The sequence below is a fragment of the Thalassotalea fusca genome, assembly GCF_053485835.1.
The window spans coordinates 173,014-230,684 of the sequence record NZ_JBQRUN010000006.1 but is presented as its reverse complement, the minus strand read 5'-3'; the positions used below and the strand labels follow the sequence as shown (position 1 = coordinate 230,684).

General features: G+C 41.0%; 47 protein-coding genes (2 of these 47 only partly in view). 19 read left to right on the top strand and 28 right to left on the bottom strand.

Going from position 1 to position 57,671, the window contains the following annotated elements; translation table 11 throughout:
* On the bottom strand, positions 1-1,074 hold the 5' portion of the coding sequence (locus ACSLUK_RS10025; RefSeq protein ID WP_448548432.1) for an MATE family efflux transporter. It extends 333 nt beyond the left edge of the window; the window shows 1,074 of its 1,407 coding nt (coding positions 1-1,074); its start codon is at positions 1,072-1,074; its stop codon lies off the left edge, out of view.
* A 472-nt stretch (positions 1,075-1,546) separates the two neighbouring features.
* The gene (locus tag ACSLUK_RS10020; RefSeq protein ID WP_448548431.1) at positions 1,547-2,998 is read right to left on the bottom strand and encodes an NAD-dependent succinate-semialdehyde dehydrogenase; all 1,452 of its coding nucleotides are present in this window, start codon (positions 2,996-2,998) and stop codon (positions 1,547-1,549) included.
* A gap of 166 nt (positions 2,999-3,164) precedes the next feature.
* On the opposite strand from ACSLUK_RS10020, the gene lhpI reads away from it, so the two are divergent.
* The 3 genes from lhpI (at position 3,165) to ACSLUK_RS10005 (ending at position 7,201) form a co-directional block, all read left to right on the top strand.
* Positions 3,165-4,112: a bifunctional Delta(1)-pyrroline-2-carboxylate/Delta(1)-piperideine-2-carboxylate reductase gene (lhpI, locus tag ACSLUK_RS10015; RefSeq protein WP_448548430.1), complete on the top strand. Its 948-nt coding sequence runs from the start codon at positions 3,165-3,167 to the stop codon at positions 4,110-4,112.
* 17 nt (positions 4,113-4,129) lie between these two features.
* A complete protein-coding gene (locus ACSLUK_RS10010) occupies positions 4,130-5,431 on the top strand; it encodes an aminopeptidase P family protein (protein ID WP_448548429.1) in 1,302 nt (433 codons plus the stop codon).
* Between the two features lie 204 nt (positions 5,432-5,635).
* On the top strand, positions 5,636-7,201 hold the full coding sequence (locus ACSLUK_RS10005) for a sensor histidine kinase (protein ID WP_448548428.1): 1,566 nt from the start codon (positions 5,636-5,638) through the stop codon (positions 7,199-7,201).
* Between the two features lie 199 nt (positions 7,202-7,400).
* Here ACSLUK_RS10005 and ACSLUK_RS10000 read toward each other — a convergent pair whose 3' ends face one another.
* Together ACSLUK_RS10000 and ACSLUK_RS09995 are read right to left on the bottom strand one after the other, a co-directional pair.
* On the bottom strand, positions 7,401-8,663 hold the full coding sequence (locus ACSLUK_RS10000) for an NAD(P)/FAD-dependent oxidoreductase (RefSeq protein WP_448548427.1): 1,263 nt from the start codon (positions 8,661-8,663) through the stop codon (positions 7,401-7,403).
* A gap of 8 nt (positions 8,664-8,671) precedes the next feature.
* Positions 8,672-9,697, bottom strand: coding sequence for a proline racemase family protein (locus ACSLUK_RS09995; protein ID WP_448548426.1), 1,026 nt, complete (start codon positions 9,695-9,697; stop codon positions 8,672-8,674).
* A 300-nt stretch (positions 9,698-9,997) separates the two neighbouring features.
* Between ACSLUK_RS09995 and ACSLUK_RS09990 the strand changes: the two genes are divergently transcribed.
* The 5 genes from ACSLUK_RS09990 to ACSLUK_RS09970 all read left to right on the top strand — a co-directional run bounded on the left by ACSLUK_RS09990 (position 9,998) and on the right by ACSLUK_RS09970 (position 15,529).
* Entirely contained in the window at positions 9,998-11,011 is a 1,014-nt protein-coding gene (locus tag ACSLUK_RS09990; protein WP_448548425.1) for a 4-hydroxyproline epimerase, read from the top strand.
* A 47-nt stretch (positions 11,012-11,058) separates the two neighbouring features.
* A complete protein-coding gene (locus tag ACSLUK_RS09985) occupies positions 11,059-12,582 on the top strand; it encodes an aldehyde dehydrogenase (NADP(+)) (RefSeq protein WP_448548424.1) in 1,524 nt (507 codons plus the stop codon).
* Between the two features lie 101 nt (positions 12,583-12,683).
* Positions 12,684-13,352: a GntR family transcriptional regulator gene (locus ACSLUK_RS09980; protein WP_448548423.1), complete on the top strand. Its 669-nt coding sequence runs from the start codon at positions 12,684-12,686 to the stop codon at positions 13,350-13,352.
* A gap of 221 nt (positions 13,353-13,573) precedes the next feature.
* On the top strand, positions 13,574-15,127 hold the full coding sequence (locus ACSLUK_RS09975) for a SulP family inorganic anion transporter (RefSeq protein WP_448548422.1): 1,554 nt from the start codon (positions 13,574-13,576) through the stop codon (positions 15,125-15,127).
* 84 nt (positions 15,128-15,211) lie between these two features.
* A complete protein-coding gene (locus ACSLUK_RS09970) occupies positions 15,212-15,529 on the top strand; it encodes a DUF1289 domain-containing protein (RefSeq protein ID WP_448548421.1) in 318 nt (105 codons plus the stop codon).
* Here the strand turns inward: ACSLUK_RS09970 and ACSLUK_RS09965 are convergent.
* The gene (locus ACSLUK_RS09965) at positions 15,524-17,578 is read right to left on the bottom strand and encodes a winged helix-turn-helix domain-containing protein (protein ID WP_448548420.1); all 2,055 of its coding nucleotides are present in this window, start codon (positions 17,576-17,578) and stop codon (positions 15,524-15,526) included. The two genes, ACSLUK_RS09970 and ACSLUK_RS09965, sit on opposite strands and share 6 nt — an antisense overlap.
* 284 nt (positions 17,579-17,862) lie before the next feature.
* On the opposite strand from ACSLUK_RS09965, the gene ACSLUK_RS09960 reads away from it, so the two are divergent.
* The 3 genes from ACSLUK_RS09960 to ACSLUK_RS09950 all read left to right on the top strand — a co-directional run bounded on the left by ACSLUK_RS09960 (position 17,863) and on the right by ACSLUK_RS09950 (position 19,811).
* Positions 17,863-18,144 (top strand): hypothetical protein, encoded by a 282-nt coding sequence (locus tag ACSLUK_RS09960; RefSeq protein ID WP_448548419.1) that lies wholly within the window; start codon positions 17,863-17,865, stop codon positions 18,142-18,144.
* Between the two features lie 128 nt (positions 18,145-18,272).
* On the top strand, positions 18,273-18,464 hold the full coding sequence (locus tag ACSLUK_RS09955) for a hypothetical protein (protein ID WP_448548418.1): 192 nt from the start codon (positions 18,273-18,275) through the stop codon (positions 18,462-18,464).
* Between the two features lie 45 nt (positions 18,465-18,509).
* Positions 18,510-19,811 (top strand): sensor histidine kinase, encoded by a 1,302-nt coding sequence (locus ACSLUK_RS09950; RefSeq protein ID WP_448548417.1) that lies wholly within the window; start codon positions 18,510-18,512, stop codon positions 19,809-19,811.
* A 54-nt stretch (positions 19,812-19,865) separates the two neighbouring features.
* Here the strand turns inward: ACSLUK_RS09950 and ACSLUK_RS09945 are convergent, their stop codons facing one another.
* Positions 19,866-21,386, bottom strand: a complete 1,521-nt coding sequence (locus tag ACSLUK_RS09945; RefSeq protein ID WP_448548416.1) for an HD domain-containing phosphohydrolase — start codon at positions 21,384-21,386, stop codon at positions 19,866-19,868.
* Between the two features lie 283 nt (positions 21,387-21,669).
* On the opposite strand from ACSLUK_RS09945, the gene fahA reads away from it, so the two are divergent.
* Complete coding sequence (fahA, locus tag ACSLUK_RS09940; protein ID WP_448548415.1) at positions 21,670-22,992, top strand: fumarylacetoacetase; 1,323 nt, start codon at positions 21,670-21,672, stop codon at positions 22,990-22,992.
* 623 nt (positions 22,993-23,615) lie between these two features.
* On the top strand, positions 23,616-26,186 hold the full coding sequence (locus ACSLUK_RS09935; protein ID WP_448548414.1) for a TonB-dependent receptor plug domain-containing protein: 2,571 nt from the start codon (positions 23,616-23,618) through the stop codon (positions 26,184-26,186).
* Between the two features lie 124 nt (positions 26,187-26,310).
* On the opposite strand, the gene ACSLUK_RS09930 is transcribed toward ACSLUK_RS09935, so the two are convergent.
* Positions 26,311-27,573 (bottom strand): multifunctional CCA addition/repair protein, encoded by a 1,263-nt coding sequence (locus ACSLUK_RS09930; protein ID WP_448548413.1) that lies wholly within the window; start codon positions 27,571-27,573, stop codon positions 26,311-26,313.
* A gap of 491 nt (positions 27,574-28,064) precedes the next feature.
* Between ACSLUK_RS09930 and ACSLUK_RS09925 the strand changes: the two genes are divergently transcribed.
* Entirely contained in the window at positions 28,065-28,832 is a 768-nt protein-coding gene (locus tag ACSLUK_RS09925) for a CPBP family intramembrane glutamic endopeptidase (RefSeq protein WP_448548412.1), read from the top strand.
* A gap of 134 nt (positions 28,833-28,966) precedes the next feature.
* Entirely contained in the window at positions 28,967-30,682 is a 1,716-nt protein-coding gene (locus tag ACSLUK_RS09920) for an AAA family ATPase (protein WP_448548411.1), read from the top strand.
* Positions 30,683-30,700: 18 nt separating this feature from the next.
* Here the strand turns inward: ACSLUK_RS09920 and ACSLUK_RS09915 are convergent, their stop codons facing one another.
* From ACSLUK_RS09915 to ACSLUK_RS09875, 9 genes are all read right to left on the bottom strand, one after another.
* Positions 30,701-31,933 carry a cyclic di-GMP phosphodiesterase gene (locus ACSLUK_RS09915; protein WP_448548410.1) on the bottom strand — a complete coding sequence of 411 codons (1,233 nt, stop codon included), beginning with the start codon at positions 31,931-31,933 and terminating at the stop codon, positions 30,701-30,703.
* An 81-nt stretch (positions 31,934-32,014) separates the two neighbouring features.
* Positions 32,015-32,611: a 3-isopropylmalate dehydratase small subunit gene (gene leuD, locus ACSLUK_RS09910; protein ID WP_448548409.1), complete on the bottom strand. Its 597-nt coding sequence runs from the start codon at positions 32,609-32,611 to the stop codon at positions 32,015-32,017.
* A 2-nt stretch (positions 32,612-32,613) separates the two neighbouring features.
* Positions 32,614-34,017: a 3-isopropylmalate dehydratase large subunit gene (leuC, locus tag ACSLUK_RS09905; RefSeq protein WP_448548407.1), complete on the bottom strand. Its 1,404-nt coding sequence runs from the start codon at positions 34,015-34,017 to the stop codon at positions 32,614-32,616.
* A gap of 1 nt (position 34,018) precedes the next feature.
* Positions 34,019-35,110, bottom strand: coding sequence for a 3-isopropylmalate dehydrogenase (gene leuB, locus ACSLUK_RS09900; RefSeq protein ID WP_448548406.1), 1,092 nt, complete (start codon positions 35,108-35,110; stop codon positions 34,019-34,021).
* A gap of 17 nt (positions 35,111-35,127) precedes the next feature.
* Positions 35,128-36,693, bottom strand: coding sequence for a 2-isopropylmalate synthase (leuA, locus tag ACSLUK_RS09895; protein WP_448548468.1), 1,566 nt, complete (start codon positions 36,691-36,693; stop codon positions 35,128-35,130).
* Positions 36,694-37,133: 440 nt separating this feature from the next.
* Entirely contained in the window at positions 37,134-38,162 is a 1,029-nt protein-coding gene (locus ACSLUK_RS09890; RefSeq protein ID WP_448548405.1) for a CDP-glycerol glycerophosphotransferase family protein, read from the bottom strand.
* Positions 38,163-38,227: 65 nt separating this feature from the next.
* Positions 38,228-39,178 (bottom strand): CDP-glycerol glycerophosphotransferase family protein, encoded by a 951-nt coding sequence (locus tag ACSLUK_RS09885; RefSeq protein WP_448548404.1) that lies wholly within the window; start codon positions 39,176-39,178, stop codon positions 38,228-38,230.
* Between the two features lie 140 nt (positions 39,179-39,318).
* Positions 39,319-40,752: a capsule assembly Wzi family protein gene (locus ACSLUK_RS09880; protein WP_448548403.1), complete on the bottom strand. Its 1,434-nt coding sequence runs from the start codon at positions 40,750-40,752 to the stop codon at positions 39,319-39,321.
* A gap of 30 nt (positions 40,753-40,782) precedes the next feature.
* Positions 40,783-41,340, bottom strand: a complete 558-nt coding sequence (locus tag ACSLUK_RS09875; RefSeq protein WP_448548402.1) for a TIGR04211 family SH3 domain-containing protein — start codon at positions 41,338-41,340, stop codon at positions 40,783-40,785.
* Positions 41,341-41,645: 305 nt separating this feature from the next.
* Between ACSLUK_RS09875 and ACSLUK_RS09870 the strand changes: the two genes are divergently transcribed.
* Positions 41,646-43,145, top strand: coding sequence for a CYTH domain-containing protein (locus tag ACSLUK_RS09870; RefSeq protein ID WP_448548401.1), 1,500 nt, complete (start codon positions 41,646-41,648; stop codon positions 43,143-43,145).
* Positions 43,133-44,035, top strand: coding sequence for a L,D-transpeptidase family protein (locus ACSLUK_RS09865; RefSeq protein ID WP_448548399.1), 903 nt, complete (start codon positions 43,133-43,135; stop codon positions 44,033-44,035). Before ACSLUK_RS09870 ends, ACSLUK_RS09865 begins: the two co-directional genes overlap by 13 nt.
* A gap of 120 nt (positions 44,036-44,155) precedes the next feature.
* Here the strand turns inward: ACSLUK_RS09865 and ACSLUK_RS09860 are convergent, their stop codons facing one another.
* From ACSLUK_RS09860 to ACSLUK_RS09820, 9 genes are all read right to left on the bottom strand, one after another.
* The gene (locus ACSLUK_RS09860) at positions 44,156-44,398 is read right to left on the bottom strand and encodes a hypothetical protein (RefSeq protein ID WP_448548398.1); all 243 of its coding nucleotides are present in this window, start codon (positions 44,396-44,398) and stop codon (positions 44,156-44,158) included.
* A 29-nt stretch (positions 44,399-44,427) separates the two neighbouring features.
* A complete protein-coding gene (locus ACSLUK_RS09855) occupies positions 44,428-44,889 on the bottom strand; it encodes an ion channel (RefSeq protein WP_448548396.1) in 462 nt (153 codons plus the stop codon).
* 2 nt (positions 44,890-44,891) lie between these two features.
* Complete coding sequence (locus tag ACSLUK_RS09850; RefSeq protein WP_448548395.1) at positions 44,892-45,215, bottom strand: hypothetical protein; 324 nt, start codon at positions 45,213-45,215, stop codon at positions 44,892-44,894.
* 2 nt (positions 45,216-45,217) lie between these two features.
* Positions 45,218-45,856, bottom strand: a complete 639-nt coding sequence (locus ACSLUK_RS09845; protein ID WP_448548394.1) for a hypothetical protein — start codon at positions 45,854-45,856, stop codon at positions 45,218-45,220.
* Between the two features lie 63 nt (positions 45,857-45,919).
* Positions 45,920-46,612, bottom strand: a complete 693-nt coding sequence (locus ACSLUK_RS09840) for a PspA/IM30 family protein (RefSeq protein WP_448548393.1) — start codon at positions 46,610-46,612, stop codon at positions 45,920-45,922.
* 24 nt (positions 46,613-46,636) lie between these two features.
* The gene (locus ACSLUK_RS09835; protein ID WP_448548392.1) at positions 46,637-47,050 is read right to left on the bottom strand and encodes a YjfI family protein; all 414 of its coding nucleotides are present in this window, start codon (positions 47,048-47,050) and stop codon (positions 46,637-46,639) included.
* A gap of 118 nt (positions 47,051-47,168) precedes the next feature.
* Positions 47,169-48,887, bottom strand: coding sequence for a polyamine aminopropyltransferase (locus ACSLUK_RS09830; RefSeq protein ID WP_448548391.1), 1,719 nt, complete (start codon positions 48,885-48,887; stop codon positions 47,169-47,171).
* 15 nt (positions 48,888-48,902) lie between these two features.
* Positions 48,903-49,805, bottom strand: a complete 903-nt coding sequence (locus tag ACSLUK_RS09825) for a DUF350 domain-containing protein (RefSeq protein ID WP_448548390.1) — start codon at positions 49,803-49,805, stop codon at positions 48,903-48,905.
* Between the two features lie 18 nt (positions 49,806-49,823).
* A complete protein-coding gene (locus ACSLUK_RS09820) occupies positions 49,824-50,819 on the bottom strand; it encodes an ABC transporter C-terminal domain-containing protein (RefSeq protein WP_448548467.1) in 996 nt (331 codons plus the stop codon).
* Between the two features lie 127 nt (positions 50,820-50,946).
* On the opposite strand from ACSLUK_RS09820, the gene glnE reads away from it, so the two are divergent.
* Positions 50,947-53,811, top strand: coding sequence for a bifunctional [glutamate--ammonia ligase]-adenylyl-L-tyrosine phosphorylase/[glutamate--ammonia-ligase] adenylyltransferase (glnE, locus tag ACSLUK_RS09815; RefSeq protein ID WP_448548466.1), 2,865 nt, complete (start codon positions 50,947-50,949; stop codon positions 53,809-53,811).
* Between the two features lie 79 nt (positions 53,812-53,890).
* On the opposite strand, the gene ACSLUK_RS09810 is transcribed toward glnE, so the two are convergent.
* Complete coding sequence (locus ACSLUK_RS09810) at positions 53,891-54,583, bottom strand: TcpQ domain-containing protein (RefSeq protein ID WP_448548389.1); 693 nt, start codon at positions 54,581-54,583, stop codon at positions 53,891-53,893.
* Between the two features lie 104 nt (positions 54,584-54,687).
* Positions 54,688-55,623, bottom strand: a complete 936-nt coding sequence (gene lpxL, locus ACSLUK_RS09805; RefSeq protein WP_448548388.1) for an LpxL/LpxP family Kdo(2)-lipid IV(A) lauroyl/palmitoleoyl acyltransferase — start codon at positions 55,621-55,623, stop codon at positions 54,688-54,690.
* A 68-nt stretch (positions 55,624-55,691) separates the two neighbouring features.
* Here lpxL and hldE point away from each other — a divergent pair, with 68 nt between their 5' ends.
* On the top strand, positions 55,692-57,119 hold the full coding sequence (gene hldE, locus ACSLUK_RS09800) for a bifunctional D-glycero-beta-D-manno-heptose-7-phosphate kinase/D-glycero-beta-D-manno-heptose 1-phosphate adenylyltransferase HldE (protein ID WP_448548387.1): 1,428 nt from the start codon (positions 55,692-55,694) through the stop codon (positions 57,117-57,119).
* 123 nt (positions 57,120-57,242) lie between these two features.
* On the opposite strand, the gene tolC is transcribed toward hldE, so the two are convergent.
* On the bottom strand, positions 57,243-57,671 hold the 3' end of the coding sequence (gene tolC, locus ACSLUK_RS09795; RefSeq protein ID WP_448548386.1) for an outer membrane channel protein TolC. The gene runs 933 nt beyond the window's last position; only the last 429 of its 1,362 coding nucleotides appear in the window; its start codon lies beyond the right edge, outside the window — the gene reads right to left on this strand; the stop codon is at positions 57,243-57,245.

Here is a 57,671-nt window from a genome sequence, read left to right as displayed (position 1 = left end):
TATAATAATAAATACCAGCGCAACACTTATTAGGAAGTAGACATTATATTTAGCGATTCGCCAAACCGATTGTTCAGCTCTATCTGGTTGGCCTGCCCCTAAGTTTTGCCCTACCAAAGTGGCGACCGCGTTACTGAGTCCCCATGCAGGTAATATAGTGAACATAATGATGCGAATTGCTATGGTATAGCCAGCTACTGCATCACTGCCATATGTAGAAACAATGCGCACCAAGGCTATCCAACTCGCCGTGCCGATAAGAAATTGCACCACACCGCCAAATGAAACCGATAGTAACTGCCAACCGACTTTTACGTTTAGTGCTAAGTGGTTCAAACCAACTTTAATTTTCCCGGCATAACCAAACAAATGGATAAGTTGATAGGCTACACCTACGCCTCGTCCTATGTTCGTTGCGATAGCTGCGCCAGCTAACCCCATTTCTGGAAACGGACCAATACCGTATATGAGCATAGGATCAAGCACGATATTTATACCATTGGCTAGCCATAATGAGCGCATTGCGATAGATGCATCACCAGCGCCTCTAAATATGGCGTTAATCAAAAACAGATAGACAATGGTTATCGAGCCTGTGAGCATTATGCTGGTGTAGCTTTTTCCTGAAGCGATTAGACTCTCGCTAGCCCCCATCATTGCAAGAATGTTCTCTGCATAGTTTAAGCCGATAAAGCCAACGACTAGCGCGACGAACAAACCAATCCATAATGTTTGACCTGCGACAATGTCAGCCTGCTCGACGTTTTTCTCGCCGTAACGTCTAGCAATGGTTGCAGTTACTGCCATACTTAGCCCAATGGCTATTGCATAGAGTAGCGTTAACACAGCTTCGGTTAAGCCCACTACGGCTACTGCCTCGGCACCAAGTCCAGAGACAAAAAAGATGTCGGTAATCGCGAAAATCGATTCCATCAACATTTCCAGTACCATAGGTACAGCCAGTAAAAATGCCGCTACGCCGATTGAACCTTGAGTTAGATCTTTATGGTCGCCTTTTATGGCGCGCTTGAATAAATGTAAAATACCTTGTTTTTCTTGAATAGTAGTTGTCACTTCTTATGACCCTCTCGGCATTGCTATGCCGACAATATATATACACAACAAAAGTACTTGGCAGATGCCAAATATGTACAATTGAACTTTCAAATTGCTAATTGTTGGGGGCAAAACGGTCGGGAATAAGTTGAACTATAGTGTCAATAGCTCACACGCCCTGGACAGAGCCAAAGCACTTATAATCTGCGAATGTTGTTTTGCGAGTTATGGTTTAACAGCTAAAGCCTATAAAACACACAAATGACCCAGAGAGCACAATATCTGCATTAGCAATGATCGAAAGATGTGAATTGTTCATTTTCTCGCTCTCCAGTGAATGAGTAGACGCTAAGCATTGCAACATCATGGTCACAAGTCAACGATTTTTTTAACGAGTTTGTGATATTTGTTAGGTAGGAAGGGGAGTGTTGCTAATTCCCCTTTGACTGAACTTATCGATTAACTGCATTTTAAAAGCAGTCAGAAGAGGCTACTGACCACCAATACATACATATTTTATTGCCATGTAATCATCTAATCCGTACTTTGAACCTTCTCTTCCATAACCTGATTGTTTTATACCACCAAATGGTGCAACAGTGTTTGAAATCATGGTGTCATTAGCGCCAACCATGCCATATTCCAGTGCCTCAGACACTTTAAATAATCGCTGAATGTTTTGTGTGTAAAAGTAACTTGCTAAGCCAAAGTTTGTATCGTTGGCGAAATTGACGACTTGCTCGTCATCATTAAAAGGGATTAGTGGCAGTACTGGTCCGAAGATTTCCTGTTGAGTAATCGCAGTGCCATGTGACACATTACTAAGAATAGTTGGAGGGTAAAAGCTATCTTCTGGCTGATGGCTTAAACTGCCAAATTCAACTTTCGCCCCCTCATTGATCGCGTTTGACACCATATCGTGAACTTTTTTTGCGGCTGAATCATGGATAAGGCAGCCCAAATTATTGCGTTTATCTTCACCACTTCCTTGTTTTAAGGTTTGCACTAAAGCAATGAGTTTGTCGGTAAATGCTGAATGAATACGGTGATGCACATAGATGCGATTTGGGCTGATGCACGTTTGGCCACAGTTTCTAAATTTTGCATTAAACAGTGCTTGGGCAGCGGCATCCAAATCGGCATCTTCAAATACAATAAACGGAGCATTGCCCCCTAACTCCATAGAAACACGCTTTACTGTGCTTGCACATTGTTCCGTCAGAATCTTTCCTGTTTGCGTTGATCCTGTAAACGTGAATTTAGCGATGTCTGGGTGTGATGTAAGCACGCGGCCAATTTGGGCAGCATTGGTGCCTATAACTACGTTAAATAAGCCTTTTGGCATGCCCGCGTCAATCGCTAACTTTGCGAGTGCCAGTGCAGACAATGGCGTTTCTGCGGCAGGTTTAACCACAAAGGAACAGCCAGCAGCAAACGCAGCCGCTGCTTTTCGGGTAATCATTGCGCTAGGGAAATTCCAAGGTGTAATAGCAGCAACAACACCTACAGGTTGTTTAATTGTTAACATGCGTTTGTCGTTGCTCGGCGATTGGATGACATCACCATAAACACGCTTACCTTCTTCGGCAAACCATTCGATAAATGAATTCCCGTAGAGGATTTCGCCACGGGCATCAGACAAGGTTTTTCCCTGTTCACGTGTCAAAATTAGTGCAAGATCGTGGCTGTTCTTCGCGATTAAATCGTGCCACTTGTGCAGTATTTTGGCACGTGTGTGGGCATCTTGCTTTTGCCAGTCTCGCTGCGCTGATTTAGAGGTTTGTATGGCAAGCTCTAGTTGTCCGTCTGTAACTTCACTCATCGTTGCAATACATTCATTTGTTGCGGGATTGACAACATCAAAGTGTTCATTGGAAGTACAGGGCTCGCCGTTAATAATTGAATGGTGAATGAGTAACGTAGAATTTGCTAAATCGTTCATCTGATTTTCCTTCCTAAAAGAACACATTTTAAGAACACACTTTGATAGCCACATTATACCAATCAATATGGCAGGCATAAGTCTAAAGGAGTGTTTTATTTTTGTATACAGTATGCAATAATCTGGCGGTATTATCTATTGTTAAAGAATCTGAATGAGACAAACTATGTTGACTATAAATGCTGCCAATGTGAACGAAGCACTTTCGTTTCCCCAACTAGTGGATGCCTTGCAGAGCGACTTCGCTTCAAATGTAACGGTGCCACCAAGGTTGCACTTTGATATGGAAAACCCTAAAGCAAGTAGAGAAACTACGTTGTTGATGATGCCAGCTTGGCAATCAGGTGATGTTGCAGGTATTAAGCTTGTCACCGTTGCACCTGAAAATAGTCAAAAAGGTTTGCCTTCAATTCAGGGAACTTACTTACTGCTAGATGTGGATACGGGGAGTATGAAAGCCATGATGGATGCTCCATCACTCACTGCAAAACGCACAGCGGCTGCCTCAGCACTAGCGTCGCGTTTTCTTTCACGCGAAAACAGTGAAGTGTTGTTTATAGTAGGTACGGGAACCCTTGCGCCTCAACTCATTGCTTCGCATTGCAGTGTACGCCCTATTAAACAAGTCTACGTGTGGGGTAGAAGTGTTGAAAAAGCTGAGAATATTTGTCGTCAGGTGGCGCATCTTGATATTGAAGTGACGCCAATTGACTCAATCGAACAAGGTGTAGCAAAAGCTGACATTATTTCGTGCGCCACACTTAGTCAGGAGCCTTTGATATTTGGACAATGGTTAAAGGAAGGGCAGCATTTGGATATGGTAGGTGCTTATCGTCCTGATATGCGCGAAATGGATGATGAGTGCTTAACGCGTAGTAGGGTATTTATTGACAACTTTGAAGGTGCTTTACGTGAAACGGGTGACATTGCAATTCCTTTGCAAAATGGCGTAATTACACGTCAGGATATTGAGGCGGATTTGTTTGGGTTGTGCCGTAATGAGTTTCAAATGACCCGAAAAAATAGCGATATTACCGTTTTCAAGTCTGTAGGACATGCGCTTGAAGATTTGTCTGCAGCAAAGCTTGTTTATCAATTTAATGCCAATAGCTAGATTTTGGAGGTAGTACTGTGAACGTTTTTCAACAGCGTAGAAAGCGACTATATCAGGATTTCGATCAGCAAAGTGTCATCATTATTGTCGGCAATACGCAAAAAGTACGTAGCAAAAACATTAAGTACCATTTTAGACCTGATAACGACCTTTTTTATTATACTGGATTTGCCGAACCTAATGCGGTTGCAGTACTGCGTCCTCATCATGATGAACCATTTGCCATGTTTGTTCGAGGAAAAGATGCTGCCGCAGAGGTTAGTTTTGGAGAACGAGCGGGCGAGCAGGGAGTGTTGGAGAAATATGCTGCTGACGTAGCATTCGATATCGAAAAAATATTTACGGTGTTGCCTCAATTACTCGAAGAGCGCACAAAAGTTTACTACTTGGACGAACAAGAGGTTTATGCAAACAACATTCTTGGATGGATAGCCCACCAACGCAGAAATTCCGGTTTTGATGTAATAAAGCACTATCGTCAACTGTTGCCGTTCCAACCTTATACACATAACAAACGTGTCATTAAAGATGCAGCAGAAATAACCCCCATTCGTCATGCTGTTGAGGCATCTGTTCATGCACACAAACAAGTGATGAAAAGTTGTCGTTCAGGCGTTAATGAAGCACAACTGGCGGCTTTGTTTGACTTTGAAATTGCAAAGTACGGGTGTCAGGATGTCTCTTACCCTTCGATTGTTGCGGGTGGAAATAATGGTTGTTGTCTACATTATGAAGAAAATAACTGTGAACTTAATGATGGCCAAATGTTACTAATTGATGCGGGTGCTGAGTATCAATATTATTGTGCTGATATTACACGAACCTACCCAATTAATGGCAAGTTTAATGATGCACAAAAGACCATTTATCAATTAGTCTTGTTAGCACTTGATAGCGCTATTTCTCAGATCAAGCCAGGGGTAAGTTGGGATGTAATTTACCAAGTCTGCGTTGAGGTGATGACCAAGGGCTTAATTGAATTGGGTATTCTCAAATGCAGTTTTGAGCAGGCATTGGCATCAGAAGCTTACCGCAAATTTACGGTCCATAAAACAGGCCATTGGCTAGGTATGGATGTACATGATGTTGGCGCTTATCATGATGCAAATGGCGAATGGATACTGTTGGCAGAAAACATGGTGTTTACGATTGAACCCGGCATTTATATTCCTGAAGATTGTCTGGACGTAGAAGATAAATGGCGTGGTATCGCCGTGCGCATTGAGGACGATATATTGGTGACAGCCGACGGTTGTGAAAACTTATCAAGGGATGTGCCAAGAACGGTTGAAGAAATCGAGGCATGGATGGCAAGCTAAACTCATGCTGTTTACATCGTTATTTTTTACTTATCAAATTGTTAAAGTTAGTTGAATGACAATAATTATCGCTAAAAATTATAAAATACCTTTGCATTGCAAAGGTATTTTATTGACATTCAAAGGCTTGGCTATTTTAATTAAAGGAGTGCTATAAATCGCCAGAGTGTAACTTGTTCAAAAACAACCTGAAATAAGGGCTCAATGGATAACACCGTCTCATTTAACAATAAGCTAAGCCGACGCGTATTGATTTACATCCTGTTATGTAGCTCAATATTGTCTGTTGCTTCTACCATTATCCAACTTTATGTGAGTTATCAATCAGGTATTGCTGATCTTAACCAGCAATTTGACAACATCGAAACTAGTTATATTCAGTCTATCTCTACCAGCCTTTGGGACTTTAACGAACCATTAGTTCAACAACAAATTCAAGGTATCGTGAAGTTACCTAATATTCGCTTTGTGAAAATCACCACAGGATTTGGCAAGGTATATCAATATGGCGATGAAAATACCGAGGCGATGAAAGTTGTCGAATATCCGATAAAATACGGGGAAAATGATATTGGTAATTTGGTTATTTTGGCCAATTACGAAGATATAAATAACAGTATTAAGCAGCAAGCCGGATTCATTGTTTTATCTGAGTTTGTAAAAACCTTTATTGTTGCATTTTTTATCATGTTTATCGTGCATTGGTTAGTGACACGACATATCTACAATATTACCCACTATTCGAAAAACGTAAAAGGCGATAACCTCGATACCCCATTAATGTTGCAAGGTCGCTCTGCGTCGAAAGATGAATTAGATGATTTGGTTGATGCAATAAATAATATGCGCATTGCGTTAAAAAATGACATTGTAAAACTAGAGCAGGCTGAGAACGCATTAATCAATCTGAATGCCGAATTAGAAATAAAGGTATACGACAGAACGGCTAAATTAGCAGCCAGTAACCAGCAATTACAGCAATCACTTGATGATTTAACGCTAGCAAAAGATCAACTAGTACAATCTGAAAAAATGGCGTCACTTGGGCAACTAGTGGCTGGGGTCGCGCATGAAGTTAATACGCCACTCGGTATTTGTGTGACTTCTATTACGGCGTTAAAAGAGAAAGTAGGCGATTTACTGCGTTCTGTTGAAGAAGAAAACTTAACTAAATCCCAGTTAACGAATACATTAAAACTACTCATTGAGTATCAACAAATTATCGAGAGAAGTTTAAATAAAGCGGTAGATTTGATACGTGGTTTTAAATCTGTCGCGGTAGAGCAACATACAGATCCTGAGCTCAGCATTAATTTAGCACAGCATGTTAATGACGTAGTCAATACGGTGAAAACGTTATTCAAACGTAAAAATTACACCATCAATTTATCACTTGATAAGGAGCTTAATATTGTGACTTATCCAAGTGCGTGGAACCAAATTCTAACGAATTTTCTAACTAACTCTCATGTCCATGGTTTTGAAGATCGTGACAGCGGCGAGATTAATATTTCGTTTGTTGAAAGTGATGGCTATCTGACGCTGTTGTACAGTGACGATGGTAAAGGCATGACGGCAGACGTAAAAAGCAAAGTGTTTGATCCTTTTGTTACTACTAAGCGTGGGCAAGGAGGAAGCGGGCTTGGTATGAATATAGTTTTCAACCTTGTTAATACCAAGCTTGGCGGTACGATTCGTTGCTTGGATACCGCAGTAGGAACGGCATTTGAAGTGAAAGTACCCATCATAAAAAGCGATATGGTTGATTAATTAAGTACGTCGCTTCGAAATAAAAATCTTACCATTATCTTGATGAATTTTCTCATTTTTGAACGCTTAGCCATTAAGCTAGTTGTTGAGATTGGCTAAAAGAAAGAAAAATGCCAATAGCTCTGATAGGGAGATGTGCTATTGGCATAAAAACGACAATCGTTTTTAAAGTGGTTTTGAATGATCCTAGTTTAAGTGGTTAATTAAACCTGTTGATATTAAAAGGCGCTAAATCAATATCAGTTGGGGACTCATTAATGAGTTGACCAATCAACTTACCCGTTATTGCACCTAATGTGAGTCCGAGGTGTTGATGTCCCAGAGCCAAATAAATATGTTCATGGTGAGGTGCTTGTCCAATAATGGGCAAAGAATCAGGTAGCGATGGTCGTGATCCCATCCATCGTTGTCCTTCTTTTGCATGGTTTTTATCATAAACAGGAATGGTTTTAACAACGTGTTTGGCATTGTCAAAAAGCTTATCTGCACGCTCCATATTTGCGGGATGTTCAAGTCCGGCAAATTCGACGGTACCTGCCAATCTTAATCCGTGGCTCATGGGAGTCATAATAAAACGACGTTCCGCAGAGGCGACAGGACGATGTAATAAAGGCTGATCAGAATCACAAGCCAAATCTAGGCTATAACCTCGTTCTGCCTCAATGGGAAGTTTGTACCCCAGCGGCTTTAACAGTGCTTTGGACCAAACGCCACATGCTATGACAATTCTATCAAATTTGATTTCTTTGCTACCGTTTGAAAGCATCACGTTTTGCGGCGTATGCGTAATAGATTCAACATCAAATTGTTTGAAAGTAGTACCATTTCGCTGACAATAGTCTGCGATGGCATGGCAAACCTGATAAGGGCTAGAGGTATGACCGACATCAGTAAAGTACAAAGCATGCTGTATGGTGTCGACAAGATTTGGTTCTAATGCCAATGCTTGTTCTCTATTTAACAGCTTTACAGCAATTCCCGCATTCTTATAGTGGCGATAATGTGCTTCAACCTGTTCTATCGGTGTATTTTCAAAAACCAATAAACTGCCTTGTAATATCAGTAGCTCACTGGCGTTTGCAGTTTTTAATCTTTCTTGGTAACTAGCAATAGCAAGTGCATTAATTGCTTGAAGTGCTGCTTTGTTATGTTGCCTTTTGGCAGCAAACATATTGGTAATAAACTTGATAAACCAAGGTAGTGCTTTAGGAATATAACCAGGTCTCAGGGCAACGGGACCTAAAGGATCTAGCAGCATTTTAGGTAGTTGAGGCAGTAATGAAAACTCAGCCAATGGAAATACTTGCTCAGTAGCAAAATGACCAGCATTGCCTTTTGAGCATTCTTCCCCTATGCCATTTCGGTCAAGCAATGTTACTTGGTGTCCTAGAGATTGAAGTTCTGCCGCGCAATTGACACCGATTATACCTGCGCCAATTACACCAATATTGAGTTTTTTCATCGAGCTTGCTACCTCAGTAAGAAACCTTGTGGAAAGATATCATTTTGCTGAAGAACAAATGTATGACTGCCAGTAATAAATGAGCGCCCCGAAACACGTGGGATAACGGCCGCTTCTCCGTAGTAGTCAACTGCCTCTGTATACGACACCGTCATGCGCCCCCCGACAATGCTCTCGATAATAACGGGTTGACTAGCCTTAATGCCTTCTTGCGATTTTAGTAGAGCGATGCGACCTGAAACGCCAGTACCCGTTGGCGATCTATCGACCTCACCGTCAGCAAAAATGCATACGTGTTTAGAGTGTGCGTCGCTGCCAATGTTTTTCTTACTATAGAAAATTGTGCCGTATAAGAAACTTAAATCTGCTTCGATTGGGTGGGTAATGGTGTAGTTTTCAATTACAGCCTGTTTAATGGCTTTACCAAGTTTGATGAGTTGCTGCTGATTTTCTGGTTCACAGCTAACATTAAGAGCGTCTGCATCTACATAAGCATAATAGGCGCCACCAAATGCAATGTCATAAGTAACTTCACCCAATTCATCAATATCAACCTTTTGCTGCTGCGCCACGATAAATGAAGGGACGTTATCAAAACTTACGGTGAGCTGCGCATTGTCGTCACGTTGTGCGTAAGCACGAATAAGTCCAGCTGGCGCGTCAATCACAATTGCTTGCTCAGGTGAGGGCATTGCAAGCGCTTCTGTTTCGATGGCAGTGGCTACTGCGGCAATAATGCCATGACCGCACATACTGCTATAGCCTTCGTTATGCATGAATAAAATGCCAAAATCTGCGTCAGGCGTACATGGTTCTGTAATAATCGCACCATACATATCGGCATGACCACGCGGTTCATACATTAACAGCTCGCGTAAATGGTCTAATTCATGTTTTAAATAGTGACGTTTTTCTAAGATAGTTGTGCCAATGATAGCCGGATATCCCTGCGTGATGATACGAAGTGGCTCACCTTCAGTGTGTGCATCAATAGTGTTAATGCTATGTTTTACTTTGAGTTTATCTAAGCTCATGTACATTGCCAGCCCCCTTAAATTAGCTTTTTTACACATTGGACTTGTATGAATGGAAATATTGTATACAATATGCGATATTATTTCTAGAAAATCTTTTGATTGTATTTTTTTAAAGTCTAAACATTATGATTTACATTAACTGGCAAGGTGTTTACCCAGCAGCAACTACACAGTATAACGATGGCCTGTCGATCAACTTCGACTCGTCAAAATAATGGTTGATACTCTTTAAGCAGAGTCACCGGCTTTCTTCATATAATTAACACTGATATTTTCAGCTTAAAAGATAGGTAGTACATGATTAAAGGTACATTTTTTTGTATCGATGCGCATACTTGCGGTAATCCCGTTAGATTGGTAACAAGTGGTCACCCGAATTTACAAGGACGCACGATGAGCGAGAAGCGACAAGACTTTCTCGAAAACTATGATTGGATTAGACAAGGATTGATGTTTGAGCCTCGGGGACACGATATGATGTCAGGATCATTCTTATACCCACCTTGTACTGAAGGAGCTGATGCTTCGATTCTTTTTATCGAAACATCGGGGTGTTTGCCAATGTGTGGACACGGAACTATCGGTACAGTGACGGCAGCGCTGGAAAATGGGCTTATTTCTCCGCGTCACCCAGGAAAGCTTATATTAGATGTGCCAGCGGGAGTGATTGAAATCGAATATGAAATGATTGATGAAAAGGTTAAATCAGTCAAGATTCATAATGTAGCCGCCTATCTGGCACATCAAGACAAATTGCTGGATATCCCTGGGCTGGGCCAACTTAAAGTTGATGTTTCATATGGTGGTAATTACTACGTGATTGTTGAGCCACAAGAAAACTTTCCAGGCATTGACCAATGGTCGGCAAACGACATTCTGCATTGGAGTCCAATTGTTCGCCAAGTCGCGCAGCAAACACTCAAATGTGTGCACCCTGAGGATCCAACTGTGTGTGGTATTTCTCACGTATTATGGACGGGGCAACCACAACAGGCCGATTCAGATGCGGCCAATGCCGTGTTCTATGGCGACAAAGCGATTGACCGTTCACCATGTGGTACTGGCACAAGCGCACGTATGGCGCAACTTTATGCTAAAGGTTTACTGAAAAAAGGTGATGAGTTCGTCCACGAGAGCTATATCGGTAGTCAGTTTGTTGGCCGCGTTGAAGATGTAGTCTCGCTACAAGGCACAAACGGCATAATCGAAGCGATTAAGCCGAGCATTCAAGGATGGGCGAAGGTATTTGGCAAGAACTGCATAACGATTGATGACGACGATCCTTATGCATTTGGCTTTGTTGTGAAATAACACAGTTCATATATTGAATTAATAAAATTGTAAGTAGGTAGGTAAAAATGACATTAACAGGTAAAAACCTTATTGCAGGTGAATGGTGTGGTAACACCGAAAATGGATTTTCAGCATTTCACGCGGTAAATAATGAGCCAATGGCACAGAATTTTGCTGATGCCACCAAACAAGAAGTCGAACAAGCGATACAAAGAGCACACCTTGCCTTTTCTAGCTATGGTCAATTGCCAGCAACCGAACGCGCTAAATTCTTACGTACAATTGGTGAAGAAATTTTGGCGCTTGGCGATGACTTAGTGGAAATCGCTTGTGCTGAAACCGGGTTACCTAGTGCACGAATTCAAGGAGAAAGAGGGCGTACAATAGGCCAACTTGGGTTATTCGCCGATCTTCTTGAAAGCGGTGAATATCAACCAATTATTGATACGGCAAATCCTGAACGTCAACCACTGCCCAAACCAGATACAAGACTAGGCTATTTACCTCTAGGTGTTGTTAGTGTTTTTGCAGCAAGTAATTTTCCATTAGCTTTTTCTACTGCTGGCGGAGACACTGCATCAGCTCTTGCTGCGGGTTGTCCGGTGCTAATGAAGGCGCACGCTGCTCATCCTGGTACGGCTGAGTTGGTTGCTCGTGCAATTGAAACAGCGATCCAAAAATGCGGCGTTGATGCAGGTGTATTTTCGCTTATTCAAGGTAAGAACTACGGTATTGCAACGCAACTCGTTACCCATCCACTTGTTCAAGCTGTTGGGTTTACGGGCTCAGAACGTGTTGGCATGATATTACAGGCACAAATTAACGAGCGTCCAACACCGATCCCATTTTATGGCGAACTTGGCAGCCTAAATCCTCAGTTTATCTTGCCTAACAAACTAGCACTAGAAGGTGACGCTATAGCACAGGCTTTAGTTGCTTCACTAATGATGGGGCAGGGACAGTTTTGTACGAGTCCAGGTATTTGGGCATTAGTAGAAAGCGAAGATTACGGTGTATTTGCTGAATCAGCGGCGAAAGCGATCGCAGAAACAGAAGCAGGAGTGATGTTAACGCCGGGAATCGCTAGCTCATACAAGCAAGCTGTAAATCAGTGGAAAACGATTGAAGGCGTTCAATTACTTGCAGAGGGTCAATCTGGCGTTGAGCATTTCTGCCAAGCAGCATTATTTGAAACATCATATGAAACATTTGCTAAAACGCCTGCGTTGCATGAAGAAGTATTTGGGTCGTGTGCATTAATTGTTAAATGCCGTGATGTAAATGAGCTTAACGCGCTGATTTCAGGGTTAAAAGGCAACTTAACTGCAAGTATCCACGCTGCAAGTAATGATTTAGCGTTAGCTCAACGTGTTGCACAATTGGCGGTACATAAAGTTGGGCGATTGATATACAACCAAATGCCAACAGGCGTGGAAGTGTGCGCATCGATGAATCATGGTGGACCATTCCCTGCGTCGACAGACGTTAGAACAACGTCGGTTGGCAGTGAAGCGATTAAGCGATTCCAGCGTCCAATCTGTTATCAGAACATGCCGCAGGAGCTACTTCCTAAATTATTAAAGGATTAAAATTTAAAGAAAAATTAAAGAGCTGCAAACTTTGCAGCTTTTTTTTTGTGTTTAATCTTTGAATCCTTATAATAGTGCGCAGATCGAATAGGAAAAAATTCATGAGCATAGTTTACAAAACCCGTACACAGTTAGTTGTTGAAATCTTGAGAGAGAAAATTCTCAATGGTGAAATTAAGGCAGGACAACCTTTACGCCAAGCTGCACTGGCTGAAGAATTAAACGTTAGTAGAATTCCCGTACGTGAAGCACTATTACAACTTGAGGCCGAAGGTCTTGTTGCTTTTGAGCCACATAAAGGCGCTACAGCGACTGAGTTAAATGTTGATCAGGTCGATGAGTTATTCGAATTGCGTGCTATGTTAGAGGGGGATTTACTTGCTGCCTCTATTCCTTACTTAACTGAAGAAAACCTTGAAGAAGCTGAGAGTTTGTTGAAAAAGCTTGATAAAGCATTTGGACAGGAAAACGCTGCCAATACATGGAGTGAGTTAAATTCAGATTACCACAATTGTTTGTATTCAGGTGCTAACAGACCTCAAACACAGGATTTGGTAAATACACTGAATAAGAATGCTGACCGTTATATTCGTATGCATTTATTATGGGCAGGCGGTATTTCTAAAGCAGAATCTGAACACAGTGAATTACTTGGTTACTGTCGAGAGCGCAATGTCGAAAAAGCAGTAGAACTGCTAAAGCAACACATTTTAGGCTCTAGAGATGAAATTAAAGAGTTTTTAAATCAAAGAGATCTTGCTCAAGCTTAAAAACCTTTATTTTTCAAACTATTACCCCACTATCGTGGGTGGGGTAATTTTGAACAATCATTGACATTTACCCTCCATATCTATACTATTCCCGCGCTTTAATACCTAGAAAACTACATTTACTCGATATTTTGTCTATGCTTAGGCAAAAGTACGAGTAATTCCCTAGTCATGTCACTTCTATGGTACAGAATTCACTTAATTAATTGCGCGAGAGTAAAATGTTCGAAATAAAAGCGAGTAAAGCTGGAAACTTGAAGAATGACGTGTTGTCAGGCTTAACCGTTGCACTTGCATTAGTTCCTGAAGCCGTGGCGTTTGCCTTTGTCGCGGGGGTAGAACCTTTAGTTGGCCTGTACGCTGCATTTATGGTGGGGCTTATCACTTCAGTTTTTGGTGGTCGTCCGGGAATGATTTCTGGTGCGACGGGTGCAATGGCTGTTGTTATGGTAAGTTTAGTTGCTATACATGGCGTTGAATACCTGTTTGCCACAGTCGTACTAACCGGGATACTTCAAATTCTAGCGGGCTTGTTTAAGCTCGGAAAGTTTATTCGACTGGTACCTCATCCTGTAATGCTTGGTTTTGTTAATGGACTTGCAATTGTTATATTTCTCGCGCAGCTAGGGCAATTTAAGGTCACAAATGATGCAGGTGAGCTTGTTTGGATGCAAGACTCTCAATTAGCAACTATGGCTGGATTAATTGTACTCACAATGGCAATTATTCACTTCTTGCCAAAATTAACGCGTGCGGTGCCTTCGTCTTTAGTTGCTATTGTAGTCGTTACCGTTATTGTGCACAGCTTAGGCTTAGACGCTCGTACAGTTGTTGATTTCGTTAGAGATATGACGAACAATCCGGAAGCGTCAATTGCTGGTGGCTTACCACAGTTTAGCATTCCGCAAGTACCATTTTCGTTTGAAACCTTTAAGATTATCTTACCTTTTGCCTTGGTGTTAGCGGCAATCGGTTTAATTGAATCCTTACTAACATTAACTTTGATAGATGAACTAACAGGCACACGTGGCCGTGGTAACAAAGAATGTATCGCGCAAGGTGCTGCAAATACCGTAAACGGCTTCTTTGGCGGCATGGGTGGCTGTGCCATGATTGGTCAGTCAATGATTAACGTTAACTCTGGTGGTCGCGGACGTGCTTCAGGAATCACAGCAGCTATCGCATTGCTGATGTTCATCTTATTTGCTTCTAACTACATTGAAATGATACCGCTAGCTGCGTTAGTCGGTGTGATGTTTATTGTGGTAATTGGTACGTTTGAGTGGTCAAGCTTCCGCATTTTAAACAAAGTGCCTAAAGCAGACGCGTTTGTAATCGTTTTGGTCTCTGGTGTTACCGTGGCGACGGATCTCGCTGTTGCGGTAGTGGTAGGTGTCATTGTTTCAGCACTGGTATTTGCGTGGGAGCACGCTAAGCATGTAAGTGTGAAACGTACTACTGTAGAAGGTTCTACAGTTTACGAAGTTGATGGCCCACTCTTCTTTGGTTCGGTGTCTAGTTTCTTAGAACAGTTTGATGTGGAAAACGACAGTGATGACGTCATTGTAGAATTCAAGAATTCTCGGGTTGCGGATCATTCAGCGATTGAAGCTATTGATACTTTGGCTGAACGTTATATTAGCAAAGGTAAAACCATGCACCTTAAGCATCTAAGCGCTGATTGTTTAGAGTTACTGACAAAAGCAGGTGACTTGGTTGAAGTCAATGTGATTGAAGATCCTGATTATCATATTGCTTCTGATAAACTTGCTTAAGATAAATATTAGCTCGCTTAATTTCTAAAGTTGTTAAGCGAGCTTAGGTAATACCAATTGGTATAAATATGGTATAGTGGCAGCATGCAATTAGAGTTTTTTGATGTTCCCAGTCCGTGTATAGGTATTTGTCAATCTGATGACAAAGGCTACTGCATGGGGTGTTTTCGCACACGGGAAGAACGACAAAACTGGATTGACTTAACCACGGATGATAAACAAAAAGTGGTTAAGCGTTGTCAGCAACGTAAAAAACGTAAAGAAAATAAAGGAACGAAAGTAGCTGCTCCTGACAGTGCACAATCCAAAGAACCAGAAATTCAACCATCGTTATTAGACCAACCATCTAGAAGACAGCTAGATAAAAGCAACGACCTTGATTTTGGTGATTTCGAATTATAGGTCGTAAGTAAACTTCAATAACCTATTTACTGACGGCGTTATATGCGTCGCAATACAATGATTTTCGAAAACAATATTTGCTGTTTTACAGTCCCCCATTGAAAATGTGGTTTCATAGTTACTCTGTAAATCGACACGAATAATTGTATTTTCTTCTTGTTCACCAATATAAAGTGCACCTTGATGAATATCCCACATTTCAGGTGGAGAAGGAGAGTATTTAGAGTAAATCAATTGATCTTCACCACCTTCTACATATTGCCAAATCCCTTTTTTATGAAATTTAGAGTAATACAATTTGCCTTGATCAACCACAGCTTTGTAAGCACCATTATTGATTAATAATTTGCTGTCGCTGGTTTCAGGTAAAAAAGTATAAATGGTATTTCTATCATCTAAATATCGGTTGTAAATTAACTTGTTTTGCCAAAATACAGGGTTTTTACCTTTGAATTTCGCAATGGTATTTCCAATATAGCCATTGATAAACTGCGCCAGTATTATTCCTTTGTTTGTTGATATTGCTATTAGATCACGGTTGTCATTGAGCTCAACTCGATAAACAAAATAAGGTTCATCAAAGCTAGATATTTGAATGCGTTTTTGCTCTTTTAACTCGTAACGCCATATTTGGTTAATGCCTGTTTGATTAGAGGTAAACAAGAGTGTGCTACTATCGAGTAATATAGGGGCATTGAGTGACGTATTTGTTGAATCAAGTATTACTTCTGAAATTCCAGTCTCTAGATTATGTAATGAAATGTTTTTCGCGTACATTTCACCTTCAGTGAATAAAAAGCCGCCGGGCGAATAAACAGGTGAGTATATCGCTCGAGTGAGCAATAGTGGCACAAAGCTTTCTATATTTGATTTACCAAGAAAATTAACAGTGCTCAATCCACCATGTGCATTCTTGAATGTTACTAGGGAGTCGTCCAATGCCAATGAAAATAACGGGTAGTCAATGGTTTTCTGCCAAATAGGCTCTTCGAAGTTACCTGTGGCGTGAACTTTTACTATAGTAGCAAACCAATTCAACGAAGTGAGAGTGGCTATAAATTGCTTGTTTGGGCTCACATAAACGCGATATATGCCATGGCCAACATCGTTAGAGAGTTGGATAGTTTCTTTTGCTCCAGTTTCGATGGTGACTTTGTACAGCTGTAAAGGTGATGTTAGCGCATCGCTATCTGTTACCAGTATTTCCTTGTCATTCAGTGCTGCAAGCCCCTTACTAAAAGTGCTCGGGTGGCAATATGTGATACTTTCGTTGTTCAGAATGTTGTGCAGTTCGTCAAACGTAATTTTTCTTATTTCACAAACATTTTTGTTCCATTGCCTAAATACCACGCTGTGTTTGTTTAACCAAGCAGGGTTTGATAGGTTCAAATCTTGCTGACTAAACTGCCATGCATTGCCTGTTTGCGTATTGATAAACTTTAAAAACCAATTACTGGAATTTGATTTCGCGGAATACGCAATCCATTCGCCGTCAGCAGTAGAAGCAGGTGCCGTCTTTAAGGTTTTATTGTCAATAATTTCAATAATGGGTTTATAGGGAGAGTCAGTCTGTTGTGTGTCCGCAACAAAGGAAAATTGCAGTACATAAAATAGCAAAACACATATAGCTATCGCTTGAACAGCGATGATTTGCTTGCTCCAATTTTTAGCTAAGCGGGCTGTTTTTTTTACGAATTCAATGTGGTTAGGTGACAAATCTAGTTCTATTGCATGTGCCTGTCCAATGAATTGATAGCCAGCGCGAGGAATAGTTTTGATAAAAGCGGCTTTTCGATGTGTGTCACCGAGCTTTTTCCGTAAGGTCGATATTACGCGCGTGACAGAGTGTTCCATAACATATTGAGAGCGCCATACCTTCATTAAGTCATTTTTTGAAAGGGTTATACCGACGTTGTTGATAAACAGCTGTAAAAGTGATGACTCTAAATTGTCGAGTTTAAATTCTCGACGATAATCACCATCAATTTTAATGACAATCCCATTTTTGGCACAGAAAAATGTACCTTGCCCTAAGTCATACTGCATCATTATATGCTAATTTTTTTCGATTTTATGTTAACGATTATAACGCTTTCTTTACAAAGTGCTGTTGTCACATTTTTACTATAAATCAGAAAATTAATCCAACTATATAAGGTTTTATAAAGTTCTCGTTACACTTTATTCATTTTTATTTAGTGCGAGATTTGCACTTACCGACCAATATCAATTCGTCTTAAACGTTAAGGCGAAAAATAGTTTATTTGATACTTCTGAATACAATCATTTGTACAAATAAGCCAGATTAAAGTGACAAATAGGAAGAATAAAAAATGAACACAATGATCAAAGTAACAATTGCTGTTTTAGGAATAGCAACTTTTTCAAATGCCAATTCTACGAATGTGGTGTCATCAAATACTAGCAAGCAGAATAATAGTTCGAAAAGTGTGGAGCAAAAAGCCAATTCTGGTTCAAAATTGTTAGAAGACTTTCAAACTTATCTTCAACAAACGATGGGACCAAACATGCGACCAGGTGTAAAGAACCCAAGATGCACACCTTATCCAGAATGTGTTATTTATGGTACTGGTGATAAAGGTGGTAATGATTAACCTGTCAAAACTACTTTGCAAAGCGTATGTATGCCCGATAATGATAACTGGTGATTTTCGGGCATAACTACCTAGCAATTAATGCGTTCTTAACTATGATTTTATAATGAAGAAGTTATGGGGCGTAATTGTTGAACGACACAACAGAAATCTCGGCAATTGAACTAAGAAAGCAAATCAAAGCGCTTGAAGCTGAGGTTGCATTGCTTTCACAATCTAATCCTTTACAGCATGAAGATGATCATCAAACCCAAATTACGCTCTACACAAAGAAGCTTGAGTTGCAATTAGCAGAGCTGACCTATTCTGAAAAATTGTAGCACGCGCTATATCAAATAGCTTCATTACCTACTGTCGAAGTTGACATGAATCAGCTTTATCGAAAGATTCATGAAATTGTGGACCAGTTATTTTATGCCAGAAATATATTCATTGCGCTGTTTGATGAAGACGAAAATAAAATATCATTTCCCTACTTCATTGATGAGAAAGATACGACCATAGACAAGCTAGATGGCGTTTCACTGCCACTAGGGGAAGGGTTAAGTTCTTATGTAATAAAAACACGACAGGCGCAGCTGCTTTCTGCAGAAGATGCAGTGGAGCTTATCAAGGAAGGATTGATTAAGGAAGTGCTTGGGGCGAGCGACTTTACCAGTTGGCTAGGTGCTCCAATGATCTCAAAGCATGCTGTACTGGGCATTATTGTTATTCAAAGTTATGACCCTGATATTGTGTACTATCCGAAGGATCTAAAGATTCTGCAGTTTGTAGCTGATCAGGTTGCTGTTGCTTTAGAAAATGCTATGAATAGTAAGCAAAGGCAGGAAGCACAAGTGAAGCTGGCTGAACAACACAGGGTGTTAGAACAGCAAAATACTGAACTTAATCAAACGATAGCGCGCTTGGAGCGTACGCAAGATGAGTTAGTGCAGCGCGAAAAAATGGCGTCGCTAGGTGGTTTAGTTGCGGGTATTGCGCATGAGATTAATACGCCATTGGGGATCTGCGTGACAGGGATTAGCCATTTAAATGAAGAATATGAGTTGGTAAAACAAAAGCTTGACGCGAAAACGTTAACGCAGGAAGACTTATGTGACTTTTTTAACGAATTAAAACAGACCATAGAGATCTTATCGACAAATATTAATCGTGGTGCCCAGCTGGTTAAGAGCTTTAAACAAGTCGCTGTTGATCAGTCTTCAAATGAGCATCGAACCATCAATGTTGAATGTTATCTCAATGAAATTATCACTTCACTTAAGCCAAAATTAAAGAAAACTCAGCATGTCATTGAGATAAAATGTCAGCCTGGGCTATGCATTCATGTGAACGCTGGCGCATTGTCTCAAATTGTGAGTAATTTAATTATTAACTCACTCATACATGGGTTTATTGATACTAACCACGGCCACATAAAAATAGAGGCGTTTGAGAAAAATGGCTATGCAATCTTGAAATATATGGATAATGGTGTGGGTGTAACAGCAGAAGCGCTTAAGTGTATATTTGAGCCTTTTTATACAACTCGGCGCGCAGATGGTGGCAGTGGCTTAGGTACACACCTTATTTATAATCTCGTTACCAGCGCTTTAAATGGTAAGATAAAAGTACAGAGTCAGCCGGGTAAAGGCATGTCATATCTAATTAAATTTCCGAGCAACTAACCTGTGTTGTTTTAGTTAAACTCACAGTAGTTATTCTTGGTGATTAAGCTGGTGTTAATCTTGAAAGTTTTCATTTATTTCAACTGCTTGGTCAACAATGTTCAACATGGTATCGACAATAGCCGGATCTAGATGTGTTCCTTTAGCGGCCACTAAATAATCAATGACACTATCAATAGGCCAAGCTTCTTTATAGCATCTCTTGTGAGTCAGTGCGTCGAAAACATCCGCGACCGCAACGATTCTCGCAAATATATGAATTTCACTTTCTTTCAAGCCATTTGGATAGCCAGAACCATCCCATTTTTCGTGATGTTGTTGCGATATTATTGCAGCGGCTTGTAAAATTGGCCGAGAAGAACCTGACAAAATTTTATGGCCAATTGCGGGGTGCTGTTTCATTGTCGCCATTTCAGAGTTATCTAGTTTACCTGGCTTGAGTAATACCTTATCGGGCGTGGCGATTTTGCCAATATCATGCATAGGCGCAGCTTGTTTGAGCAATTGACATTCGTCTTCTTCTAACCCTAGCGTCTTAGCAAGCAGGTAAGATACTTCAGAAATTCGACGTATGTGGTTTCCTGCTTCGTTGGATCGGGATTCTACAACATCACCCAGTTTATAAATGAGCTCTTCTTGTGTTTCAATTATTTCTCTATTGAGCAATAAGTTATCAAAAGCGAGACTTATATTACTGGAAAACACTTCCAGCAATTTGATGTCAATTTCATGCAAGGTAGAAATGCCTTTGAGAAATAACAAACTTACTTTCTCGGTTTGGCTCGGAAAATAGCCTACTAAGATGTCTTTCTCTATGATGCTATGTTTGAGCTGAATCGCTTTATTTAGGTAAGACAAGGTGAGCTCATCAATCACTTGCTCTTTGTTTTCATAGCTAATTTGGGCTAATACTTCAAAATCGTCTTCGGTATAGATTGCGCCTAAACCTGAAACTTGCAGTAATACGCCGTCTTTGTTAATTCGAAGCAAAGAAATCACTTGCTCAAGTAAGCCATCAAAAAATTGATGTAAGGTACGTTTGTCGAGGACCTGACTACTCGAATCAATCACACGTTCTAATCCCATGCGATATCGTTCCTGATATTTTCTAGCTTCTTCAATACTTACAATGTCACGATATGCGCGTAATGAACTATAAACAGTGGTAAAAAGCTTTTTACGGTCTAATTCCGTTTTCTCTTTATAGTCGTTAATATCGTAATCAACAATCACCTGTTCTTCGGGTGCTTGACCTGGCTGACCTGTACGAAGAACAATACGAGTGAAGTGATTATTGAGGTCTTCACGCATCCATTTGGCTAAATTCAGACCCGCATCGTCTGTTTCCATAACAACATCAAGAAATACCAGAGCTATGTCACGCTGATTTCGTAATATTTCCTTTGCTTCTTCTGCACTATATGCATTATAAAAATCGATGTGCCTGTTTTCTAATTCAAAGCGCTTTAATGCCATTTGGGTAATAGTATGGACATCTTTCTCATCATCAACTATGAGTACTTTCCAAGGAGGGTAATCATTTTGTGGTGATTGTTCTAAAAAGGGAAGGGACATTTCTCGTCACATTTCAAAGCTACTAATTAACGTATAGCTAATGTCGTCAATATTTCAACCAATCTGCGGCTTTAGATGCAAAAGTTATCAATATTCCATGATGTATGTTTAGAAACATAGCTGTAAAGATATATGTGCAATCATTTCTTGACACTATAAACATTTAGTATTTAGCACGACATAGCGTTTGTTTGGGGCGCTGTTATAATGTGGCTCATTGAATCCAAAGGTAACTTTTACTGATTGGTATAACTATGTACATATTCGTTGGAGCGAAGTCTAAATGTCTAGTCAACACTTATTAAATGAAACGCATAATCCTGAACTTAGAAGCTGGGTAGAGTCTGCTAATCAACCTGGCAATGATTTTCCAATTCAAAACCTTCCGTTTGCGGTTTTTCGTCGCAAAGGTAGTAATGAGAACTTTCGCGGTGGTGTTGCCATTGGTGACCAAGTCGTTGATTTAAAAGCAGTCAAAGCACTTGATGTGTTTTCTGGGTTAGCGCAAGAGGGTCTTGCTGCGTGCGATAATCAAGCGTTAAATGAGTTTATGGGCATGGGCAAGGCCGTATGGCATGCCGTTCGCGTAGCATTGTCTGAAGGCCTAGCTACCGGTAGTGCTTTAGAATCGCAATTAGCAACATGTTTAGTGCCTATGGCTGATGTTGAGTATGATTTACCGTGTCGAATTGGTGATTACACGGATTTTTATACTTCCATTCATCATGCAACATCAGTGGGTAAATTGTTTCGTCCTGACAACCCGTTGTTACCAAATTACAAATGGGTGCCAATTGGCTACCATGGCCGCTCTTCTTCAATTGAAGTTTCAGGTCATTCTTTTAAACGCCCTAAAGGACAACTTAAGCCGCCTACAGCCGATACGCCGGTATTCGGAGCTTGTAAACGTCTAGACTACGAAATGGAAGTTGGTATTTATATCGGTAACGGTAACGAGCTCGGTGATACCATCTCAATGGATGAAGCAGAAGATCACGTGTTTGGTATTTGCTTGTTCAATGACTGGTCTGCGCGTGATATTCAAGGCTGGGAATACCAACCATTAGGGCCATTCCTTGCGAAAAACTTTGTTTCTACGGTTTCTCCTTGGATTGTTACTACAGAAGCGTTAGCTCCTTACCGTTGTGCCTGGACACGTGATGAAAGTGATCCTCAGCCATTAGAATATCTTGAGTCTTCATTAAACCGCGAAGCAGGGGCATTTGATATTCAGCTAGAAGTGCAGCTTGAAACAGAAAAAATGCGTAATGCGAATGATCAAGCCGCCCGTTTGTCTTTGTCTAGCTTCCGCCATTCATATTGGACTGTCGCTCAAATGGTAACGCACCATACTGTAAATGGGTGTAACCTACAACCAGGCGATATGTTTGGTAGTGGCACGCAGTCAGGACCAACGCACGAAGAAGCTGGCTCTATGCTTGAGTTAAGTATTGGTGGTAAAGAACAGATCTCACTACCAAATGGTGAACAACGTACGTTTTTGGAAGACGGCGACAATGTTATTATGAAAGGTTGGTGTGAAAAAGATGGAGCTGCGCGTATTGGCTTTGGTGAGGTGTCAGCGCTTATACTACCTGCAGAATAATTGTTACTAATTATTTAGTTTAAAAGCGCTCATATGGGCGCTTTTTTGTACCCTTAAAATTTCTTATTCGCACCATTGTTTCACTCTTCATACAACAAACTCGTGAAAAAACAGTTCAGTAGTTTAGCCAAAACTGGGGCTTTTTTGGTATTCGATTTATCCTCAATTGATTTTGGTAAATTCGTCAACTTTGCTTTACTGTATAAATTATATTTTGTTAAATTCGTGTGAAAACCCCGTTTTCTGGTTTTTATTTGTACAAAAGTTGTCTCAATAATAAAAAAAATTGATGATTTTTTTCCGATGTTTTTTCAGCTTACATCTGTAAAATTTTACGAAGGTTTTCGCACAAAAGAACTACGAAAGTTTTCTGTGAGCGGTTGTTTTATAGGCGTTTCACGCAAACTCAAAGTTGTGACGCTCCATAAACTGAAAATCCTGTCAAAGTAAAAAATCCTATAAAATCGTTAATCTATCGCATTTTTTTTGGCTGTAACTTACTTGTAATGCGTTTCTGACTGTTCTATATATAGATAAGCCGAAAATTAGAAGTCGCATTATAAGTGGCTCATTAGGCAACATAATAATTAGAATTTTTCTATGAAAGCTAGGAAGGAAATAACATGTCAAAACAATTCCGTGCCGGAACGTTAGCTCTTGCCGTAGGGTTAGCGCTAGGCAACGCACCCGTGTATGCAGCAGAAGCAGAAACAGCTGCAAAAAAAGAAAATGTTGAACGTATTGCGATCGTTGGTTCGCGTGCAGCACCTCGTTCAGTGGCTGAATCGCCAGTACCTGTTGATATTGTAGGTGCAGATGAACTGAGCAAAAATGGTTCGTCAGATATGCTTGATATGCTTCAAGCGGCCGTCCCATCGTTTAACGTACGTCAGCAACCAATTTCAGATGCTGCATCGTTTATTCGTCCGGTGAACCTTCGTGGTTTATCATCAGATTCAACATTAATTCTATTGAATGGTAAGCGCCGTCATCGTGCTTCTGTTATTGCTTTCCAAGGTGGTGGCGTTAACGATGGTGCTCAAGGTCCTGATATTTCAGTTATTCCTTCGGTAGCATTAAAACAAGTAGAAGTACTACGTGATGGTGCAGCAGCACAATATGGTTCAGATGCTATCGCTGGTGTTATGAACTTTGTTTTGAAAGATGATGCTGATGGCGGTTCGATCTCGGTTCGTTCAGGCGAATATTATGACGGTGACGGTGAACAGCTTGTTGTTGATGGTAACATCGGCCTACCGTTCACTGATGATGGTTTTGCAAACTTAAGCTTTCAATACAAGAACGCTGATGCGACAAGTCGTTCAGTACAACGCCCTGATGCTCAAGCATTAATCGATGCAGGTAACTCAGCAGTTAACGATCCTGCGCAAGTCTGGGGTAACCCTGAAATCGAAGACGATATCACAATTTTCGGTAATATCGGTCTAGATTTAGGTAATGACAAAGAATTCTATATGTTCGGTAACTATTCTGACCGAACTGCAACAGGTGGCTACTATTATCGTAACCCGCAAAACCGTGGCGGTGTATTTACCGATGGTGATGGTAACCTTTTAGTTGGTGCGATGGACGGCAATGCAGCTGCATGTCCTAATATTCCAATTACTTCTGGCAACGTACTTAATCAACAAGATTATATCGATAATGTAGCCAATAACGACAACTGTTGGGCATTCAACGAGTTGTTCCCTGGTGGTTATACGCCGCAATTTACGGGCGACATTAATGACACGTCTTTAACAGCAGGTGTTAAAGGGGAAATTAAAGGCGGATTCTTAGATGAAGCATACTTTGACATTAGTGGTTCTGTTGGTCGAAACAAGTCTACTTATACACTAGCAAACACGGTAAACCCTTCAATGGGGGCAAACCAACCATTTGATAATACGTTTGACACGGGTTCTTACATCCAGTTGGAAAAAGCCTTTAACGTTGATGTGTCAAAAAGTGTTGAGGTAGGTTTGGATGAGCCAATGAACTTAGCATTTGGTGCTGAGTGGCGCCAAGAAAGCTTTGAAATTGTTTCAGGTGAAGAAGCATCTTGGAAACAAGGTCCATTAGCGACTCAAGGCTTCAGTGTTGGGTCACACGGTTTTGCTGGTTTCTCACCTGAGTCACAAGGTATCAACAAGCGTCAAAGTATTGCTGCTTACGTTGATGTTGAAGCTCAGTTAACTGAAGATTTCTTAGTGGGTGCTGCGCTTCGTTATGAAGACTTCTCATCATTTGGTGATACGCTTAACTATAAACTAACTGCGCAATATGCAATTAATGACGAATTATCAATTCGTGGTTCTCATTCAACAGGCTTCCGCGCCCCTACTGTAGGTCAGGCGAACGTTGTAAATACACAAACGTCATTGGTTAATGGCGAGTTAGTGCAATCAGCAACTTATCCACCAACACACCCGGTTTCAGCTGTTAAAGGTGGTGTAGAGCTTGAGCCGGAAGAGTCAGAAAGCTTTGCAGTTGGTTTAGTTTATCAAACTGGCGACTTCTTCCTAACAGTTGATGCGTATACGATTGAAGTTACTGACCGTGTTGCACAAACAGATAAACTAGACATTACGCAAGCTGATGTAAATGCATTACAAGGTATTTACCCAAGCCCTGAATTGTTATTAGGTGGTAAAGTTACATTCTTTGCTAACGACTTCGACACGACTACACAAGGTGTTGACGTAGTAGCTAACTATTCTATGGAGTTAATGGGCGGCGATACTAAATTTAGCTTGGCATATAACTACAACTCAACAGAAGTAGACAACCCAGGCAAATTCACTACCGGCTTTAAAGTAAGACGTTTGGAAGAAGGTATTCCTGAGCATCGTGCAACGTTTACTATTGCGCAATCTTGGGATGACGTAAGCATGTTTGTTCGTGCGAACTACTTTGGTGAGTGGTTTGCGACGCATGCGGATGAGCCTGATGAGTTTAGCTCATACGGTTGGTCAGAAACTGTTGGTTCTTCTTATACAATTGATGCTGAAGTTAGCTACTTTGTAAATGAAAACTGGACGTTATCGGCTGGTGCTAACAATATCTTTGACGAAGAAGCACAAGAACTTCAAAAAGGCGGCGCTTATAGTGTTGTTGGTGCGAAGTTCTACGAAAGTGGTCCATTCGATTACAACGGTGGCTTCTACTACGTAAAAGCGACATATAACTTCTAGTCTTTCTAGAACACTCTGAACTAAATTAAAAGCCACATATTTTGTGGCTTTTTTATTTTTGCTTTTTGACCCGTCCTAAATAAGGTTGACACTTTTCCTCCACTAAATTGGAGTGTTATGACGTCTAATTAGGCCATTTAAATTCGGTCTTATGCATTTTTATGGCATCTAGGCGGGCACTACTAATAGCGTGCTTAATTTCAATGCCTATTAAACCCTGTTCAACGAACGGTTTCGCGATGATTTGAGAAGCTATGTTAAACAGTTCTTGCAAATATTCTTTTTGTACATAGGGCGAACTTTCTAAGCCTTTTCTGCCTTGAAAATCTGCCTGACATACCAGAAGAAAGTCATGGAAGTCGTTTGGTTTATTCCAGGCACTAAGCTGATCAAATAATTTTAGAATTGTTGTCGCTTTTAATTCTCGTGCTTTGTGGACATGGAGATGAAATTCACAGACTTGCAAGGACAATAATTTGATGTGATTGGGCACTCTAATGCGCTCACAAATTGCTTTTACAAGTGGTAAGCCTGATTTTTCATGACCTCTATGACTCGGCCATTTTTCAGGCGGCGTTAGAGACTTTCCTAAATCATGACACAGTGCCGCAAATCGAATAGACAATTTGTCAGACAGTTCTGCTGCCCGACGTAGCACCATCATAGTGTGTTCGCCTGTGCAGATTTCAGGGTGCCATTGGGCTGGATTGGGAATGCCCCAAAGTGCATCCAGTTCTGGCCAAAGTTGCTTTAATGCCCCACATTGCCTTAAAACAAGTATGAAAACATCAGGATTCGTTTCGCTTAATCCACCCTCAAACTCTTTCCAAATTCGCTCGGCAGATAATGTTTTTAGCTCATCACTATCAACGACTTGTTTCATCAGAGCCATAGTTTCAGGCGCTACTGTAAAGTTGAGGTAGTGATAGCGTGCAGCAAAACGAGCAACACGTAGCACCCGAAGTGGGTCTTCAACAAACGCTTCTGATACATGACGCAGAACTTTATTTTTCAAATCTGCCATACCGTTGTATGGATCTATAATCGCTCCATCAATGGACTGCGCCATCGCATTTACAGTGAGATCACGACGAAATAAGTCTTGCTCAATGGTCACATCTGGTGAAGCATAACAAACAAAGCCTGTATATCCGGTGCCTTTCTTACGCTCAGTGCGAGCAAGTGCATATTCTTCTTTAGTTTCTGGGTGTAAAAATACAGGGAAATCTTTGCCAACTTGCTTAAATCCACGATCAAGCATTTGCTCGACCTGACCGCCGACAACCAAGAAATCACGTTCAACGACTTGTCTGCCAAGTAGCGCATCTCTTACTGCACCACCGACGAGATATATATCTAAACCATCTGTAGAAACTTGCTTACTCATCAAGACAACTTCATACCTTAAAAATATGAGTGATCATATCACAGAAGATGGTTAAAGTGCGCTACTGAGTCAATACCACTTGACCTAGATGCATACTCAATCATAAGAACACTATTGCGCCCATTGATGTGCGTTGTAATTATTTAAAAAATAATAGCTATATTTTCACAACATTAACGCAATAAAAATCCTATGTATTTCGCTCGCAAATTTTTACAAACATATTAACTTTGATAGTCGCCTATAGACAAAAGTGAGCCTTGTGGTTGCACCCCAGCCTAATTACAGAACTTATCTAGTTTACAAATGGCTGGTGGTCTGATATCCAATATAGGCCATGAAATTAGTAGCGGGTTAGTATGTGAATGGGGGAGATAGCTTGGTTCTTGGCTTTATGATGTAACTCACTAAGCGAAAACTAAATAGAGGTTCTAGTCGAGTTTAATGCGCAACTCTCGGCTAGCAAAATAAATGCAAAAGGACACGCAGGTATGAGCATTGCCGTTAATCACAAATCAACACGTTTAACTATGGAAAGTAGTCAGACTTACATGAGCTTTGGGAAAATAGCGCTATGGCTTGTTGCTCTATATATTATCCCTAAATTCTATTCTTACATTATTCTGCTCGGCTCATATTACGTGCAACAAGAAAGTGCTGTCACTAGTGATGGATTTTTACTGTGGATGCAAAAAACTAGCGTCATGTTGACAGGCTCGGCACTGGCCTTTCTCTTAACTATTCCTGTTTTAGCAAAAGTAACGGAAGGGGCTAACTGGCAACAACGATGCCAATGGTTAAATATTCACAAGGTAAATGCTGTCAAATTATTAGCTTGGGGCGCTGGCTTTGCAGGTATATTTTTAGTCTTTCAGGTGTTAAACATAGCACTCGATGTGCCAGCAGAGCCATTTATGGCAAAACTTAAAGTTGAGTTTTCTGACAGTCCGTTAATATTCTTGTTATTTTTTTGCGCATGTGTACTTGCACCTTTGTTTGAAGAAATTGTATTGAGAGGCTGGCTGTATCAAAGGCTGCTAAATAAACAGGTCAACGAAAAAGTTGTTATCGTCTTATCCTCGCTTTTATTCGCAGTAAGCCACGAGCAGTATGGCCACTATTTGACATTCTTTGCTATTTTTACTTACGGCTGTTTTTTAGCGATTGTTCGTAGCAGAACACAAAATTTATCTTATCCGATACTGATTCATATGTTGTATAACACAGCGCTATTAGTGCATTTATTTTTCTTTAGTTAATTGCCTAAAGTGACGAGAGGGAAAAATTTAGATTTAGAGTCGCGATATGCAGACTGGTGAAATGAACTTACAGCCTTTGACATAACCCTATATTCACGGTAATTTCATCGACAATTGGATTTTGAGTTGATGATATGTACACCGGATATTTTGGTTTAAAAGAAGCACCATTTACCATTGCACCAAACCCTGCTTATTTGTTTATGAGTGATCGTCATAGAGAGGCGCTTGCGCACTTAACCTACGGGCTAGGTGATACTGGTGGGTTCGTATTGCTAACTGGCGAGGTAGGGACGGGAAAAACCACTATTTGTCGTACGGTAATGGAGCAACTGCCTGACAATACTCAAGCAGCGTTTATTTTGAATCCTACGTTGTCATGTGAAGAGTTGTTAGCAACCTTGTGTGACGAATTAAAGATTCGTTATAAAAAAACAGGGGCATCAATAAAGTATTTCACTGATAAAATTCATCAGCAATTGCTCGATAATCATGAAAAAGGAATAAACACACTTTTAGTGATTGATGAAGCGCAACATTTGCAGGCAGAGGTGCTCGAACAATTACGGTTATTAACTAATTTAGAAACCAATACCAAAAAGTTGCTGCAAGTCATTCTAATTGGCCAACCAGAATTGCAGCAGTTACTCCAGCGGAGAGATTTACGTCAACTGGCACAACGAATAACCGCTCGTTATCATTTAATGCCTTTAACGCTTGCTGAAGTTGAACAGTATATTAAGCACCGACTTTCGGTAGCAGAGTGTGTTCGTCCTTTGTTTAATCGAGGTGCGGTTAAACAGATTCATCGCATTTCGAAAGGTATTCCACGGGTGATGAACTTGCTGTGTGAACGCTCACTTATTAATGCCTTTAACAGTAACGATACTGTAGTGAACGCGGCGATTGTCAAACGTTCTGCGATTGATGCGCTAGGCCCAGAGGCCGAAGTAAAGTCTGTATGGGTATCAACTCCTTTTAAGTTGATGTATACGAGTGTTGCGATTGTTGCGTCTGTCGGGCTAGGGTACTTCGTTGGCTTTGAACGACAAGCAACAGATATGAATACGTTTGATTCTGCTAAGCAACATTTGGTCTCACCGCCATCAAATCATTTAATTCCAGCAGACAGAAACGAAATGTATCAAGCGCATGCGAGCTTGCAATCACCAACCTTGCAAACACCAATCATGCAAACACCGCCAGCGCAAGTTTCGTCATCTTCTGATGACGCTATGCAATCCAGTCCTCGTGATGGAAGTTTTGCGCAGTCGCAAGATGAAACAAAGCGCTCCACAGAGTTTTCTACTGACAAAATAGCGGTTCAGGAAACACCAACAAAGGCAATAAATGTAGAAACAGCGGTTGAAGAAGAGAGTGTCTTGGCCTCCCAGCAAGAGACTAGCGAGCCTAATGAAGAAGATTTTAAGGTGCTTGGTTACCAACCTGAAAAGTACCAACAAGCGCAATCACGTAAGGTATTTACTGTAGAGCAGGGTGAAGGCGTATCGGATGAATTGTTAGCGAGATTTCAATCTGCCATTACAGCAACAGAACAGGAAGTTAGTTCGGATATATTGTCGTCTGAGCAATCTACTGATGAGCTATATTCGGAAATTATGCCTTTACATGAAATGCCAGAAGCTTTCAAAGATGCGTTGCCCGAAATTTCTTTTGAAATGCATATTTACGCAACAGATGGCAAAGGCTGGGTGCGTGTAAATGGTGAAGATAGATACCAAGGCGACGAAATTATTGGTGGTGTTGAAATTACTGAGATATTGCCACAACGTGTAGTGTTATCGTTTAATGGTGAAAAGTTTAGCATGCCTGCTTTGTCAAGCTGGTAGGAGAATCGAGCGATTTAATTAATCGATGAATGCTGTTTTGAAAAAGCCCAGTAAATTGATATTAAATTCCTCTGGTCGAATGCTGCACTCAATTTGATCTCGTGCTTTAGAGCTGCTCAAATCAATTTCTTCAATTGGAATGGCTTGGCTCATACGCGTGTTGTAAAACACTTTCACAAACGGTTTGAGTGGTTTGGCTGAGTTTAGTCGGCTAATTAACCCGAGTTTTCCGCTATCCAGTTTAACTAACGTACCAACTGGATAGAGCCCTAAACATTGAATAAAACTTTCAACCAGCGCTTTGTCGTATGAGCTGTCGACACATTGCTTGAGGTTTTTAAAGGCGTTAATTGGGTGCATGCCAGACTTATATACGCGGTCAGCGGTCATTGCGTCGTAGCTATCAACTATGGCAATGACACGTCCATATTTTGATATTTGCTTGTCGGTAAGCTGAAGCGGATAGCCATTGCCGTCCAAGCGCTCATGATGTTCTTTTACCATGCTTATGGCAATGTGTGACAAATGGGCAGATTCTTCCAGTAACTCTACACCCAGTTGCACATGGCGTTGCATTTGTTGGTATTCTTTGTCTGTTAATCGGGCTGGCTTATGCAAAATTGCATCAGGAATGCGAATTTTACCTATGTCATGCAAGAATGCGCCTAGTGCTAGTTGCTCTATAACTTCCCGTTTCTCACCTAGATGTTTGGCAAATATTGTCGTTAAAATTGAAACGTTTAGCGAATGTTCGATCAGATACTCATCCTTCATTCGTAGCCTTGCCATACAGGCAAGAGCATCTTGATTGCGAAAAATGGAATCTACAATCGCATCTGTTTGTAATCGCGCTGACTCAATATCGAACATTTTTCCACTGGCGATATCATTGAGAATTTTTGACTGTAGTTCTTTTGCATTGCCATAAAGCTTACTAGCCGTCTTCATTTCATGATCGAGTGAAACCTTGGGTTGAAATTGCGCAGGCGGAGTTTCTACTTGTGCTGTATTGCCAACTTCTACTGCGGGCAATTCTTGTGCGGGTTTGTTTTTATCTTTATCAGGATCTACTGATACGTGCGTGACGCCAGACTTTTCTAATCGATTGATAGCGTCATTATTTAGCACATATCCTTCGGACTTTACGGTTACACTCTTTTTGCCGCTGACTATTTCGACAACGTACATGCCTATTCTAAGCTGAGAGATTGGAATTTTGATAATTGAGTGTTTGATATCTTGTGCTGGCATGTAATTGGCTACTTTTGAATTCTCGTACCTACACCTAAACTATGTATAATCATAGTTCAGGTGTAGTGAATTGCGCCAGTTTTATTGCCAAGCTGGCATGTTGCGTTCAAATGCTTCTATTTTATCAAGCTTTTGCAATGTCCAGCCTACACTATCAATACCTTGTTCTAAACAATATTGATGAAAACTATCCAGTGAAAATGGGAAACTTTCATCGCCAGCAGAAATGGTATTTCCTGTTAAATCAACCGTTAGCGTTAGCTGTGCATTGGGCGCAAGTGCAAATAAGCGATTGATTTGCTCTTCGGATAATTTAATTGGCAACACACCGATATTGATACAGTTCGCGTAAAAAATATCGGCAAAACTAGGAGCGATGATTACTTTGAATCCGTATTCCTGTAATGCCCAAGGCGCATGTTCACGGCTTGAGCCACAGCCGAAATTTTCACGAGTTAGCAAAATACTGGCATCTTGATACTGTGCTTCATTCAGAATGAATTCAGGGTTGTTTTGCGTTCCCTGTTCATCTAAATATCGCCAATCATGAAACAAATGCTGACCAAATCCAACACGTTCTGTTTTCTGTAAAAACTGCTTAGGGATAATTTGGTCAGTGTCAACATTTGCTGTGTCTAATGGCACAACTAAGCCGGTATGTGTAGTGAATTTTTCCATGATTATGCCTCCGTAGCGCCTAAATCGACAAAATGTCCAGCTATGGCTGCCGCAGCTGCCATTTCTGGGCTAACCAGATGGGTACGACTGCCTCGTCCCTGACGGCCTTCAAAGTTTCGGTTACTCGTTGACGCACAACGATCGCCTTCTGCTAGTTTGTCATCGTTCATACCTAAGCACATTGAACAACCAGGCAATCGCCATTCAAACCCTGCCGCTGTGAAAATATCGGCTAAGCCCTCTTGTTCTGCTTGTTCCTTAACACGGTATGAGCCAGGGACGATTATTGCGTCAACAGAACTCGCCACTGTCTTGCCTTTGGCTATAGCCGCAGCTGCGCGTAGGTCTTCAATTCGTGAATTAGTACAAGAGCCAATGAATACTTTGTTAATGGCGATGTCAGTTATTTTCATTCCAGCTTCTAACCCCATATAGGCTAGCGCTTTCTTGCAAGAGTCTTGCGCTACAGGATCAGAGAAATCACTGGGAGAGGGGACAACTCCGTCAATGGCTGTTACTTGCCCTGGGGTGGTTCCCCAAGTAACTTGTGCCTTTATGTCTTTACCTTCTAACACAATGACTTGATCGAATGATGCATCTGCGTCTGAATATAACGTTTGCCAATCAGCGACAGCTTGTTCCCACAATTCATCTTTGGGTGCGTATTCTTTGCCTTTTAAGTAGGCAAATGTGGTGTCGTCTGGTGCGATTAAGCCTGCTTTGGCGCCAAATTCAATACTCATATTACAGATGGTCATGCGTTCTTCCATCGTTAAAGATGAAATGACATCTCCGCAATATTCGACGACATAACCCGTTGCGCCTGCGCTACCCGTTTTTCCTATGATGGCTAGAATTATGTCTTTGGCGCTTATGCCTGGCGCAACTTTGCCTCGTACCTCAATTTTCATCGTTTTGGCTTTTGTTTGGCGCAATGTTTGTGTCGCAAAAACATGCTCAACTTCTGATGTACCAATACCAAACGCTAAAGCACCAAAGGCACCATGGGTCGCCGTATGTGAATCACCGCAAACGATAATGGTGCCAGGTAACGTCAAGCCTAGTTCAGGCCCCATAACGTGTACAATGCCTTGGTTTTTGTGTCCCATACCAAATAACTCAATGCCAAACTCTTTACAGTTTTTCTCAAGTGTTCGTAACTGGTTGGCAGCACCTTCACCCGCGGCATCTATCTTAATAGATCGCGTTGAAATATTGTGATCCATCGTTGCTATCGTGCGCTCTGGGTGGCGTAACTTACGGTTATGAAAACGCAAGTTTGCAAATGCTTGCGGTGAAGTTACTTCGTGGATCAAATGACGATCAACGTAAAGTAATGGTGTTTCACCTGCCTTTTCTTCAACTAAATGGCGTTGCCATAATTTATTGTATAACGTACTCGCCATGTTATGACTCCTTAATGAATTTACAGATGATATCGCCCATTTCACTCGTCGTTTTTGCCTGCGAAGCTTGTTCTGCATTTAAAAGATCTCGTGTGTAATTGCCTGCATCTAAAGCCTTTGCTACAGCGCTTTCAATCGCTGTAGCCGCAGCGTCTTGTTGTAAGCTGTATCTAAGCAATAGCGCTGCTGACAAGATTTGGGCGATTGGATTGGCAATTCCTTTACCAGCAATATCAGGTGCAGTGCCACCCGCTGGTTCATACATACCAAAACCATTTTCATTCAAACTTGCTGACGGTAAAAGACCCATTGAACCTGTGATCATGGCGCATATGTCAGACAAAATATCGCCAAATAGATTTGAGCACAGCATGACATCAAATTGCGCGGGATTTCTCACTAATTGCATCGCTGCGTTATCCACATACATGTGCTCTAGAGTCACTTGTGGAAATTCCTGAGCAATCTCGTTTACTACTTCGCGCCATAATTGTGAACTTGCCAGTACATTGGCCTTATCTATCGAAATAACTTTGTTGTTACGCTTTTGCGCTGCTTCAAAAGCCAATCTGGCGATTCTCGCGATTTCATGTCTGCTATAAATCATGGTATCAAATGCGGCTTCTTCCAGACTTCCTTGATTCTTTCGACCTTTAGGTTCGCCGAAATAAATACCGCCAGTTAATTCTCTCATCACCAAAATATCAAAGCCGGTTGAGGAAATATCAGCTCGCAACGGTGAAAGTGATGACATAGCAGGTTGTAGTTGTGCAGGGCGCATATTGCAAAATAAGCCAAAATGGCCTCTCAATCCAAGTAATGATGCACGCTCTGGTTGTTCTGTTGGTGGTAAGTTTGTCCATTTAGGGCCGCCAACAGAGCCGAATAGTATGGCATCTGCTTGTTCACAGCCTTTAATCGTTGAGTCGGGTAGGGCCGTGCCGTGGTTGTCTATCGCACATCCACCAACGTCGTAATGATTAAAACTAATGGGAAAACTAAATTTATCAGCTACGGTTCGTAATACTTTTTCAGCTTCGGCCATCACTTCTGGGCCTATACCGTCACCAGCTAATATTGCAATTGAAGACATGTTGATATTTCCTTTAGTTAAATTTGTGATTGTGCCAATGCAGGTTTTACTTCTTTCTTAATTTCTGCAATTGTTTGAGCACGATGAATGTTGTTCAAGCAATGAATTAGCGCTTGCCCAGATGCTTCGATAACATCGGTCGCTAAGCCGTGGCCATGGAAGTTTCTGCCTTGCCAAGCAACGACTATGTCTGCTTTACCTAAACCGTCTTCCCCTTCGCCTTTGTTCGAAATTTTGTAGTCGGCAACATCAAAGTTAATATCGACACCTTGCTTAATGGCTCGATAAAGGCTGTCGACAGGACCATTGCCTGTTGCAGAGACGATTTGGCTCTCATTGCCTTTGATTAAGTTCAAGCTAGAGGTGGCAAACTTGCCGTTGCCACACTGAACATTTAATGACTGGATTTGGTAATAATCTTGCTCGTCTTGTTGTTGAATGTTGAAAAGCATAGCCTCTAAATCATCATCAAAAACTTGGCCTTTCTTGTCTGCCAATACTAAAAAGTCAGCATATAAGGCTTCTAAGTCGTAATCCTTTTCTTGATAACCTAAACTTTCCATTCGGTGCTTGATCACATGGCGACCACTGCGTGAAGTTAGGTTTAATTTAGTCTTACTAATGCCTACACTTTCAGGTGTCATAATTTCATAGGTGTTGCTTGCTTTTAACATACCGTCTTGATGAATACCTGAAGAATGGCTAAATGCGTTGCTGCCTACTATCGCTTTGTTTGGCTGTACTGGCATATTGCAAAGTTGACTGACTAACTTTGAACTACGAGCAATCTCTTGATGGTTAATGTTGGTAGAAACGTTCAACAAATCACGGCGGGTTTGCATGATCATAGCTACTTCTTCTAACGAACAGTTGCCAGCGCGTTCACCAATCCCGTTAATGGTACATTCGATTTGTCGTGCCCCCGCTTGAACTGCAGCGATAGAGTTTGCTACAGCTAATCCCAAATCGTTATGACAGTGGACAGAAATAATGGCTTTGTCGATATTGGGTACACGATTAAATAGCGTGTCGATAATGCCACCAAATTCTGTCGGAATGGTATAACCAACCGTATCAGGGATGTTTACCGTAGTTGCGCCAGCTTTGATTGCTTGCTCTACCATGCGGCACAAATTATCAATTGGGGTACGACCCGCGTCTTCACAAGAAAATTCGACATCATCTGTGAAACGACGCGCGAACTTGATCGCGTTGATGGCCATAGATTCAACATCTGAAAAGTCTTTTCTCAATTTTTGCTGTACGTGTACATCTGATGTTGAAATAAAGGTATGAATTCTAAATTGGTCCGCAACAGACAGTGCATCAGCACATGCTTGGATGTCGGCTTCAACCGCGCGTGAAAGTCCGCACACAATCGAATTCTTAACCGTTCTAGCTATTTGCTGCACAGAATCGAAGTCACCGGGCGAAGACACCGGAAAGCCCGCTTCAATAATATCTACACCTAATCGCTCGATCGCTTGTGCTATTTGTAGTTTTTCATGCACTGACAAGCTTGCCGTTAATGCCTGTTCACCATCCCTTAACGTGGTGTCGAAGATAATTACTTTATTGTCCATCATATTTCTCGCTGTTAATCAGTCAAAATTTGCGGGCATAAAAAAACCCGCGTTATTTGCGCGGGTTTCTATCATTCTTTATCTAAAAATTAAGCAATATAGACCAGTCCGCGCGGCGAAGCTGCGAGGAGGAGGTTAATTAAAATGTGCTTAATTGAGTTGTTCATTCGATTCTTAATCTTGTAATTTTGATAAATAAAATCATGTAATCATTTACATTAATTAGCAGCAGTAATTCGCATGTTTTACATTTAGCTTTTACATTCAGCTTACGCTTTTTGATGCTTGCTGCTCAGTGCTATTTATATTAATAGCGTATTTGCTTAAATGGAGTCAACAGCAATTTGTCTAATGATTAGACGCTTTTGCTATAAGGTTAAAACTAGGGCTTATTGGCAGTTTCCGTAAACGTAAACTCTGTCGTTATGGTATTTTTCGACTTAGAGTGACCAATAATTCAAGGATTTCCGTTGTTTTAAGTTTCGAAACAGATTCAGAGGTTTTGCTTTTTTATGTGACTTTCCATGATTAATTAGCTGTTCAACCGCGTCGAGAATTCTGGCTGATGATTGGCCATCTTTGTATGGATGTAAGCTCATTGCGTAGTTGTTTATTTCCGCTAATAGTTCTTCACTTGGTTCTAGTGCCTGAGCAATGGCAGAAGGGAGTTCAGACGCTTCACTAATATCAATTAGGTAATCACCCGGCTGGCTGTTATTAAGTGTAATAACGGGCTTGTTGAGCAGGGCAAATTCACCAATTACAGAGGAGGTATCGGAAATCATCATGTCCGCACATTGCAGTAAACTACTGATATCTGCTTGTTTTACGATTTCGACATTTTTAGCGTTTAACGTTAAGTAGCGATTAATCCATTGTTTATCCATTTTAGGATGAAACTTAATAATCCAGTGCCAATTTTCATGCTGTTGGCTAAGCGTATAAATTTGCTCAAAAAGGGCAGGGGCGCTGGTAAGAGATGGTGAAAAGGTCGGTGCATATAGAATAACCTTTTCGGCGTCATTTGGTCGAGAATAAGCCGGTGTATTAAACAAAGGATCGAGTTTTGGCCAACCCGTTTCTACCACGTCGAAATAACCATGTTTATCTGCAAGCTCTTCAAATTTTTGAGTCGTTGCAGGTCCATGCGTACAATATAAATCGAAGTAACCGCGAATAACAAAGTGGCCTTTTTTCTTGTACTCTAGACCATGAAATACTTGTACTTTTATGCCTGGAATAAAATTAGGAATCACATTGCCGGGTACATAACATACTTGCGGATCAAAATTTCGAGCTACGTTTATGCTCGTTGTAACATCTTCACTGTCATCGAAATTTTCCATGTTTACTTCGTCGCCAATCACTAACCATTTAACGGTACCACCGCGGCGGGAAATTTCTTGTTGTAGCGGTCTCAAGATTTCAAACGAATAGTTTTGAGAGATGTAAAATAGGCTTCTTAACATGATTTGATTCTTTTTATTCCATTTATTAGTCGTCACAAAACGTCAACGTTCAACGATAACAACATTTAGCTAGGATTACTGCTTTCTGCAATTATAAAGTCGGCAATACGGTCGCTACATTTGCCATCTACAGTTCCGGTTAACAATTCCGTCATCGATTTTCTATCAGGCTCTTTAAGTGAGGGGTCATTGATATGCAATAACGTTTGAGTAAGCAGTTCATTTATGTTCGTTACACGTGTAGCAACCTTACCAAAGTACGCCAAGTCTTGGTCAAGTCGTTTTTTCAGTCGCCATTTTAAAACGCCTCGATAAGACCAACGAACCTTGAAAAAATCACACCAAATAGCAGGCTTATTTAACGCAGTAAATTCAAATAAAGTGGACGAAGTGTCACTAATAAGCAAATCTGCTACCGCCATAAAGGGCAATATTGATATTTCCTCTGCTTTGGCGAGGTAAACATTTGGATATTGCTGCCACTTGGTAAAAACTTCTTGCTGCCTACGATACCTGTCTTTTGTTAGTGAAAAGAAGTGCGGTTTAATAATTAAATTAAATGCGGTCAATTTTTCAGGAAAATCTAAAGGCAGCTTTTCAATGCTACTTGGGTAGTATGTTGGCGCGTAGAGAATAGTTTGTTTGTTTGAGTCTAACCCTAATGAAGTAATGTTAGGTTTAGCTTGAGAGCCGTTAATAATCGGATCAAGTTTAGCGTATCCAGTGTCAATAAAGGTCTTACTAGGAAATGATTCTTTTAATCTAGTGTGTCTGTGCTGGCCCTCGACAAAACGATATTGAATGTCGGATTCTGATACATCATAATAACATGATTTTGGACCAATGCCGTGTTGCATGAGCGCGGTTCGACTATGCTGATTTATCTTGTTAAGTGATGCAAATGCGTTACCAAAAATGATCCATTCAGGCTTTTTCTGTTCGTATAGGCGTCGAGCTTCATCTGCATCAGCTACACGTAAATAAGGTAATTGATTGGCTTGTACGAAGTTTACCATTGCACTGTCCATAAGATCTTGCGTATACAAAACAAATGTACAGTGCACTCCGCGCAGCTTAAGTGCAGCGGCTACTGGTAAATATTGTGGTATATAGTAAAAGTGCTGTATATCAAAATAAACATGCATAAATTTTCAAATTACCAATTGTAACCGAATGACACGCGGTAATATGACTCACCATTAATGTCTTTGCCGAAGTTCAATCCGTAATTTAAAAATCCTGTTTTATAAAGCTGCTTAAGTTTCAATTCAGCTTCGGTTGCGCGTTCATACTGGTATGTTGCCGACGAGTCTACCGTGGCAGATCTTACCATAAGTTGCATGTTAAAGCTTGGAGAAATATGCCAGTTCAGTCGTGCTGTGGCTGCATTTCCTGCGGACTTATCGTCCAATGCTTTTACATCACCCCACCAGTGTCCCATAGTGACCATGTCATTGCGGTAACCTTCATCATATAGATGATGTACATACCAATGGGTATGAAAGTTAGTGTACTCGCCATAAACCGAGATGTTCTCGGTTAAGTAAGGTAAAAACAAACCCATTGTCCAGCCAACGTTGCCTAACTCATACGAATAATTCTTGGTATCTTCGCCACCATATTCTGCGAGTAGACTTACAGGGAATGAGCCAATACTAAAGTCAAATTTTGAGGTTACTGTAGCTATTTGGTTGCCGTTTTCTTCTGCGCAATCTTGTAAGTCAGAATCGCCGCCACAATTGTCGCCGCTTACAGGATCAATAATTGCCTTCCATAAATTGCTTAAACTTACACTGCGCTCACCGCCTGCAAACATAAATGTTCGCGTACCACCCAAGGTCCACCAATCAAAGGGCTGAATACTTAAGTGCATAGTTAGAAAACCAGGGCGACCTGAGGACGTGGTATCGTTAAAATGAATACCTTGCATTTCTTCAAGAATGCCAACTGACATCTCATATTTAACATTCCAATCTGTAATTGGCGTCACATTGCTTAGCGTGATAGACGGGGCAGGTTGAGCGTTAGTAGAAGCAGTTAGAGCACTTTCTTGCATTGGTGAAAGCCAATGCTCACGGTAACCCAAATCAAATTGAAAATATTCCGTGCCAAATGACATATACGTGTTGTGCGGAATGAATTTACTTCCATCACTAACGGTTCCGCCCCCAGAAAACAGTAAGTATTCATTGATTTGATAAAACGCAGAAATATTTGAGGTAATTACAGAGTCCAACGGCACACCGCGATTATTCGCTTGTGTGCGTGTCTTGTTGTCTGAATAACCTAACTCAACGCCCAGTTGTGTGATCCCACCTTGGCGTTTATAACGCTTTATATAATGGTTAATGCGTTTGTATAAGGTCGGATGCGTGTGCTTTACCTTTTCTAAATACTTTACAACGGTCACTATATGGTACGGATTGGCAAGCGTTGGCATTTGAGCAATTGTTGCCAGTCGCTCCATTTCAAGCTCTATTAAAAAGTCATTTTTTAATGGTAAGTAAGGACTTACGCCTGATGCGTTACTCTTGTTCGCTAAAATAAGTAAAGAAAATGCGACAAGGTACGCCTTAATACTAAGGTTCATAGCTACTGTTCTTGTTAATCTTAAGGGAGGTTATTTCCAGCTTTCCATTGAAGCGCGCTTCTTGGGGCTGAGCTTAGGAAGAATCAAACCAAATAGTAACCCGATAACCATCACAATGGCACCATTAAAAAACCACTGCTTTTTCATTTCAAAATCTTGATTGTCTAATTGCGCATTTGCTGTAGCCAACTCTGACTGCATTGCGGCTAGTTGTTTTTGAGAAGCGTCAAATTGATGAGTGACAGAGGTAAGTTTCTCCTGCGTATCATTTAATTGGTTCGAGAGTTGACTGTTTGATTCTGATAGCTCAGCAAGTTGCTGATTCAATTCTGCGACAGAAGTTCTCAAACCCGGTGCAAGGGAGACAAATTTTGACTCGACCCATGCCTCTCGCCCCTTGTCGTCAATGACTTGTGTATATTCATTGTCATTTCTGCCAGTTAGCTCTATTTCAGTGCCTGCAATAATACTACCCACAATACGGTAATTTGTGCCAGGCCCTGCATGCAAATAAATAAAAAGGTTATCTGAGATGTACGCTGTACTATTTGACTCTGGTGATTCTTGTGCAATTGATGAAAAACTCATTATAACTAGGATACTTACACAAAAATTTACTAACTTATTCATTGACCAACCATTTCAGCTACTTTCCGTGGCTCAAAATATTAGGGCTTTGCTCTGTTATTAGCAAGCTAAGTTTGGACAAATTAACGTATTTTTACACTTGTAATTGCTAAATGTATTGCTTGATGCTGATGGCTTTTGTAAGGTAAGTTTTTAATTAGAAAATTTTAACCTGATTTTCGAGCGATATTGGCGCAGATTGAACATTTAAACGCTAGTTATAGCTCAATGTGCAACGAGTTATAATTGCTTGAATTAATATAAATATGGCAACAGAAATAGAGCTCAAATACTTTGTAGTTGGGCAAAACGTAAAAGAATTAATTTCACAACTGCTTCTAGACAACCAAATTGAATTTGATTTGCAGGTCAAGCAACTAGGCAATAGCTACTTTGACACACCTGATTTAGCGCTTCGTAGGCTTGATATGGGGCTTAGAGTTCGTACGCAAAATACCACGAGAGAACAAACGATTAAGACCTCTGGTAGCGTCGTTGCAGGTCTGCATCAAAGACCCGAATATAATGTAGCTATTGAACAGGCATTTCCTGAACTTTCATTGTTTCCGCAAGATATTTGGCCAGCAACTGCAGACGTTGGTTGGATTCAACAAGCACTCGTCGCGCTATTTGATACAAACTTTGAACGCATCACGTGGGTATTTGCGTTTAATACTAGTACCATAGAATTAGCCTATGATCGCGGTACAATTGAGTCTAATGGCTGTGTAGAGTCAATTGACGAGGTTGAAATTGAGCTCGTTAATGGCAATACGAAAGATCTATTTTCTCTCGCGCAATTATTATTCTCCACCATGAAGCTACGACCTGGTACTAAGAGTAAAGCAGCACGAGGGTATGCACTTTGGCGCGGTGATCATGAGCCGTTAGATCAGTCTTTGGAAATTTATCACCAAAATGAAGGTGTTCTCAGTGCATTTTTGAATGGAGTGGGCCAGTGTCTTAACCAAATTCAATCAGCACTTGATACCTATTTCAAAACGGGGCAATTACAGGATTTATCGACATTTGTTGACGCCCTAGCTTCGCTTCGTCATGGCTTTTGGTTGTTTAATGACTACATGTCTAATGAATCTCGTAATTTGCGCGCTGAGTTAAGTCACTTTATTCAATTGTTTTCTTGGGTAGATAATGCCATCTATTTACAAGAGCTCATGAATAAAACGGGTAACTACCGGAAAAAACTCGAATACAGCGAACAGCTGATAGAACAGCTAAAACTGGAAAACCGTCGCCTGCCAGACAAGACCAATGTAGTGGAATTGATTTGTTCAGAACGCTTCAATCGATTGCAACTCGCATTATTAAAACTATTAGTAAGCAACGAACAATCAGATTACTTTTGTTCGGTGAGCGAAACCGTCAACTTGCGCCAGTTTGCGCAACAAAAATTGACCGACAGTTTAACTGAACTGCATAAAGGCATGGTGGCATGTGAAAAACAAAACGTGCAACAGTATATTGCCCAAAGACCCTTATTGCATCGTAGTCTCTTAACTGGTGCGTGGTTCGGTAGCTTGTTTGAAGGAGAAACAAGGCAGCAGTTTAGGATGCCTTGGGTTGACATCCAACAGGGGTTAAGTGAGCTTCAAACACTATGGATTATTCATCAACAGCTTGAAAAGTTAGCCGAACAACCAATAAAAATAGTAAAGTGGCAACATAGTAAAGTTGAAAACTTAATGCATGCATTAGATCACTCAATTGAAGGTGCATTAAATATGGCGGCATATTGGTACGAATAATCAAACAAAAAGCGGCGCTATTGCTGACAAGCTTTATTATGTTTGGCGTGAAGGCCGCTATTTTTCAGCTTCCTGCTGATGGTTCACGATTGATTGGAGAACCTGCATTTTACCGCGTAGTTCAGGGAGACTACTTTCAACAAATTGCAGAATATCATAACGTGGGTATGCTGGCGTTAATTGCTGCTAACCCTGAGGTTGATCCATTTTTGCCAAAAGTAGGCAGTCAAATACAGTTACCCACCCAAATGATATTGCCGTTCGCTGAGCGAAAAGGCATTGTCATAAACCTTTCTGAATTGAGATTGTATTATTTTCCACCTAATGAAAAACTCGTTTATGTATTTCCTATCGGCATAGGTAGACAAGGGCTGTCTACGCCTAAAGTGGTGAGTTATATCGGTGAAAAAAGAAAAGATCCTACGTGGTACCCGCCATTAGAGATGCGTCAGCGCTATTTGGAAGAAAAAGGCGTCGCCTTACCCAAAGCGGTTCCTGCTGGAGAAAATAACCCACTAGGACAGTATGCACTGCGAATTGGTACTAGCCAGTATTTGATCCATGGTACGAATCAACGTGCAGGCATTGGTTTGAGGGCAAGTTCTGGTTGTATTCGAATGTATGCACAGGACATTGAGTGGTTGTACTATAACGTACATACCAACACACAGATTAGAATCGTCGATCAACCCATTAAAATGTCGTATGAGGCGTCTGGCGAAAAACTCATTGAAGTGCATGAGCCGCTATCTGAAACAAGCGTATCTGAACTATTTAGTATTGAACTGCCTGCAATTCAAACTTTTATCGGTGGGAGTCTATCAGCAAAGCAACAGGTAGAACGATTATTGAAAAAGCCAACGGGATTAGTTAACAAGCTTGCGCGTTAACAAGATTAAATTAATAGAAAGAGCAAACTATAGAGGATAGTTAAAGCTGATTTGGCGCCATAGTATCAGGCGCCTCAATATTCTCCATAACAAGCACTGAAGACCTCTAAAGTAACCGTATTACTTTTTAAATGTCTTAGTCACGTTCTCAACGCGTTTGCTGTTATCTTCAACCTGTGACTTCAGCATATCCAATTCTTTCTTGGTTGCGGCTTGATCGCTTTTCAGTTCATTGACTTCGGCGGTTAATGTATCTACACGTTCGCCTAAGATATTTACTTGGTGCGCCATTTGAGTGTCATTGCTTGCACATGCTGTAAGTAGCAAGGCAAAAGATGCACTTGAAATGAGTTTTAAATTCATGGCCTTTCCCTTTGTTATGATTAGTAAATTTAGTCTTTATTTATTTTTTCAATCTTGTCTACGAGCATATCGAGCTTTTGTTCAAGCAGTTTATTGTGCTCTAGAATTTCTTTATTTTGTCGACGAAGCTCACGATTTTTTACATTGGTGTCAGAAAAGCCGACAAATTTATTCACGAACTGCGCACCGACAAATCCTACCATACCAACGCCAATATAGAACATAGCGGCGACTATAATTCTGCCAACAGCGGTAACCGGATAAAAGTCACCAAAACCTATGGTGCTTGCACTCATTTGCAGCGTCCAAAAGGCATCTTTAAATGATTTAATATTGCCGTCTACATGTGCAGATTCTATTTGATAAAGCGGGATTGATAGTAGCGCAATAATGCCATATAGCACAATTAGCGTGACAATTAGCAGATAAAAGGAGTTGTAGTTACGGACGCCGTATTCGTCAATAGTATAAGTTTTGAGTGATTCTTTCATTATTAAGCTTTATTAATCACATGTGTGATCAAATCATCCATGAGTTTACGCTTTATTTCAAGTTGTTGTTCTGGCTCAAGTTGATACTTTTCTGCCAAAAGAACGTAATCGTCAGGCGAAAGGCTAACGGTTAATCTAGGGCGTTTTGGGCGCTTATTGATAGGCAAGTCCAGTATCTCGCGGATTTTGTCGGATGGACTCAGGCCAGATTCAAGCGCTTCTTTGCGTATTTCAAGTTGAATTTTTTCATCTATGTCAAAAGCAACTTGCACCGCTTTTACTGCTTTGACATTAGATTGCCACTTTTCAGGTAATTTTCTACTCACAACTAGCTTCCAGGGTACATATCTACAATATCTGATAGCGGACGATACAATGTTAAGAATACATCTGTGTCGCCATCAGCCCACACTTCTAATTCTATACCTTTACTTTGGTCTTGGTCTAATAGTTGATACAGTTCAAATTGCTCGCCGGCATCTTTGCCTTCATATTGCGACAAATTTTCGCTGCGATTGTCTTTACGGTGAAAATAACCAACTTTTGCAAAAATGCTTTGCTGGTATTGCGCCGCAGTCCAACCATTCGTTAATTGATTGTCTTCACGCTTTTCAAGAAACGCTTCACCCGGTTCATCAAAAATTGTCGAAAACTCGTCGAGATCAAAGAGGCTTTCTACATCCTCATGTTGAATTTTTAAGGCGAATTTTAAATAGGTTTTGTCGTCAATATCGAGTGTTAGGAAAAGTTCGACATTGCTGTGACCTGATAGTACCCATTCAGTTTCTGTGTGATGTTCAAATTCGTAGCTATTGATGGCGGATACTTGAAATTGTTGTTGTCGCAATGATTCGGGCAAGGCAAAGCTATCGGTTAGAACAATGATATCGCCAATCATTAATTCACGAGGTGATGTCACTTTACGTTGTTCTTGCTCTTTATTAAAAATTCTTTTAATGAAACTCATGTTATTTCACCATAAAATCGCCCATTACCTAGGTAATGGGCGATATATTGCGGTTTTAGCTAATTACTTCTGTTGTTTCGCTTTTAAGCGTTCAAGTACAGAATTTGCGTTGCTGTCAGTGTTACCAATTCCTGCGGCTTTAAGCTTAGCTTCCAATGAAGCGTCAGAATCTTCAGATGCTAATACTTCAGCTGCCTTCATTTGGTCATCAAACTTTTGCTGCTTAGCTTTAATGCGCTCTAAAGAGTCCTTTGCGTTTAATAACTTAGAGTTACTTGATGAAAAGTTGTCTGTAATGGCAGACGTTGCTTTTTGCACACTTTCGGTAGTCTTAACCATCGAAAGTTGGCGTTTATATTCAGCAACCTGTCTTTCACTTTTCTTAACTAAATCTTTTAGTCGATTAGCATTACCTTCGAAACTATCAAGCGCTTGCTGTTGTGTAGTTAGCTCGCTTTCAAGTACAGAGATTTTTTCAGCTACTGCCAGTGCCAATGCTTGGTCGTCTTTTTCTAACGCCTGTACGGCATATCCTTCATGTTCAACAATCTCACGCTTAATACGGTCAACTTCACGGCTTGACGCCATTTGTTGTGCCATAACACCTGTTAAATCACGTTTGGCTTTTGTTAGGTGGTTCTCAGCATCGCGAATTTCTTGTTCAAAAATGCGTGTTGCATTTGAATCAACAATAGCTTCACCAACTTCAGTGGCTCCACCACGGATTGCGGTCATAATTTTCTTAAAAATACTCATAATAAAACTCCTGTGGATGGATGCTTAAATTAAAAATTCACTCATGTCGTCGATGATTTCTAGGGAATTGTTGCTCAATACGGCAATTTCATGCTCAATATCAACAAAGCTGGAGTTAATAGACAAGGCACCGAAAATTACGTACTTGTCTCCAATCTTAGCGAATGAAGATAATGGCATTGGAATATTCATCTCTAGCATACTTTCATGTAAATCATTGAGGCTGTCAGGCTTAACTTCGTCTTTACCCCATAGGTAGGAAATACCTATTATTTGATCGTCAGTAACCGAAACAAAGATTGGCAGCTCTTCTCGGCCGATTACAGTTACCTGTAATACATCTACTTCGCCCGAAATTGGCTGACAGTCAAAAACCATTCCTGTTTCTGAATTATCTGCAAGCGTATTCAAATGGTCCGCAATTTTGTGAATATTCATGTCATTCCTCGTCAGTTATCTTCAGCAACGCATACATCAATGTGGGTTGCCTTTCGACATATTATGTCGATAAAGGTTAATTTAGCACCAAGACATAATATGTCAAGGAGTTATTTTATTAATTTGTGTAATGTGCCTCATTTAAGCCTTGCTGGCTTTGCCACGCATTTTGGTGGAGTCGGTAAATCGCATGGCTTCCCAAATAATTTATTGGGACTTGGTCAACGTTTTTAAAGTAATCTTGTGAAAATTCAAAAGATGCCAGTAGCAACGGTAATGTCAGCCACGGTTCAAACGCTGGTAATGAAGAAAGTGAATGTAGCCTTGCTTTAGGGGCTGCTCCCGACTTTGTCGCTATGGTCCAACCCCACTCACCAAAACTGGGGATATTGTCATGATATTGATTAACACCTGAGAACTTGGCAGCACTCATCGTTTTGCCAATTGCAATAAATGCCGATTTCGCATGATAAGGGCTAGTTGACTGGACAGATATTGCACCGTCACTCGCCAGTAGTTGCTTGAGCTTTGCATAAAAAGTTACAGAGTAAAGTTTATTCAAATCCGGGTGACTAGGATCGGGTAAATCCACAACTATGGTGTCAAAACTTCTCTGTTGGCTAAGTAAATTATCGATTGCCAAAAAGGCATCAGCAAAAATAAGCTCAACACGTTCATCAGATAAACTTTGTTTATTTAGCTGCAGAATTTGGTGAGCTAAAGATCTCGGTAGATAATCTGAAGGTGACTGAAAAATTGAGATCAATTCCTCGTCCAAGTCGATCAATGTGACGTTTTCAGGTGACCATTTTAACACATCTCGCAGCGCCAATCCGTCACCACCGCCAATGATTAAAACGTTTTCGTGTCTAGCTGAAATTGCCATAGCAGGCGTTACTAAATAACTGTGGTAGATGTGTTCGTCAGCCGAAGAAAATTGCAATCGACCATTTAAATACAGGTTAAAAATAGGTGCCTGATCTAAGCCCATTTGACGTTCGGTTATAGTAACTTGCTGATAGCGTGTTTTTTCGTTGTAAACGACATTGTCCAGATAAAGAAGGTTACTCATTTGATTGAGCCAAGAATTGCCGTGTTGAAATATGAATAGCAACATAATCACTAGCAATGCGTGTAGGCTTAGTAAAAATTTTCGCCACTTAATCTTTTGCCAGTAGCAAATAATAAACACTGACCCTGCAATCAAATTGAGTAATGCCGTTAGGGCACTCGCCTTGCTAATATCTATTGAAAGCAGCAACATGACCCAGATAGCTGCGCCAATACCTGCACCAACATAATCCGCACCATAAATAGTACCAAGGTTATTCGACAGGTGTTTTTGATGAATGTGCTCTCTGATCTTGGCGATCAGTGGAATTTCCATGCCAATGAAAAATCCTAATATGAAGCCGAATAGATAGGGCGTTTTGAAGGCCAACCAGCTAAGGGTTTTAAAAATACCGCCACGTGGTAACGCGTCAGGTGGCAACCCAAACGTATCGATCAATATCTGTGGAAGAATTTGGCTAAAACCGATTAGTCCACCAATAATCAATATCGCAGTGCAACCAAGCACAGCGATAATAAACTCTAGCCACACTAGACCGTTAAAAGGGCATTTAATTTTTCTGGCAGCAAACGCGCCTAAACCCATAGACACGATCATGATGCCGATCATGCTATAAATAGCACTCTCCATTACGCCAAGCACACGGCCAGCGTAATGAGAGAGCAAGTATTCATAGATCAAACCACAGGCGGCTAATACCGCCATTGTGGTAATGAGGAGGATGTCGTGACCGACTACTGACGGTCGTTTAATCGCGGTTGTCAAAATAAATCGAGTTACTTAAGCCATAAGAGCTGTCAAAATCAATGCGATTGAAATGCTAATGGCCATTTCTACGCTAGCTACACCGATGTTGTGTTGCTGATCTACTTCTTCAGTTAAGTTGATTCCAAATAATACAAATTTCTTAGCTATGGCTGTCAATAGTGCAACTAATAACGTCATAACAAAACTAAAGGCGAACCAACCGAGTAAAGTCATCGCTAACGTTTCTGGCGAATAAACGAGGAAATAACTTGCTGCTGTTACTGCCAGTGCGGTGCTGATGACTTGTCCCGCATAACGAATAGCTAAAGCAATTTGCCCTTGTGCAAACGCTTCTTGCATAGAATCATCTTGATTATTACGCGCATATTGTTTTTCTTTCAAACGAGTTACTAAAATTAACATCGCTTGTGACACGATGAATCCACTACCAATGGCGATAAACGTTGAAAGCTCTAATCCATGCGCCCAAATTAATACTGCGCGTATAACGATAGCTGTTGCGATAACGCCAGCGGCATCGACGATACCTACAGTAATATTTCGTGCTTTTATTTGTGCAACTTTATCAATTTGGTTAAGTGCTAATCTGTCGTGCAATACGCGGCCAATTTTAATGAGAATCAAGCCAAATAAACCGTAGCTTGCCATTCCTATGGCTTCAATCATGTAACTCGGGGCATTTTCACCCGTGATAGCGCCAGTTAACACAATGCCCAAACCAGCAACGCTGCCTGCTACGCTAATACCGAAAGCAAAGTTATCTTCTTTAGCTAATTCCTCAGTACTGTTAACTTGCGCTGTTAATCCTGAAACAAAGCGCATGGCACCCAGCAGCAATATTGCAATAGAGACGTCAATAGTAAGGTAGATTAAGAGATCTAAATTTAATCCGGTCATTTCAAATAAAGTGTTCATTATTGTTCCTTGCCGTTGTTACTTACCGCGTCTAAAACTGCGAGAGGTTGAGTTGCTACTATTTCTGAAACTTGCACTTTTTGAGTAAGACGATTTCTTACCATTGTTACTGCTCTTGGCAAATTTACTGCGTGTTTGGTTTTTCGTGAATCGGTTCGCGCTGGTTTGCGCTGTTTTACTTTGACTTGATAAACTCGAAGCCCCCGTTCTGTTCTTGCTATAAGGGCTACTAAATCGCTTACCACGACTTTCAAACGACTTTTTCGTTCGTGTGTCTAGCTGCGTTTGTTTGCTCAGTTGTGATGGCGAGCTATAACGTGTGCGCCCATAATCGTGGTAGTAACTATAATTTCTATGTCGACCCCAATCGTTATAGTAAACACGTCTGCGTGAATCGAATAGGTTATCCATGAGTGCGTACATGCCGTACCACTCCCAAAAGGATAGGCCATTGCTGCCAGTAACCCATTGGCCATAACTGGGATTACCTATGAGCTGTTCGCCAGTACCAAAGTCTTGGGCGGTGTTGGCCTTCATACTTTGGGCTTTTGACAACGAGTTTACTCGCGGCAATACGCCATCAGACATGTCAGCCAATACATTTAACGGATCACTCAGAGCGTCTGAATACAATATTGGGTCAGCAGCTTGGTAAATATTAAGCAACTCGTCAAATATTGCTTGGCTAGACGCAAACATTTGTGGTTGGTTCTTCACTGTATTCAATCTATCAAGCAATGACTGATACACAGGGCTTTTCGTCGTCGCGTCTTTTCTGAACTCGTTGATAAGTTGTTCAAGTTCAGGTTTTTGTTCCGACAGTTTGTCTGCGTATTGCTGAATAAGTGTAGCGTTTCGAATTTGGCCTTTTTCAAGTGCATCAGCCAATTGCGCAACGCGCTGTTCAGTGACAGGGATTTGATTTTCAATTTGTTCTTTTACCGGATCACCACAGGCGGTGAGAAATAAAAGTAACAATAAGAATCCTAATTTGATATGTTGCATTTCTGCCATAGTTCCCTCAAAAATGCTATGGTTATCATTCATTAATAACATCGATGACATAATATGTCTATCAAATAATGTTACGATTTTTTACTGTAGCCTAATTGTGCTGCATGTCGAGGAATAAGTGAAACAAATGTTGTTGCCTGAATTACCTGAGATTCTTGCTCACCATCAAAAACAAGCCTGGCGTAGTTTAGTTGAAAGGTTTCCTGAATTTCACACTGAGCTAGATAAAAATACACAAGCTATTGTTAAGCAAGCAGTAACATTGAGTGATTTTGTATTTCGCAGCGTCGAACAAGCGCCTGAAGCTACCTTGGAACTTTTTCAACAAGGTCACTTTGAGCTATCTCCAGATTACGAAACACTGCTCGCTTTGGCACTCGAAGGTTGTGAATCAGAAGAACATTTGCACCGTATGCTTCGCCAGTTTCGACTATCACAAATGGTAGCGATAGCTGTAGCTGATTTAATTTACAACATACCATTAGAAGACAGTTTGGCGAGACTTTCTTCATTGGCTGACGCGTTAATTCTTGGCGCCTTGAACTGGCTAACGGAATTTTGCCAACAAAGGTGGGGAACACCGGTAAATCATGCTGGTGAGAAACAGCCGCTGTTAGTATTTGGCATGGGTAAACTAGGGGGAGAAGAGCTAAACTTTTCTTCCGATATCGATCTTATTTTTACCTATCCAGAATCTGGCCATACGATTGGCGCACGAAAATCGCTTGATAACCAACAATTCTTTACTCGATTAGGGCAAAAGCTTATTACGGCTTTAAACCAAAAAACGGCGGATGGCTTTGTATACCGTGTTGACATGCGGTTGCGTCCGTTTGGTGACAGTGGACCATTAGTACTGAGTTTTAATGCGATTGAGGATTACTACCAAGAGCAAGGGCGTGATTGGGAACGCTACGCCATGTTGAAAGCCCGATTAATAGGCAACACGCATTATCACCAAATATTAATTGATATGCTCAGACCTTTTGTTTATCGCCGCTATATCGATTTCAGTGTTATTGACAGTTTGCGACGCATGAAAATGATGATTTCGCAGGAAGTGCGACGTAAGCGCTTAACTGGAAACATAAAACTTGGTGCAGGTGGTATACGCGAGATTGAATTTATTGTTCAGGTATTCCAATTGATTCGTGGTGGCCGCATTAAAAAACTACAACAGCGAAATCTACTTAGCGTATTACCGCAGTTAGTTGATATTGGTGAGATTTCATCATCCACAAAAGCTGCTCTAGAAAGCGCGTATCGGTTACTTAGACGAGTAGAAAATATTCTTCAGGCACTGAATGATGCTCAGACGCAAACTTTACCCGACGATGCACTTAATCAGGCTAGGTTGGTGGTTGCGTTGCAACACGCTGAAATTCATAGCTGGTCTGAGCTTGTGGATGAGTTAGCGTTGAAAATGGAAGCGGTGCATCAAGAGTTTATTGCACTTATTGGTGAGGAAAGTCCGGCACATGATGCTGTTGATAGTCAATGGCAAACTTTATGGGATAGCTCATTAGAAAAAGAGGAACAAGCAGAGTGGTTAGCTGAAATTGCGCCAGCTTGGTCTGCAACGGAAGCAGCATGTACGATTAGTCAATTTAAGCAAGATATTAACAAACGTTCCTTAGGGCAAAGAGGGCGTCAGACGCTTGATAAACTAATGCCTCTCATTTTTGCTCAGTTGGCTGCAGCACACGCAGGTGAAAAAGCGTTAGATCGTGTATTACTCATTATTGCCAAGGTGGCTACAAGAACTGCGTACTTGGAATTGTTATATGAAAATGAAGGCGCGCTTAAGCATTTAATCAAATTGTGTGAAGCGAGCAGTTGGGTGACTGAGCATATTGCTAAGTATCCGATTCTATTAGATGAATTAATTGATCCGAAATTATTTAGTAATCCGCCAGCACTTAGCAATTACTTTGAGGAAGTCAGGCAGGTGATGCTAAGAATTCCGGAGGAAGATCTTGAAGCGCAGATGGATTCGTTGCGCCAATACAAACAAGCTCAACATTTACGCATTGCTGCCGCTGATATTTCTAAACTATTGCCAATTACTAAGGTAAGCGATCATTTAACTGCAGTAGCAGAAGCTGTTATCGAACAAGCGATAAATTTGTCATGGCAACAAGTTACACAGCGATTCGGGATTCCCACGAGCCTTGAAGAACAAGAACACAAAGGCTTTACTGTAATTGGTTACGGAAAACTGGGCGGGCTTGAGCTAGGTTATAGTTCAGACTTAGATCTAGTATTTTTACACGATAGGCCCGCTGATGATGTCACTAATGGTGAAAAGTCGATTCCAGTGACACAGTTTTACGTCAAGCTTGCTCAACGCATCTTACATTTTTTTAATACCAGAATGACCAGTGGTATTTTATATGAATTGGATATGCGATTGCGACCTTCAGGAAACTCAGGTGTGTTGGTAGTACATATTGATTCCTATCAACAATACCAAGAAAATGAAGCCTGGACATGGGAACACCAAGCATTAGTGCGTGCCCGAGCTGTTTACGGCCATCAACAAATCATTGAACGGTTTAATCAAGCACGGCTGAATGTATTAACACGGGCTCGAGATCATCAGAAATTGATTGCCGAAGTCATGGAAATGCGTGACAAAATGCGACATCACTTAAATAAAAGTACTGACGCATTAATTGATATTAAACATGGAAGCGGTGGACTGATCGACATTGAATTCTTAGTGCAGTATTTGGCATTGAAGTTCGCCAATCAGTATCCAGAAGTTGTTAAATTTTCAGATAACTTACGCATACTGCAAGCGCTGTGTCATCACAAGTTAATATCAGAAGAACAGCAGAAAATTTTAAGCTCAAATTATTGTAAGTTAAGAGACTATGGTCATCGCTCCGCTTTACAAAATGCAGAAAATTTGATGCCGATAGAGACTTTTAATAACATTGAGCAGGACGTTTTTCCTATTGTTCAATATTATCTTCCGCCAAGTGGCTAATCTAAAAAGCAACACTTTAAGAATTTGACGCTTGGGTGATATTAAGCTGATGAAAAAGCACCGTTATTTTGCGAAATTATTAGCGGTAACGGCTGCTTTTCTTGCCATCTAATAATTTACATTCTTCGTCTAAGTATGGCACGGCTTGTTCAACAAGGACGATTGCTCGATGTTGGTAACAAAAATAGGTAGATAACCCATCTTGAAAATGGCCTTCTACGGCTTTGCCTACACGATATGCAGTTTGGACTATGTCGTGATCAATGCGAAATGGATCTTTAATAATGAAGTCACGGTTGAGCCACCAAATGACTTCGAGCCCGTCAGCATTAGCATATTCAGCAAGTTTTTGATGGAGCGTAAACCCTGTACGAAATGGTCGGTTTTCTTTGCTTCCTTGCCAATTTTTGCGTAATGGCCTTGTTACAAGCCTACGCGCTTCAAGCAACTCGGCTAAATCACCTTTAGGATCTGGCAGGTAAACTATGTTATTACGTACTCGAGGGCCGTTTTCTGCGTCAGTATCGCCATGAAGGTTAGCATAAAAGTTAGATAGTCCTTCAGCTGCTTTATTGGTGTTCTTTTTACTTACGGGCGCCGAGGCTGACAGTTTTTTGGTTTCGCTGCCATTTGCCGTTGATGATTGTTCTGCAGATGTACTGCTTGAAACTGAATCATTCAATGATTGCCATAATTCAGGGTTAGCGAGTAAATATACTGCCAAGCTGATTAATATAGCTGCAAAAATGATACTGCGAATCCAAAATGCCATAGTAGCCTTTGTCTAACCTTTAAAACACTTTACTAAGTACTACCATACTGAAAATAGCGACTGAGTACAATTAGTTGATGAATTCATGTTAACAAGTTGTAGCACTAATACAACGATGGATCATCTTCATTTGGACGCGTCTTAAAGCGACGATGCAGCCACATATACTGTTCGGGTTTGTATAAAATAGCTTTTTCAAGCTCTTGGTTAATGCGCGTTACGTCTTTTACATCATCACCGCTTGGGAATCCTTCCAGTGGTGGTGTGATACGAATGGTATAGCCGCTACCATCGTCATTCCGTGTGGGGATAAGCATATGAGACTGAGCATTCTTATGGCGTGCAAAAATGAGTGTACCTGTTGTCGTTGCCGTTTGCTCTACCGCAAAAAAAGGTACAAATAAACTGCGATTGCGCCCGTAATCTTGATCTGGCAGATAAACACATGCTTCTCCATCTTGAAGCGCTTTCAGTAAACCTTTTACGTCTCGCTTCCCTAGCATATATTTATTCGAACGACCTCGGCCTCGATACTGAAAGTACTCCATAAGTTGATTGTTATGAGGGCGATAGAATACGACCATAGGATGACCAGTACCTACCCCACGACAGTTTATTTCCACACTTAGATTGTGCATTGCCAACAAAAGAATGCCTTTACCTTCTTGCTGTGCTTTTTCAAGGTGTTCTAATCCTTCAACTTTGACTTTACGTTTTACACGCCATTCAGGCCACCACCAACCCATGCCAGTTTCTAATAATGCAATACCAGTATTTTCGAAGTTAACCTTTAGCATGCGCTCAACTTCGTCTTTGGATTTTTCTGGGAAACAAAGTGTTAAATTTGTGCGGGCAATGTGTTGGCGTTTACTGCCAATTTTGTATAGCAAACGCCCTATTTGACGACCTAAGGCAAGCTGAACTCTATATGGCAGCCAAGAAATTGTGTAGAGAATCACTACGCCTAGCCATGTGGGCCAATATTTAGGTAGAAGAAATGAAAATTTAAAATTGGGTTGTAAAACTTTGTTTCTGGCCACGGATGATATCAACTCATTGAATTTGATGTGTTACACTACGCGGCATTATATCTGTTAAGAGAGACAGGATGAAAGTAGATATTCCCGTTTTTACAAAAGCCAAGGTATTAGTCATTGGCGATATTATGCTTGACCGTTACTGGTATGGCCCTACTCAGCGCATTTCACCTGAGGCGCCTGTACCGGTTGTTAAAATCAATCAACATGAAGATCGTCCCGGTGGTGCGGCGAACGTTGCGCTAAATATTGCATCTCTTGGCGGTCAGGTCACATTGGCGGGAATTACTGGTCAAGATGAAGCTGCAGATACTATTGCGACGCATTTGTCTGCGATGAAAATTGATTGCTGCTTTGACCATATAGCTGATGTGCCAACCATTACTAAACTTCGTGTGTTGAGCAGAAACCAGCAGTTAATTCGCTTGGATTTTGAAGAGCCACTTCACTATGTATGTAAGCAGTCACTCATCGATAAAATGCTGAAGCTTATACCAGAACACGATGCAGTTTTACTTTCTGACTATAACAAAGGTACGTTGTCGGATGTTAGTAAACTAATAGAAGTCGCAAAGGCACATAAGGTTCCGGTATTAGTTGACCCTAAAGGTGATGACTTTAGTAAGTACCGTGGCGCAACAATCGTGACACCGAATATGTCAGAATTTGAAGCCGTTGTTGGTCAGTGTAAAAGTGAACGAGAAATTGTTGAGAAGGGCAATCACTTGCTACATGAGCTTGATTTAGCTGCGCTGCTTGTGACTCGAAGTGAGCAAGGCATGACATTGCTGCGCGAACACCACGAAGAATTTCATTTGCCGACGCAAGCGAAAGAAGTATATGACGTAACCGGCGCTGGTGATACTGTCATTGCAACGTTAGCTTTGGCTGTTGCCGCTGGGGCTGATTATCCGCAGGCGAGCGCGATGGCTAACATCGCTGCGGGCATAGTAGTAGGTAAACTTGGTACATCAACGGTGAGCGACGCAGAACTTGTTTCGGCAATCAATGCCGGGCATCAAAGTGGCTTGGGTGTTGTATCTGAAGAACAGCTAAAAATAGCTGTAGCGGCTGCGAAAGCGAGAGGTGAGAAGATTGTGATGACCAATGGCTGCTTCGATATTCTTCATGCGGGTCATGTCTCTTATCTTGAAAACGCTGCAGCTATAGGCACACGATTAATTGTGGCTGTTAATGACGATGCATCCGTTACTCGACTAAAAGGACCAGGACGCCCGGTTAATCCTGTTGATCGCCGTATGGCGGTGCTTGCGGGCTTGGGTGCAGTTGATTGGGTCGTGCCGTTCTCTGAAGATACACCTCAAAGGCTAATCGCTAATATCTTACCTAACGTACTAGTTAAAGGCGGTGATTATAAAGTCGACGAAATAGCAGGTGGACAAGAAGTAATTGCTGCTGGCGGCGAAGTACGCGTGCTAAATTTTGAAGAAGGTATTTCTACAACTGAGATAATTAAGACCATTAAGCTTGAAGAGTAACTTAATGTTAAAAGTTAAAGGCTAGTAGTTAAGGTTAATAGTTAAAAGTTAGTAGTCATCAAAACAACTAAAAAAAGGGTGTCAATTGACACCCTTTCTCATATTTATCACTTGTAAACGTTATTATTTGCTAGCACTTAAGCCTTGGCTAATATCGTCAATATCTTTTTCTGATATTGTGCCACCTGCGCGCTTAAGTGACAAAATAGACTGAATATAGTCATAACGTGTTGAAGATAAGTTGCGCTTCGCGTTATATAAGTTTCTTGTGCTGTTTAACACGTCAACAATCGTACGCGTACCCACTTCAAATCCAGCTTCAGTCGCTTTAAGAGCACTTTCCGCACTGATCTGTGCTTGTTCTAATGCCTGAATTGCTGATACAGCTGCAATTACAGTATTGTAAGAATTGCGAGCATTTCTTACGACGTTACGATGTGTTTGTTGTAAGTCTTGGCTTGCAGAAACGTAGCCATGCTGTGCTTGACGTACAGACGCAGTTGTTGCACCACCAGAATAAATTGGCACCGTTAGCGTAATACCAAATGATTG

Coding starts and splice junctions, on each gene's coding strand:
- ACSLUK_RS10020 (WP_448548431.1), bottom strand. CDS start 2,998: ATGAACGATTTAGCAAATTCTACGTTACTCATTCACCATTCAATTATT.
- lhpI (WP_448548430.1), top strand. CDS start 3,165: ATGTTGACTATAAATGCTGCCAATGTGAACGAAGCACTTTCGTTTCCC.
- ACSLUK_RS10005 (WP_448548428.1), top strand. CDS start 5,636: ATGGATAACACCGTCTCATTTAACAATAAGCTAAGCCGACGCGTATTG.
- ACSLUK_RS10000 (WP_448548427.1), bottom strand. CDS start 8,663: ATGAAAAAACTCAATATTGGTGTAATTGGCGCAGGTATAATCGGTGTC.
- ACSLUK_RS09995 (WP_448548426.1), bottom strand. CDS start 9,697: ATGAGCTTAGATAAACTCAAAGTAAAACATAGCATTAACACTATTGAT.
- ACSLUK_RS09990 (WP_448548425.1), top strand. CDS start 9,998: ATGATTAAAGGTACATTTTTTTGTATCGATGCGCATACTTGCGGTAAT.
- ACSLUK_RS09985 (WP_448548424.1), top strand. CDS start 11,059: ATGACATTAACAGGTAAAAACCTTATTGCAGGTGAATGGTGTGGTAAC.
- ACSLUK_RS09980 (WP_448548423.1), top strand. CDS start 12,684: ATGAGCATAGTTTACAAAACCCGTACACAGTTAGTTGTTGAAATCTTG.
- ACSLUK_RS09975 (WP_448548422.1), top strand. CDS start 13,574: ATGTTCGAAATAAAAGCGAGTAAAGCTGGAAACTTGAAGAATGACGTG.
- ACSLUK_RS09970 (WP_448548421.1), top strand. CDS start 15,212: ATGCAATTAGAGTTTTTTGATGTTCCCAGTCCGTGTATAGGTATTTGT.
- ACSLUK_RS09965 (WP_448548420.1), bottom strand. CDS start 17,578: ATGATGCAGTATGACTTAGGGCAAGGTACATTTTTCTGTGCCAAAAAT.
- ACSLUK_RS09960 (WP_448548419.1), top strand. CDS start 17,863: ATGAACACAATGATCAAAGTAACAATTGCTGTTTTAGGAATAGCAACT.
- ACSLUK_RS09950 (WP_448548417.1), top strand. CDS start 18,510: ATGAATCAGCTTTATCGAAAGATTCATGAAATTGTGGACCAGTTATTT.
- ACSLUK_RS09945 (WP_448548416.1), bottom strand. CDS start 21,386: ATGTCCCTTCCCTTTTTAGAACAATCACCACAAAATGATTACCCTCCT.
- fahA (WP_448548415.1), top strand. CDS start 21,670: ATGTCTAGTCAACACTTATTAAATGAAACGCATAATCCTGAACTTAGA.
- ACSLUK_RS09935 (WP_448548414.1), top strand. CDS start 23,616: ATGTCAAAACAATTCCGTGCCGGAACGTTAGCTCTTGCCGTAGGGTTA.
- ACSLUK_RS09930 (WP_448548413.1), bottom strand. CDS start 27,573: ATGAGTAAGCAAGTTTCTACAGATGGTTTAGATATATATCTCGTCGGT.
- ACSLUK_RS09925 (WP_448548412.1), top strand. CDS start 28,065: ATGAGCATTGCCGTTAATCACAAATCAACACGTTTAACTATGGAAAGT.
- ACSLUK_RS09920 (WP_448548411.1), top strand. CDS start 28,967: ATGTACACCGGATATTTTGGTTTAAAAGAAGCACCATTTACCATTGCA.
- ACSLUK_RS09915 (WP_448548410.1), bottom strand. CDS start 31,933: ATGCCAGCACAAGATATCAAACACTCAATTATCAAAATTCCAATCTCT.
- leuD (WP_448548409.1), bottom strand. CDS start 32,611: ATGGAAAAATTCACTACACATACCGGCTTAGTTGTGCCATTAGACACA.
- leuC (WP_448548407.1), bottom strand. CDS start 34,017: ATGGCGAGTACGTTATACAATAAATTATGGCAACGCCATTTAGTTGAA.
- leuB (WP_448548406.1), bottom strand. CDS start 35,110: ATGTCTTCAATTGCAATATTAGCTGGTGACGGTATAGGCCCAGAAGTG.
- leuA (WP_448548468.1), bottom strand. CDS start 36,693: ATGGACAATAAAGTAATTATCTTCGACACCACGTTAAGGGATGGTGAA.
- ACSLUK_RS09890 (WP_448548405.1), bottom strand. CDS start 38,162: ATGTTAAGAAGCCTATTTTACATCTCTCAAAACTATTCGTTTGAAATC.
- ACSLUK_RS09885 (WP_448548404.1), bottom strand. CDS start 39,178: ATGGTAAACTTCGTACAAGCCAATCAATTACCTTATTTACGTGTAGCT.
- ACSLUK_RS09880 (WP_448548403.1), bottom strand. CDS start 40,752: ATGAACCTTAGTATTAAGGCGTACCTTGTCGCATTTTCTTTACTTATT.
- ACSLUK_RS09875 (WP_448548402.1), bottom strand. CDS start 41,340: ATGAGTTTTTCATCAATTGCACAAGAATCACCAGAGTCAAATAGTACA.
- ACSLUK_RS09870 (WP_448548401.1), top strand. CDS start 41,646: ATGGCAACAGAAATAGAGCTCAAATACTTTGTAGTTGGGCAAAACGTA.
- ACSLUK_RS09860 (WP_448548398.1), bottom strand. CDS start 44,398: ATGAATTTAAAACTCATTTCAAGTGCATCTTTTGCCTTGCTACTTACA.
- ACSLUK_RS09855 (WP_448548396.1), bottom strand. CDS start 44,889: ATGAAAGAATCACTCAAAACTTATACTATTGACGAATACGGCGTCCGT.
- ACSLUK_RS09845 (WP_448548394.1), bottom strand. CDS start 45,856: ATGAGTTTCATTAAAAGAATTTTTAATAAAGAGCAAGAACAACGTAAA.
- ACSLUK_RS09840 (WP_448548393.1), bottom strand. CDS start 46,612: ATGAGTATTTTTAAGAAAATTATGACCGCAATCCGTGGTGGAGCCACT.
- ACSLUK_RS09835 (WP_448548392.1), bottom strand. CDS start 47,050: ATGAATATTCACAAAATTGCGGACCATTTGAATACGCTTGCAGATAAT.
- ACSLUK_RS09825 (WP_448548390.1), bottom strand. CDS start 49,805: ATGAACACTTTATTTGAAATGACCGGATTAAATTTAGATCTCTTAATC.
- ACSLUK_RS09820 (WP_448548467.1), bottom strand. CDS start 50,819: ATGGCAGAAATGCAACATATCAAATTAGGATTCTTATTGTTACTTTTA.
- glnE (WP_448548466.1), top strand. CDS start 50,947: ATGTTGTTGCCTGAATTACCTGAGATTCTTGCTCACCATCAAAAACAA.
- ACSLUK_RS09810 (WP_448548389.1), bottom strand. CDS start 54,583: ATGGCATTTTGGATTCGCAGTATCATTTTTGCAGCTATATTAATCAGC.
- hldE (WP_448548387.1), top strand. CDS start 55,692: ATGAAAGTAGATATTCCCGTTTTTACAAAAGCCAAGGTATTAGTCATT.